This is a genomic window from Pseudocitrobacter sp. 73, from assembly GCF_008369545.1.
GTDB classification, from domain to species: domain Bacteria; phylum Pseudomonadota; class Gammaproteobacteria; order Enterobacterales; family Enterobacteriaceae; genus Pseudocitrobacter; species Pseudocitrobacter vendiensis.
Genome location: NZ_VTZO01000009.1, coordinates 346,029 through 403,699, shown reverse-complemented (window position 1 = coordinate 403,699; position 57,671 = coordinate 346,029). Strand labels below are relative to the sequence as shown.

The 57,671-nt window shown below is 50.7% G+C and carries 50 protein-coding genes and 1 pseudogene; 28 read left to right on the top strand and 23 right to left on the bottom strand.

The window, feature by feature from the left end; all coding sequences use genetic code 11:
- The first annotated feature begins 131 nt into the window (after nt 1–131).
- From F0Q32_RS11400 to panC, 10 genes are all read left to right on the top strand, one after another.
- On the top strand, nt 132–704 hold the full coding sequence (locus F0Q32_RS11400; RefSeq protein ID WP_149463152.1) for a fimbrial protein: 573 nt from the start codon (nt 132–134) through the stop codon (nt 702–704).
- A gap of 198 nt (nt 705–902) precedes the next feature.
- Nucleotides 903–1,472 carry a fimbrial protein gene (locus F0Q32_RS11395; RefSeq protein ID WP_149463151.1) on the top strand — a complete coding sequence of 190 codons (570 nt, stop codon included), beginning with the start codon at nt 903–905 and terminating at the stop codon, nt 1,470–1,472.
- A gap of 66 nt (nt 1,473–1,538) precedes the next feature.
- Nucleotides 1,539–2,273, top strand: coding sequence for a fimbrial chaperone (locus tag F0Q32_RS11390; RefSeq protein ID WP_149463218.1), 735 nt, complete (start codon nt 1,539–1,541; stop codon nt 2,271–2,273).
- A 32-nt stretch (nt 2,274–2,305) separates the two neighbouring features.
- On the top strand, nt 2,306–4,912 hold the full coding sequence (locus tag F0Q32_RS11385) for an outer membrane usher protein (RefSeq protein WP_149463150.1): 2,607 nt from the start codon (nt 2,306–2,308) through the stop codon (nt 4,910–4,912).
- Nucleotides 4,913–4,928: 16 nt separating this feature from the next.
- Nucleotides 4,929–5,501 (top strand): fimbrial protein, encoded by a 573-nt coding sequence (locus F0Q32_RS11380; RefSeq protein ID WP_105272028.1) that lies wholly within the window; start codon nt 4,929–4,931, stop codon nt 5,499–5,501.
- An 11-nt stretch (nt 5,502–5,512) separates the two neighbouring features.
- The gene (locus F0Q32_RS11375) at nt 5,513–6,109 is read left to right on the top strand and encodes a fimbrial protein (RefSeq protein ID WP_149463149.1); all 597 of its coding nucleotides are present in this window, start codon (nt 5,513–5,515) and stop codon (nt 6,107–6,109) included.
- 6 nt (nt 6,110–6,115) lie between these two features.
- The gene (locus tag F0Q32_RS11370) at nt 6,116–6,682 is read left to right on the top strand and encodes a fimbrial-like protein (protein ID WP_255475267.1); all 567 of its coding nucleotides are present in this window, start codon (nt 6,116–6,118) and stop codon (nt 6,680–6,682) included.
- A 26-nt stretch (nt 6,683–6,708) separates the two neighbouring features.
- On the top strand, nt 6,709–7,941 hold the full coding sequence (locus F0Q32_RS11365) for a fimbrial protein (RefSeq protein ID WP_149463147.1): 1,233 nt from the start codon (nt 6,709–6,711) through the stop codon (nt 7,939–7,941).
- 118 nt (nt 7,942–8,059) lie between these two features.
- Entirely contained in the window at nt 8,060–8,851 is a 792-nt protein-coding gene (gene panB / locus F0Q32_RS11360; RefSeq protein WP_149463217.1) for a 3-methyl-2-oxobutanoate hydroxymethyltransferase, read from the top strand.
- 11 nt (nt 8,852–8,862) lie between these two features.
- Nucleotides 8,863–9,714 carry a pantoate--beta-alanine ligase gene (gene panC, locus F0Q32_RS11355; RefSeq protein ID WP_149463146.1) on the top strand — a complete coding sequence of 284 codons (852 nt, stop codon included), beginning with the start codon at nt 8,863–8,865 and terminating at the stop codon, nt 9,712–9,714.
- Between the two features lie 26 nt (nt 9,715–9,740).
- Here the strand turns inward: panC and F0Q32_RS11350 are convergent, their stop codons facing one another.
- Nucleotides 9,741–10,703, bottom strand: coding sequence for an Rpn family recombination-promoting nuclease/putative transposase (locus tag F0Q32_RS11350; RefSeq protein ID WP_149463145.1), 963 nt, complete (start codon nt 10,701–10,703; stop codon nt 9,741–9,743).
- 274 nt (nt 10,704–10,977) lie between these two features.
- Between F0Q32_RS11350 and panD the strand changes: the two genes are divergently transcribed.
- Nucleotides 10,978–11,358 carry an aspartate 1-decarboxylase gene (gene panD / locus F0Q32_RS11345; protein ID WP_015965876.1) on the top strand — a complete coding sequence of 127 codons (381 nt, stop codon included), beginning with the start codon at nt 10,978–10,980 and terminating at the stop codon, nt 11,356–11,358.
- A gap of 5 nt (nt 11,359–11,363) precedes the next feature.
- Here panD and F0Q32_RS11340 read toward each other — a convergent pair whose 3' ends face one another.
- The 4 genes from F0Q32_RS11340 to F0Q32_RS11325 all read right to left on the bottom strand — a co-directional run bounded on the left by F0Q32_RS11340 (nt 11,364) and on the right by F0Q32_RS11325 (nt 14,908).
- Nucleotides 11,364–12,611 carry a polysaccharide deacetylase family protein gene (locus F0Q32_RS11340; protein WP_149463144.1) on the bottom strand — a complete coding sequence of 416 codons (1,248 nt, stop codon included), beginning with the start codon at nt 12,609–12,611 and terminating at the stop codon, nt 11,364–11,366.
- 61 nt (nt 12,612–12,672) lie between these two features.
- Nucleotides 12,673–13,113: a PTS sugar transporter subunit IIA gene (locus tag F0Q32_RS11335; protein ID WP_149463143.1), complete on the bottom strand. Its 441-nt coding sequence runs from the start codon at nt 13,111–13,113 to the stop codon at nt 12,673–12,675.
- Nucleotides 13,114–13,214: 101 nt separating this feature from the next.
- Nucleotides 13,215–13,985 (bottom strand): ABC transporter permease, encoded by a 771-nt coding sequence (locus F0Q32_RS11330; RefSeq protein ID WP_149463142.1) that lies wholly within the window; start codon nt 13,983–13,985, stop codon nt 13,215–13,217.
- Nucleotides 13,982–14,908 (bottom strand): ABC transporter ATP-binding protein, encoded by a 927-nt coding sequence (locus F0Q32_RS11325; protein WP_149463141.1) that lies wholly within the window; start codon nt 14,906–14,908, stop codon nt 13,982–13,984. Before F0Q32_RS11325 ends, F0Q32_RS11330 begins: the two co-directional genes overlap by 4 nt.
- A 105-nt stretch (nt 14,909–15,013) precedes the next feature.
- Here F0Q32_RS11325 and can point away from each other — a divergent pair, with 105 nt between their 5' ends.
- Nucleotides 15,014–15,676, top strand: coding sequence for a carbonate dehydratase (can, locus tag F0Q32_RS11320; protein ID WP_149463140.1), 663 nt, complete (start codon nt 15,014–15,016; stop codon nt 15,674–15,676).
- Between the two features lie 91 nt (nt 15,677–15,767).
- On the opposite strand, the gene hpt is transcribed toward can, so the two are convergent.
- Complete coding sequence (hpt, locus tag F0Q32_RS11315) at nt 15,768–16,304, bottom strand: hypoxanthine phosphoribosyltransferase (protein WP_015965881.1); 537 nt, start codon at nt 16,302–16,304, stop codon at nt 15,768–15,770.
- A gap of 205 nt (nt 16,305–16,509) precedes the next feature.
- Between hpt and F0Q32_RS11310 the strand changes: the two genes are divergently transcribed.
- Nucleotides 16,510–18,900, top strand: a complete 2,391-nt coding sequence (locus F0Q32_RS11310; RefSeq protein WP_149463139.1) for a glucose/quinate/shikimate family membrane-bound PQQ-dependent dehydrogenase — start codon at nt 16,510–16,512, stop codon at nt 18,898–18,900.
- Nucleotides 18,901–18,991: 91 nt separating this feature from the next.
- Here F0Q32_RS11310 and cueO read toward each other — a convergent pair whose 3' ends face one another.
- Nucleotides 18,992–20,551: a multicopper oxidase CueO gene (cueO, locus tag F0Q32_RS11305; protein WP_149463216.1), complete on the bottom strand. Its 1,560-nt coding sequence runs from the start codon at nt 20,549–20,551 to the stop codon at nt 18,992–18,994.
- Between the two features lie 146 nt (nt 20,552–20,697).
- On the opposite strand from cueO, the gene F0Q32_RS11300 reads away from it, so the two are divergent.
- The 3 genes from F0Q32_RS11300 to speD all read left to right on the top strand — a co-directional run bounded on the left by F0Q32_RS11300 (nt 20,698) and on the right by speD (nt 22,825).
- Nucleotides 20,698–21,045, top strand: coding sequence for a YacC family pilotin-like protein (locus F0Q32_RS11300; RefSeq protein WP_015965884.1), 348 nt, complete (start codon nt 20,698–20,700; stop codon nt 21,043–21,045).
- 104 nt (nt 21,046–21,149) lie between these two features.
- A complete protein-coding gene (gene speE, locus F0Q32_RS11295) occupies nt 21,150–22,010 on the top strand; it encodes a polyamine aminopropyltransferase (protein WP_149463138.1) in 861 nt (286 codons plus the stop codon).
- 20 nt (nt 22,011–22,030) lie between these two features.
- A complete protein-coding gene (gene speD, locus F0Q32_RS11290) occupies nt 22,031–22,825 on the top strand; it encodes an adenosylmethionine decarboxylase (protein ID WP_149463137.1) in 795 nt (264 codons plus the stop codon).
- 189 nt (nt 22,826–23,014) lie between these two features.
- Here speD and F0Q32_RS11285 read toward each other — a convergent pair.
- The 5 genes and pseudogenes from F0Q32_RS11285 to acnB all read right to left on the bottom strand — a co-directional run.
- A pseudogene (locus F0Q32_RS11285) lies at nt 23,015–23,893 on the bottom strand (oligosaccharide MFS transporter); the annotation flags it as partial.
- A gap of 118 nt (nt 23,894–24,011) precedes the next feature.
- Complete coding sequence (locus F0Q32_RS11280) at nt 24,012–27,089, bottom strand: beta-galactosidase (RefSeq protein ID WP_149463136.1); 3,078 nt, start codon at nt 27,087–27,089, stop codon at nt 24,012–24,014.
- A gap of 145 nt (nt 27,090–27,234) precedes the next feature.
- Entirely contained in the window at nt 27,235–28,308 is a 1,074-nt protein-coding gene (locus tag F0Q32_RS11275) for a LacI family DNA-binding transcriptional regulator (protein ID WP_149463135.1), read from the bottom strand.
- Nucleotides 28,309–28,432: 124 nt separating this feature from the next.
- Entirely contained in the window at nt 28,433–28,795 is a 363-nt protein-coding gene (gene yacL / locus F0Q32_RS11270; RefSeq protein ID WP_015965890.1) for a protein YacL, read from the bottom strand.
- A 289-nt stretch (nt 28,796–29,084) separates the two neighbouring features.
- Nucleotides 29,085–31,682, bottom strand: coding sequence for a bifunctional aconitate hydratase 2/2-methylisocitrate dehydratase (gene acnB, locus F0Q32_RS11265; protein ID WP_149463134.1), 2,598 nt, complete (start codon nt 31,680–31,682; stop codon nt 29,085–29,087).
- 386 nt (nt 31,683–32,068) lie between these two features.
- Here acnB and F0Q32_RS11260 point away from each other — a divergent pair, with 386 nt between their 5' ends.
- Both F0Q32_RS11260 and F0Q32_RS11255 read left to right on the top strand, forming a co-directional pair.
- Complete coding sequence (locus F0Q32_RS11260; protein WP_149463133.1) at nt 32,069–33,658, top strand: DUF3300 domain-containing protein; 1,590 nt, start codon at nt 32,069–32,071, stop codon at nt 33,656–33,658.
- 11 nt (nt 33,659–33,669) lie between these two features.
- Complete coding sequence (locus F0Q32_RS11255; RefSeq protein ID WP_149463132.1) at nt 33,670–34,461, top strand: DUF2950 family protein; 792 nt, start codon at nt 33,670–33,672, stop codon at nt 34,459–34,461.
- Between the two features lie 124 nt (nt 34,462–34,585).
- On the opposite strand, the gene lpdA is transcribed toward F0Q32_RS11255, so the two are convergent.
- The 4 genes from lpdA to pdhR form a co-directional block, all read right to left on the bottom strand.
- On the bottom strand, nt 34,586–36,010 hold the full coding sequence (lpdA, locus tag F0Q32_RS11250; RefSeq protein ID WP_149463131.1) for a dihydrolipoyl dehydrogenase: 1,425 nt from the start codon (nt 36,008–36,010) through the stop codon (nt 34,586–34,588).
- A 202-nt stretch (nt 36,011–36,212) separates the two neighbouring features.
- Nucleotides 36,213–38,099 carry a pyruvate dehydrogenase complex dihydrolipoyllysine-residue acetyltransferase gene (aceF, locus tag F0Q32_RS11245; protein ID WP_149463130.1) on the bottom strand — a complete coding sequence of 629 codons (1,887 nt, stop codon included), beginning with the start codon at nt 38,097–38,099 and terminating at the stop codon, nt 36,213–36,215.
- A 14-nt stretch (nt 38,100–38,113) separates the two neighbouring features.
- The gene (gene aceE, locus F0Q32_RS11240) at nt 38,114–40,777 is read right to left on the bottom strand and encodes a pyruvate dehydrogenase (acetyl-transferring), homodimeric type (protein ID WP_149463129.1); all 2,664 of its coding nucleotides are present in this window, start codon (nt 40,775–40,777) and stop codon (nt 38,114–38,116) included.
- Between the two features lie 155 nt (nt 40,778–40,932).
- The gene (gene pdhR / locus F0Q32_RS11235) at nt 40,933–41,697 is read right to left on the bottom strand and encodes a pyruvate dehydrogenase complex transcriptional repressor PdhR (protein WP_015965898.1); all 765 of its coding nucleotides are present in this window, start codon (nt 41,695–41,697) and stop codon (nt 40,933–40,935) included.
- Nucleotides 41,698–42,223: 526 nt separating this feature from the next.
- Between pdhR and aroP the strand changes: the two genes are divergently transcribed.
- From aroP to F0Q32_RS11220, 3 genes are all read left to right on the top strand, one after another.
- Nucleotides 42,224–43,600 carry an aromatic amino acid transporter AroP gene (gene aroP, locus F0Q32_RS11230; protein ID WP_149463128.1) on the top strand — a complete coding sequence of 459 codons (1,377 nt, stop codon included), beginning with the start codon at nt 42,224–42,226 and terminating at the stop codon, nt 43,598–43,600.
- A gap of 163 nt (nt 43,601–43,763) precedes the next feature.
- Nucleotides 43,764–45,170, top strand: a complete 1,407-nt coding sequence (locus tag F0Q32_RS11225) for a glycoside-pentoside-hexuronide (GPH):cation symporter (protein ID WP_149463127.1) — start codon at nt 43,764–43,766, stop codon at nt 45,168–45,170.
- Nucleotides 45,170–46,120, top strand: coding sequence for a family 43 glycosylhydrolase (locus tag F0Q32_RS11220; RefSeq protein ID WP_149463126.1), 951 nt, complete (start codon nt 45,170–45,172; stop codon nt 46,118–46,120). Before F0Q32_RS11225 ends, F0Q32_RS11220 begins: the two co-directional genes overlap by 1 nt.
- A gap of 125 nt (nt 46,121–46,245) precedes the next feature.
- Here F0Q32_RS11220 and ampE read toward each other — a convergent pair whose 3' ends face one another.
- Nucleotides 46,246–47,100 carry a beta-lactamase regulator AmpE gene (gene ampE, locus F0Q32_RS11215; RefSeq protein WP_149463125.1) on the bottom strand — a complete coding sequence of 285 codons (855 nt, stop codon included), beginning with the start codon at nt 47,098–47,100 and terminating at the stop codon, nt 46,246–46,248.
- Entirely contained in the window at nt 47,097–47,660 is a 564-nt protein-coding gene (gene ampD / locus F0Q32_RS11210) for a 1,6-anhydro-N-acetylmuramyl-L-alanine amidase AmpD (protein ID WP_149463124.1), read from the bottom strand. Before ampD ends, ampE begins: the two co-directional genes overlap by 4 nt.
- Before the next feature lie 87 nt (nt 47,661–47,747).
- Between ampD and nadC the strand changes: the two genes are divergently transcribed.
- Nucleotides 47,748–48,641 carry a carboxylating nicotinate-nucleotide diphosphorylase gene (gene nadC, locus F0Q32_RS11205; protein WP_149463123.1) on the top strand — a complete coding sequence of 298 codons (894 nt, stop codon included), beginning with the start codon at nt 47,748–47,750 and terminating at the stop codon, nt 48,639–48,641.
- Nucleotides 48,642–48,842: 201 nt separating this feature from the next.
- Nucleotides 48,843–48,908 (top strand): prepilin-type N-terminal cleavage/methylation domain-containing protein, encoded by a 66-nt coding sequence (locus tag F0Q32_RS26790; protein ID WP_149463215.1) that lies wholly within the window; start codon nt 48,843–48,845, stop codon nt 48,906–48,908.
- A 199-nt stretch (nt 48,909–49,107) separates the two neighbouring features.
- Here F0Q32_RS26790 and F0Q32_RS11195 read toward each other — a convergent pair whose 3' ends face one another.
- Nucleotides 49,108–49,728 carry a recombinase family protein gene (locus F0Q32_RS11195; RefSeq protein WP_032664618.1) on the bottom strand — a complete coding sequence of 207 codons (621 nt, stop codon included), beginning with the start codon at nt 49,726–49,728 and terminating at the stop codon, nt 49,108–49,110.
- Between the two features lie 393 nt (nt 49,729–50,121).
- Between F0Q32_RS11195 and F0Q32_RS11190 the strand changes: the two genes are divergently transcribed.
- From F0Q32_RS11190 to F0Q32_RS11175, 4 genes are all read left to right on the top strand, one after another.
- Nucleotides 50,122–50,925 (top strand): hypothetical protein, encoded by an 804-nt coding sequence (locus tag F0Q32_RS11190; RefSeq protein ID WP_149463122.1) that lies wholly within the window; start codon nt 50,122–50,124, stop codon nt 50,923–50,925.
- Entirely contained in the window at nt 50,922–51,791 is an 870-nt protein-coding gene (locus F0Q32_RS11185) for a hypothetical protein (protein ID WP_054176454.1), read from the top strand. The genes F0Q32_RS11190 and F0Q32_RS11185 overlap by 4 nt, the downstream gene beginning before the upstream one ends.
- Nucleotides 51,792–52,246: 455 nt before the next feature.
- A complete protein-coding gene (locus F0Q32_RS11180) occupies nt 52,247–53,125 on the top strand; it encodes a retron St85 family effector protein (protein WP_046624277.1) in 879 nt (292 codons plus the stop codon).
- A gap of 308 nt (nt 53,126–53,433) precedes the next feature.
- A complete protein-coding gene (locus F0Q32_RS11175; protein WP_255475262.1) occupies nt 53,434–54,363 on the top strand; it encodes a retron St85 family RNA-directed DNA polymerase in 930 nt (309 codons plus the stop codon).
- A gap of 38 nt (nt 54,364–54,401) precedes the next feature.
- Here the strand turns inward: F0Q32_RS11175 and F0Q32_RS11170 are convergent, their stop codons facing one another.
- Genes F0Q32_RS11170 through F0Q32_RS11160 form a run of 3 tightly spaced genes read right to left on the bottom strand, consistent with a single transcriptional unit; the run spans nt 54,402 to nt 55,623 of the window.
- Nucleotides 54,402–54,758 (bottom strand): hypothetical protein, encoded by a 357-nt coding sequence (locus F0Q32_RS11170; protein ID WP_149463121.1) that lies wholly within the window; start codon nt 54,756–54,758, stop codon nt 54,402–54,404.
- Between the two features lie 25 nt (nt 54,759–54,783).
- Entirely contained in the window at nt 54,784–55,341 is a 558-nt protein-coding gene (locus tag F0Q32_RS11165; protein ID WP_149463120.1) for a hypothetical protein, read from the bottom strand.
- A 9-nt stretch (nt 55,342–55,350) separates the two neighbouring features.
- A complete protein-coding gene (locus F0Q32_RS11160) occupies nt 55,351–55,623 on the bottom strand; it encodes a helix-turn-helix transcriptional regulator (RefSeq protein WP_046624238.1) in 273 nt (90 codons plus the stop codon).
- 102 nt (nt 55,624–55,725) lie between these two features.
- On the opposite strand from F0Q32_RS11160, the gene F0Q32_RS11155 reads away from it, so the two are divergent.
- Nucleotides 55,726–56,340 (top strand): XRE family transcriptional regulator, encoded by a 615-nt coding sequence (locus F0Q32_RS11155; protein WP_052746233.1) that lies wholly within the window; start codon nt 55,726–55,728, stop codon nt 56,338–56,340.
- 238 nt (nt 56,341–56,578) lie between these two features.
- On the opposite strand, the gene F0Q32_RS11150 is transcribed toward F0Q32_RS11155, so the two are convergent.
- Complete coding sequence (locus F0Q32_RS11150) at nt 56,579–57,076, bottom strand: hypothetical protein (protein ID WP_046624240.1); 498 nt, start codon at nt 57,074–57,076, stop codon at nt 56,579–56,581.
- Between the last annotated feature and the right edge of the window lie 595 nt (nt 57,077–57,671).

Below are 57,671 nucleotides of genomic sequence, written 5' to 3'. Positions count from 1 at the left end.
TATTATAGGCAAACAAAATTTAAACAAAAAAATATTCCTTATATGAATTTTACAAAAAAAAGCACTTTCGGTATAAATCCCACGAAAAATTTTATTGCTGGTTTTTAATTTCTTTTCATAAGGATATTTTCATGGTGAAGAATAAAATTCTTCTGGGTATTGCACTGTCTTTCGCTTCACTGCCGGCTCTGGCGCTGGATGGCGGTCAACTTGATTTTGCCGGGCTGGTGAGCGACAACACCTGTATTTTACACGTTAATGGCGGCGCTCAGGATGGCCAGATTTCACTGCAAACCGCTTCTACCGCTGAAGTAGAGACTGCCAGCGTGGTGAATGCTACCGCTCCTGGTGCAAAGCCAGAAGCCTTCTCTATTACCATTGACTGCAGCGCAGTACCGGCTAACGCCAATGCAAGCCTGAGCATGGGTTCTGTCTTCTTCAGTAATAGCCAGGGAACCCTGAATAACGATCTCAGCGTCAACCAGGCGGCAACAGGTGTGGCGATTGCTGTTCATTACCAACCAACAGCATCATCCTATGAACAGGTTAAAATCAACGACAGCACCGATAAAAAAGTCAAACCTTTCACCTCAGGTAAAGCAACCTACAATTTCAAAGCATCTTATGTTCAACAAAATAGTACCGTCCCCGTGACGGCAGGCTTTGTTAAAACGAATGCGGCATACACGGTAACGTATCCTTAATATGTCATGGTGAAACTGCACGGCACAGAATCGTGCCGTGCAACTAATGTAATTGCACCAAATATATTCACTCGAATAATATATCAATATATTAATAAAATAACATTCACGGTAGCTATTTTTCTTTAACTACGTCGTAAATTATGATGACTTAGGATGAAGAGTTTCATCTCTCTTAATTTTAATAAGGATATTTGTATGTTAAAGAAAAGTGCTATTGCTGCGGCATTAGTGATATTCACCAGTTCAGCCTTCGCGCTGGATGGTGGTCAATTAGATTTCGCGGGTTTGGTCAGCGACAACACCTGCGCCCTGCACGTTAACGGTGGCGCACAGGATGGGCAGATTACCCTGCAAACCGCCACAACCGCTGAAGTGAATAACATAGGTGTCGTAAGGGCTGCCGAGCCTGGCGCAAAACCGGAAGCCTTCTCTATTACGATAGATTGCTCGGCCGATCCACAGGGCACCTCTGCCAATCTGAGCATGGGTTCCGTGTTCTTCAGCAACAGCCAGGGCACTCTGAACAACGATCTCTCCATCAACCAGGCGGCAACCGGGGTCGCGATTGCCATTCACTACCTTCCCGATGCCACTACCTACCAACAGATGAGAGTTAACGACAGCACCGATGTTAAAAACGTACCGTATACCAACGGCAAAGCGATTTTCAACTTTAAAGCGTCATATGTTAAACAGGCAGCAACAATTGACGCAACGGCAGGTTATGTCAAAACCAACGCCGCTTATACAGTGACTTATCAGTAAATCTCTGCATCTCCCGACAGCCCACGTGCTGTCGGGTCACTCAATAAGGATAGTGTTATGACCAGGATGTGTCAGTTTGTTATTTCCACTGTTTTCGTCGCATCGACAGCCGTTTTCAGCCTCACCGCGCAAGCAGATATTGTGCTTTCCGGTACGCGCATTATTTATAATGCCGACCAGAAAGACGTCACATTGCGCATGGAAAACAAAGGTGCCCGCCCACTATTAGTTCAGACCTGGATTGATACCGGCAGCGAAAATGCCGACCCCAGCACACTGAAAGTGCCTTTTACCGTGACGCCGCCGGTTTCCCGCGTTGACGGTAAAAAAGGCCAAACGGTTAAAATTGCGTGGAACGCCAGCCAGACCCTTCCAGCCGATCGCGAAAGCGTTTATTGGTTCAACGCGCTGGAAGTTCCCCCCAAGATGAGCGATGCCGATGCCAAAGGAAAAAACATTCTGCAACTGGCTTTCCGTACCCGTATCAAGCTGTTCTATCGCCCAACCGGTCTGGCGGGTAACCCTGCGGATGCCCCAAAACAGTTAACCTGGCGTCTCCAGTCTTCAGCCGGAAAAGTGGTGCTGCAGGCAACAAACCCAACGCCTTATCACGTCTCTTTCAGCGGTATTACCCTTGCCTCAGGCGGTAACAAATATACCGTGGAAGCCAGTATGGTCGAGCCAAAAAGCAGTGCGGAAATGGTGGTAAAAGGCGCTCCCCGTTCTGTCTCTGGCGCAACAGTTGAGTACTCAGCCATTAATGATTTTGGCGGTGGCATTGACGGCAAAGTCAAACTTTGATGCCCACAGACCATATCGGCTGAGATCGTACAATGAAGATCCCCCTCGATGGCAAAAAAATTCAACGCTCGCCGCTCGCTTGTCTGATTGCGTGTAGCCTGCTGCCCTGCACGCAAAATGCGTGGGGGGCGAACGAGACCGTTGAGTTTGATAACACGTTCCTGATGGGTGCAGGCGCCAGGGATATTGATGTCAATCGTTATAGCAAAGGTAACGCAACATTACCGGGGCGCTATGACGTCAGCGTGTTTATTAATAACCAGGCCAGCGCCAATCTGAAAATCGAGTTTATTGAAATAGACCCTGAACACGCTGCTCAGCCCTGTATATCCACCAACACATTATTACAACTGCATATTCGCCAGCCAGAAAAGTTAGCGGATAACGCAATTTTGCAAAAACGCGAAAACGCTGCGCAGGATTGCCTGAACGTAGAGGTTGCTATTCCGCAATCGAGCGTCGCTTACAATAGCAACGATCAGCGGCTTGATATCAGCATGCCGCAAATCTGGCTGCAGAGAACCTATGCCAACTATGTCGATCCGTCGCTGTGGGATGAAGGCATCAATGCCGCAATGCTCTCTTACACCCTTAACGGCTGGCGCAGTGAATCCCCCAATCAAACCACAGAAACCAGCTACGCCGGACTGATGGGCGGTATCAATTTATGGGGATGGCATTTTCGCTCACATGGTAACTATTCATGGGACAAAGAAGACGGCGGTAGTTTTGAATTTCAGGATAAATATCTGCAACGCGATATCGCCGCGCTCCGCTCTCAGCTGGTAATGGGTGAAACCAATACCACAGGAGAAACCTTCGATTCTGTGCCTATTCGCGGGCTGCGACTCTATAGCGAAAGCCGCATGTTGCCCCCTACGCTGGCATCGTATGCGCCCGTTATCCGTGGCGTGGCAAACTCTAACGCGAAAGTCACGATCACCCAAAACGGTTATAAAATTTATGAAACGACCGTTCCGCCGGGTCCATTCGCGATTGACGATCTCACGCCGGCAGGGTTCGGCGCCGATCTCGAGGTGACCATCACCGAATCGGACGGTTCAAAACGTACGTTTAGTCAGGCTTATTCATCGGTGATCCAGATGATGCGTCCCGGCGTAGGCAAATGGGATATCAGCACCGGTGAGGTCAATAAAGAGGAACTCCGGGATAAACCGAACCTGCTGCAAGGAACCTACTATTACGGGTTGAGCAACACCTTCACCGGCTACACCGGCCTGCAAATGACCGATAACGGCTACTGGGCCGGTTTATTAGGGTTGGGAGTGAATACATCGCTGGGCGCTTTCTCCTTCGATGTTACTCAGTCTCATGCCGAAATTCCTGACGATAAAACCTATAGTGGGCAAAGTTACCGTGTTTCATGGAACAAATATTTCGCCCCGACCGAAACCTCACTCAACATTGCCGCCTATCGCTACTCCACTGAAAACTATCTGGGGCTGAACGACGCGTTAACGCTGATTAATTCTGCCAACCATCCTGATGAAGAAGGCTATTCGGGGATTGTCAGTTATGCACGCATGAAAAATCAGTTCAGCGTTAGCATTAATCAAACGTTAAAAAGTGATGAACGTGACTTTGGCTCTTTCTATGTGAATGGCACATGGACAGATTACTGGGTAACCAACGAATCACAGAGCAGTTTTGCCTTTGGCTACAGCAATGCCTTTAACTGGGCGAGCTACAGCGTCAGCCTGCAACGCACATACGACGAAGACAATAAGAAGGATGACTCGGTTTATCTGAGTGTGACCATTCCGCTTGATAAACTGCTGGGCCGCGATAGCCATCAGGGCGGATTCAAAACCCTGAACACCAGCGTTAACAGTGACATGAAAGGGAGCTCGCAATATAACGCCAATGCCTCGGGCTACAGCCAGGATAATCGCTGGAGTTACAGCGTGAATACCGCCTATAACGTGCAGAAAAACAGCGACAGCCTGAAAAGTATCAGCGGTTATACCAGCTATGAGTCGCCGTGGGGAACATTTTCAGGCTCAGCCTCCACCAGCAGCGATCGCTCACGTCAGTATGGGCTCAGCACCGATGGCGGTTTTGTACTCCACCGCCACGGTCTGACCTTCAGTAACGACAGTTTTACCGACTCTGACACGTTGGCGCTGATCAACGCTCCGGGTGCAAAAGGCGCGCGCATTAACTTTGGTAACAGCACCATCGACCGTTTTGGCTACGGCGTGACCAGTTCACTGTCACCGTACCGGGAAAATACCGTCGCGCTCGATGTTAACGATCTGGATAACGACGTGGAGCTCAAAAACACCAGTAGCGTCGCCATTCCACGCCAGGGTTCCGTCATTTTCAGCCACTTTGACACCGATACCGGGCGCTCCGCCATTCTCAATTTACTGCGTAGCAACAATCAGCCTGTGCCGTTTGCTTCCGATATTACCGACGAAAAAGGGACCTCTATCGGGACCGTTGGCCAGGGCAGTCAGGCATTTGTACGCGGTATCGCCGACAGCGGAGAACTGACGGTCACCTGGTATGAGAAAAATAGTCGCCAGCAGTGCCGTATTCATTATCAGATACCGTCATCACCCACCATGACCGGTAAAACCATCGTACTCAACGGCGTGCCATGCACCCAGCAATAATGTTCCAGGAGAGGAAATGAGAGCTTTTTTACTACCGCCCCTGCTGCTGCTGACGTCGCTTTGTCTGCGCCCCGCACTGGCAACCGATCTTTCGGTGAACTTTACCGCGACCATCAAAGAGACGACCTGTGCCATGACGCTCAACGCATTGAATGGGGCCAATATCAGCGGTGATACCGCAACAAATAACTATTATCTGGATCTGCCTGATATGGGTGTTTCAGACATTGTGAATAAATCGTCACTGTCGGAGGCTAATTTTAAAATCCTTGCCAGCAATTGTAATAACTATATTTCCGGCCTGTCGATGACCCTCAATGGCGCAGTCAGCAGCTATACAGATTCGTTAATCGGTAATGACCAGACTGTTTCCGGACATACCAACTATGTTGGTCTTGGTATTAAACGTATGAACGCTGATGAAAATCTCCGCTTTAAACTCAACGGTAGCCAGCGAGTCACCTGGACGAATGATGAAATAAGTAATGGATTAGATCTTACAGCCATGCTTCGTCAGACCACCACCGGGAATACGATCACCACAGGCCAATTCCAGGCCAAAGTGACTTTCGTCTTTACCTACCAATAGCAGGTTTGTTTATGAATTATCACAATATAACCTTTGTCTTGCTGCTGTGCTTTGGATATATCGCCATCGGCCACGCCGCCAGTAGCTCTATGGACGTTACGGTACGTGCTAAGGTCACTGCCAGTACCTGCACGGCGGAATTACGCGATGCGCAGGATCAGCAAGCCACCACTATCGCTATTGGCGATGTCTATCTCAACGAGCTTTCCGCTAAATCGAAATACCAGAACTTCAGCCTGGTGTTTTCAAACTGCGAAGGGTTAGCAAAGGATCAGGCAAAAGTTGTGCTTTCTGCACAGACGGGCTGCGATGGCGCTTCCAGTACCGGTGGCGGATACCGTAATGCACTGACGACGGCGGACGATGATGCGGCAACCGGTGTTGCAGTTGAAGTGTGGACGACCAACCAGCCAGAAGGTCAGGGCAGCATTCAGCTTAATTGTAAAACCAAACCGACCAGTATTGTCGATTTAGCCACGGCAACAGGATCGAATATTGTCCACTGGCCGCTCAGTGCCCGAATTGTTGTCGCATCGGATAATACCATCGCGGATGTCCGTGCAGGTCAATTCTCCACCAATGCTATCTTTTCTGTAACCTATGAGTAGATGATGATGAAAACAGTTATCTACATGATTGCGTTTTGGTTTTCTTACAACGTCATTGCAGCCAGTACCAATATTAATATGACTGCCAATATCATCAGCACCAGTTGCCGGGTCACGTTCGACAATAATGGAAATATTGATTTAGGCACAGTGGATTATAGCTATCTGAATAATAATACCTCTGTCGATCGCGTCTATTCTGGCGGGCACCCCTTTTATATTACCGTCAGCGACTGCGCGCAGGTAGCGGGGAAAAATCCGGCCCACCTGACCGTCAGCTTTACGCCTTTGGCAGGCACCCTTGCGCCAACCAACCTCCAGGTATTCGCCAACCAGCAGGTCAACGGTGCAAAAAATGTCGGCGTGGTTATTTTATCGACCGAGGACGCACAGCATATTTTCAATGTGCTCGACACGCGTGGTCAACCGCAAAGTATTTACCCCGTGACGCCCGAAACGATCGCTAACGCGACATACCACTTTTACGCTCGGATGCAAAAAATTGACCCTACACAAGCGGTAACCAGCGGCGTGGTAAAAGCGAGCGTATTTGTTGGGGTTTATTATGAATAATCTATATCACTCTCAAGGATGAAGAGATGAACACGCAACATTTTTCCCGGTTTAAGCGGTGGTGTCTAACACTGCTGGTTCTTTTATCCTTCTATTCAGGCTGCCTGCACTCTGCCAACACAATAATCGTCGGCAACAAAACCTATTCAGGTTCGACGGAAAATAATTCCGGTCCACAGGGGGATGGCAGCGCAACGGCAACGTTCAGTACCGGGGCAAATCAGATAGTGATCCCAACCTCAGCGGGGCTACAAAGTAGCAACATCAGGCTCCAGCTGGGTTGGGTGGATACAAACTCATCAGGAAATAGCCTGATTTACTGTGGCGCTGGCGGAATGGGAACACCATTAACCCTGGAGAGCCATTTCGTTGATGCTCTGGTGAGTGCAGATGGCCACAAGCTCTTTAAAACCAATGTGCAGGGTCTCTACTTCAGGATGCACATGTACAATGTAAGCTCATTCAAAACAACCTCCAGCAGCGATATCTATATCGGTGATACCCCCCAACAAACATTGACATTAACGCCCGAGCATTCCGTATGCGTCGCCGATCTGGGGAATTACACAGCCGTAGGCGGTCTGGTCAGTAAAATTGATATTGAGTTTTATAATGATGGCACCTTCAATCCCAATACGACAGGTAGCATCGCTTTACTGAGCAACAAGGGATATCACTATTCAGTGACAAATGCAGCGCCTGGTGGTGCATTGACCTCGCACTCTATTTATCAGACGTTCAATATGGGGAACGTGACGCTTAGCTCGCCAACCTGTACCTCAGCGGTCGTTTCGGGGAATACAGTTAAGGGAGATACCGTCAGCCTCGGTGAATATAACCCCAAAGACATCATTGATGGCGTTGACGGCATCCCTTTTGGTATAGCACTAAAGAACTGTTACCGGGTCACCAATATCGAGGTCAAAATGACTACCGGCGCCCCTGCAATGTCGGTTGCGTTATTGGGTAATTCGTTAACCGCCGAGGCCAATGCCGCCAACGGCGTAGGCGTGGAGATTAAAGGAAAATCGAACTCACATTATGCCGAGGTTGTTCTTCACCCTAATGATACCAACTCCGTTTATAAAGCCTATGTCGATACGACTGACAACTCCAACGGAATTATCGGGAAAGGAACGAGTGGCACTGCCGCTTCGCAAACGCTAAGTTTTGTTGCCACCCTCAAACAAGACAACAATCAACAAATCAGAGGCGGGGATTTCAAAGCGACCGCCGTTTTCTCTATCACCTACCCCTGAGCCCCGCTACCGGCAGGTCCCCCTGCCGGTTTTGACCACAAAGGGCTAACACTCATCACTGACATCCCCTACAATGCGCCAATCCTATCGATAACACTTATGACTAACAGGGGTTATGATGAAACCGACCACCATCTCCTTACTGAACAAATACAAACAAGAAAAAAAACGCTTCGCCACCATTACCGCTTACGACTACAGCTTCGCCAAACTGTTTGCTGATGAAGGGCTGAACGTGATGCTGGTTGGCGATTCTCTGGGTATGACTGTTCAGGGGCACGACTCCACTCTCCCGGTAACCGTTCAAGATATCGCCTACCACACCGCCGCCGTACGTCGTGGCGCACCAAATTGCCTGCTACTGGCTGACCTGCCGTTTATGGCGTATTCCACCCCGGAACAGGCCTTTGAAAACTCGGCGATGGTGATGCGCGCAGGCGCGAACATGGTCAAAATCGAAGGCGGTGCGTGGCTCGCCGACACGGTTAAAATGCTGGCCGAGCGTGCTGTCCCCGTATGTGGTCATCTGGGGTTAACGCCACAATCAGTCAACGTTTTCGGTGGTTATAAAGTGCAGGGCCGTGGCGATGCAGGCGATCAGTTGCTGAGCGATGCGCTGGCGCTGGAAGCCGCAGGCGCGCAACTGCTGGTCCTGGAATGCGTGCCGGTCGAACTGGCAAAACGCGTCACCGAAGCACTGGCGATTCCGGTTATCGGTATCGGGGCAGGCAATGTCACCGACGGGCAAATCCTCGTGATGCACGATGCGTTCGGCATTACCGGCGGCCATATCCCTAAATTTGCCAAAAATTTCCTCGCCGAAACGGGCGACATCCGCGCAGCGGTGCGTCAGTATATGGCTGAAGTCGAGTCCGGCGTTTATCCGGGCGAAGAACACAGTTTCCATTAAGGAGTCACGTTGTGTTAATTATCGAAACCCTGCCGCTGCTGCGTCAGCATATCCGCCGTCTGCGTATGGAAGGCAAGCGCGTGGCGCTGGTGCCTACTATGGGCAATTTACATGATGGTCATATGAAGCTGGTTGATGAAGCGAAAGCGCGGGCCGATGTGGTCGTGGTCAGTATTTTCGTTAACCCGATGCAGTTTGACCGCCCGGAAGATCTGGCGCGCTACCCGCGCACCTTGCAGGAAGATAGCGAGAAGCTGAACAAGCGCAAAGTGGATCTGGTTTTCGCGCCGTCAGCACAGGAAATCTATCCTCAGGGCACCGAAAACCATACTTTTGTCGACGTACCGGGTCTCTCTACCATGCTCGAAGGCGCCAGCCGCCCGGGGCACTTCCGCGGTGTCTCTACCATCGTCAGCAAGCTCTTTAACCTGATCCAGCCGGACATTGCCTGCTTCGGCGAGAAAGATTTCCAACAGCTGGCGCTTATTCGCAAGATGGTTGCCGATTTGGGCTTCGATATTGAAATCGTGGGCGTACCGATTATCCGCGCCAAAGATGGCCTGGCGCTCAGTTCACGTAACGGCTACCTGACGTCAGATCAACGTAAGATCGCGCCAGGGCTGTATAAAGTGCTCAGTAACGTGGCAGAAAAACTGCAAAACGGTGAACGCGATCAACCGGAAATCATCGCCATCGCCGAGCAGGAACTGAATGAAAAAGGCTTCCGCGCCGACGACATTCAGATCCGCGATGCGGATACCCTGCTCGACCTGACCGACAACAGCAAACGTGCGGTGATCCTGATGGCCGCATGGCTCGGACAGGCACGACTGATCGACAACAAAATTGTCGAATTAGGCTGATTGACCGAAACTGGCGCTGACGACGGTTAGCGCCAGTCGGGGATTTTGTCGATTTCTTCGCGGGTTAAGTCGGTCATCTCCGCAACGAATTCTGGCGACATACCGCTTTTCAGCATGCGGGCCGCAACCCGATGTGTGGCATTGCTTTCACCTTGTCGCATGCCTTGTTGCATACCTTGTTGCATGCCCTGCTGTATGCCCTGCTGTATGCCCTGCTCTAATCCCTTCAATATTCCCTGCTCTTCAAGCCACTCGGCGACAGTTCCCATTGTTTTCTCCTTTGACAAACGCTTTCCCAGTTCCCGGTAGAATATTTTCGGTTGATCGGTATGACCACGCAGTAGCATATAGTTTACCAGCGTGATTAATTGACTTTCGGTAGTGTACTCCGCGCTTAAAAGGGTGACCAGATCCTCCAGCATTTTCATTAAGTCGCGCTGGCGAATATGCTTTTGCAGCAGTTCGAGTATGGCCACGCGACGATGCTGCATAATTTCATCGTCCGGTATGGTGGTAATGTCCACCAGCGGGAAAGGTTCGCTGTACAGGCGTCGCGCCAGTTCCGGCGAAGCAAACATATCCATCCAGCACATCGAGTAGGGGTAAGGCGATGTTTTTCCCTGGTAGAAAAGGATAGGTACCACCAGCGGTAACTGCTGAAACCCCGCTTCGAGATGGCGGTGCATCGCGGCAATAGCATAGCGCATCATCCGAAAGGCAATTTTCTTGCTCGGCGTGCTCTGGTGCTCGATCAAAATATGCAGATAACCTGGATGTCCCTGCATCGATACGGAGTAAAGCACGTCAGAGTACTGCTCCTGTAAACTCTCTTCGACAAAATTCCCGGATTCCAGCGTGAGCGTACTCAGATCGCAAATCGCTTTGATGTCCTCCGGCAAGTGAATATCCAGAAAATCCCGTGCCGTATCGGTGTGCGTCAAAAAGTTTTTAAATACCGCATCATGCGGCGTAGTGGCGACTGTTTCCATTATCCCGGCCTTTGTCCTGCATCCTGTACGCGCAGTATCGCTGGAACCACTGCGCGGCGTCAGCCAGGTATTGTTAGCGCCTCGAGCAGGCTCGGGATAAAAATCAACGGCATACATTCATTACCGTCAGTTTCTCGCAGCTGTACGCAAACTGTGCGAAGAAACGACACCAGATGAGTAGACACCCAACCAAAATCGGGCAATACTGCCAGGAATTTCCTGAAGCTGATATTCACATCAGCTTTGTTATCGTTATGGTAGAAAGGTAGAAGTTATGATTCGCACTATGCTGCAAGGTAAGCTCCATCGCGTCAAAGTGACCCAGGCTGACCTGCACTACGAAGGCTCTTGCGCCATTGACCAGGATTTCCTTGACGCTGCCGGTATTCTTGAAAACGAAGCCATTGATATCTGGAACGTGACCAATGGTAAGCGCTTTTCCACTTACGCGATCGCGGCAGAACGCGGTTCCCGCATCATCTCCGTAAACGGCGCAGCAGCGCATTGTGCGGAAGTGGGCGATATTGTGATCATCGCAAGCTTCGTCACCATGCCGGATGAAGAAGCCCGTACCTGGCGTCCAAAAGTTGCTTACTTCGAAGGCGACAACGAGATGAAACGTACTGCGAAAGCGATTCCGGTTCAGGTTGCCTGATTGCCCTACCCCTGCGGCTGGTTGCTGACCAGCCGCGACATCGTCTCCAGTGAATCCGTTCTTAAGATGTAGAGTCGTTTCAACAGGAACGGATTATCCCCCGGCTTCACCTTCCCTTTCACCGTCGTCACCGCCAGATGGAACCCAGCGTCATTTGCTGCTTGCACCGCCGTGGCGTTATAGCCGCCAAAGGGGTAAGAGAGATACAGCACGTGCGGGTTGAACTGCGCCAGCGCCCGGCGCGAGCGTTTAAAGTCGAACAGAATATTGTGATAACTGCGGCTCAATAATATCGGATGACGAGAGTAGTCAACACGATGCAGGAAGTGGGTATGTGACTGGAAATCAAACACATCCTGAATCCCACGCAGTTCAGAAATACTCATAAACTGCAGCGATTTCGGCTCCCACTTTTGCGGATGCCCTTTGATGCGCGACGAGATAATAAACGCCGTCGCTTTAAAGCCGTACTGCTTCAGCACCGGATACGCATAGCGGCTGACCGATTTCAGGCCATCATCAAAAGTGATAACCACCGCCCGCGCCGGAAGATTCATTTTGTTTCGCACGTAACCTTCCAGCTGATACATACTCAGGGTGGTATAGCCCCTGTCGCGCAGCCAGGTCATCTGATTATTGAAGGCACGTACCGACGTGGTCGTTGAGGTGTGGCGAAAACGCGTATTCTCTTCATCACGCAGGATGTGATGATAGGTCAGCACTGGAATGCCATTATCCAACTGCGCATCAAGCGAGCTCACATAGGCCAGCCGATTGCCAATGCGGATTTGATACCAGGTCTGGTTTAAGCGCCCTTTCAGCGCGCTCAGAATCGGGTAACGCAGATTCTCAGCCAGCATACCAAACGGCGCGCTACCCGCGTCCGGTGCGTTATACACTGGCGTATCTTTCCAGGTAATCAGATTTTGGTTGCTTGAGGGCCGATGTAAATCACCCAGTCCATCCTCGACGCGCTGCCGCCCCTGCACCAGTTCAAGATGATCTTTATCGATAAATCCGGTGCCAAACCCGAAGCGAAACTCATAGTAATCTGCCGCCGTGGGCACCACATCAAGGATTTGCCCGGCGCGAATATTGCCAACCGTGATAACACGATCGCCCACCTGCGCCCAGACAGCCGCATCTTCAGTGGTTTGCATATAGCGAGGAGGAAGCCCTTGTGGGGCTGTGAGAGCAGCAACCGCGTTGCCGGAAAGCAGCAACGTCAGCACGAATACAAAGCGCATCAACATGGATAAGAACCGCAGCAAAAAACTGTCGCTATTGTAACAAAAGCGACATCAATAACTACGGTTAATATTTATACGCATCATGCAGCAGGACAAAGGGAGGATTCTTTTGCTGCTGGTGCCAAAGACTGCTGACGCCTGCCGGGCCGCGATCGACAATCGCATTACGAAAATCCTCGCTGCTGAGCGTTTCCCGCAAAGGATAATACTGAGCGAGTAAGGGGAAATCGATGCCGGAAATCACTTCACAGCGATCGTGCTTATGGCTCATCAAAGCCGCAACGCGGTAAGGTGCAGCCCCGGTTTTATCGGTCAGGAAAATGACGCCATCGCCGGAATCGGCCTGATGCAACGCATCACACATCATGCGACTGAGCATATTAGAGCTCATTCCGCGCCAGTAATTCACGGCCCGGCACTGAGCCAGCGGGCCAAATTTTTTCTCCAGACGCTCCAGCAGTTCCTCTGCTTTATCATCATGGCAGGCTATCACCCAACCTAACATCGCTTACCTCCCTGGTAAAAGCGTACTGTATCGGGAATAACGAGATAAGTCGGTGATAGCGGTCTAGTTTTTCCCCCGGAAGAACCGGGGGAGGCAGTAAATTAGCTGCGCAGGCCACGCCCACGCTGAATCAAATACCAGCAGAGCATGTAGAAAGCGATGATAAATATCACCAGCACGCCGAAAGTGGTCACCAGTGGCACATCGTGGATACCGAGGAAGCCGTAGCGGAAACCGCTGATCATGTAGACGATCGGGTTCAGATGCGACAGCCCCTGCCAGAACGGCGGCAGCAGTGTCAGAGAGTAGAATACCCCACCAAGATAGGTCAGCGGCGTCAGCACGAAGGTCGGGATCAGGCTGATATCATCAAAGGTTTTAGCGAAGACCGCATTCAGCAGGCCCGCCAGCGAGAAAAGCACCGCCGTCAGGATCAACGTTAACGCGACAAACACCCATGAATGTACCTGGAACGGCACAAAGAACAGGGAAATCGCTGTCACCAGAATACCGACACACAGCCCGCGCGCCACGCCGCCGCCGACATAACCAGCGATAATCACATGCGTCGGTACGGGTGCAACCAGCAGCTCTTCAATATTACGCTGGAATTTCGCGCTAAAGAATGAGGACGCGACGTTTGCATAAGCGTTAGTGATAACAGACATCATGATCAGCCCCGGCACAATAAACTGCATATAGCTAAAGCCATGCATTTCACCGATACGCGAGCCAATCAGGTTACCGAAAATAATAAAGTAGAGGGTCATGGTGATGACCGGTGGCACCAGCGTTTGCACCCAGATGCGCATGAAACGGTGGATCTCTTTGGTCCAGATACTTTTCAGCGCCACCCAATAAAGCTGCATCATGCCTGCTCTCCTTGTTTTTCATGGACCAGCGAGACAAACAGCTCTTCCAGTCGGTTCGCTTTGTTACGCATACTTAATACCTGAATGCCCTGCGCGCTAAGCTGAGCAAAGACGCTGTTAATCCCCTGCTCGCGCAGGACTTCCACTTCTAACGTTGCGGTGTCGACCAGTCGATACTGATAGCCTTCCAGCGTCGGCAGCGGGCTCTTTGGTGCTAAATCCAGAATGAAGGTTTCCGACTTCAGTTTAGAAAGCAGGTTCTTCATCGAGGTGTTTTCAACCAGCGAACCATGCTGAATGATGCCGATGTTACGGCACAGCATTTCCGCCTCTTCGAGGTAGTGTGTGGTGAGAATGATCGTGGTGCCTTTGTCGTTTAAATCCTTCAAAAAGCCCCACATTGAGCGGCGAAGTTCAATATCAACGCCCGCCGTCGGTTCATCCAGAATCAGCAGTTTTGGCTCATGCATCAGCGCGCGGGCAATCATCAATCTGCGCTTCATCCCGCCGGACAACATACGTGCACGTTCGTTGCGCTTTTCCCACAGATCGAGTTGTTTTAAATACTTTTCGCTACGTTCGATGGCATCTTTATGTTCAACGCCATAGTAGCCCGCCTGATGCACCACAATCTGCTGCACGGTTTCAAACGGGTTGAAGTTAAACTCCTGCGGCACCAGACCAAGCTGGCGTTTGGCATTGACCACATCTTTTTGCAGATCGTAGCCAAACACGCTGACGGAGCCAGACGATTTGTTTACCAGTGAGCTGATAATACCGATGGTCGTCGATTTACCCGCGCCGTTCGGCCCGAGCAGGGCGTAAAAGTCGCCGGCTTCCACTTGCAGGTCGATTCCGCGCAGTGCCTGGACGCCCCCAGGATAGGTTTTTTTAAGCTGTTTTAATTCCAGTGCAATGGTCATTAGATGTCTCTTTTGAATTCTTGCGTTCAATGTATGGTTTTAAAAAAAGTTGAGTTGACCTATATTAGCGCAACGCACTTACTTGGTTACAGGTCGTTAACCTCCATGAAAGACATAGATACACTCATCAGCAACAATGAACTATGGTCAAAAATGCTGGTGGAAGAGGACCCCGGATTTTTCGAGAAACTGGCGCAAGCGCAGAAACCGCGCTTTCTATGGATTGGATGTTCCGACAGCCGCGTTCCCGCAGAACGTTTAACCGGACTTGAGCCGGGCGAATTATTTGTTCACCGAAATGTTGCCAACCTGGTCATCCACACCGATCTGAACTGCTTGTCTGTTGTTCAGTATGCAGTGGATGTGCTCGAAGTGGAACATATCATCATCTGCGGCCACTACGGCTGCGGCGGTGTTCAGGCAGCGGTTGAAAACCCGGAGCTGGGGCTTATCAACAACTGGTTACTGCACATTCGCGATATCTGGTTCAAACACAGCTCTCTGCTCGGTGAAATGCCGCAGGAGCGCCGTCTGGACACGCTTTGCGAACTGAACGTGATGGAGCAGGTGTATAACCTGGGTCACTCTACCATCATGCAGTCAGCCTGGAAACGTGGGCAGAAAGTGACGGTTCACGGCTGGGCCTACGGAATTCACGATGGTCTGCTGCGCGATCTTGACGTGACGGCAACCAACCGCGAAACCCTGGAGCAGCGCTATCGCCATGGGATTTCCAACCTCAAGCTGAAACACGCCAACCATAAGTAACATCTGTTAAAAAGCCGGGCGGCGGCATCGCCTCACCCGGCTCGAACAGGTAGGTCGGATAAGCGAAGCGCCATCCGACACCACACGTCGATTACTCGTCCAGCAGGACCACTTTCCCGACATACGGCAGATGGCGATAACGCTGTGCGTAATCGATGCCATAACCCACCACAAACTCATCTTCAATGGCAAAGCCCACGTACTCAACCGGCACGTTCACTTCGCGGCGGGACGGTTTATCCAGCAGCGTACAGATTGCCAGTGATTTCGGCCCACGCAGGCTGAGAATTTCGCGTACTTTCGACAGCGTGTTCCCGGAGTCGATAATGTCTTCCACGATTAAAACATCTTTACCGCGAATGTCTTCATCCAGGTCTTTAAGGATCTTCACGTCACGGGTGGTGGACATACCGCTGCCGTAGCTGGAAGCCGTCATAAAATCGACTTCGTGGGAGACATGCACTTCACGGCACAGGTCAGCCATGAACATAAATGAGCCGCGCAGCAAACCCACTAACACCATTTCACTGCCACTGTCTTTATAGTGCTCAGTAATCTGACGGCCCAATTCAGCGATACGCGCTTTGATCTCCGCTTCCGGGATCATCACTTCCACAGTATGTTTCATAAAACTAACCATATGATTTTATAAGTAAATCTGTCGACATCCTGACCCTTCGCCCGGACGCCGTTCGGCAAGCGCGTCAGTATACCAGCAAATTGATTTCTCCGCTGAATTGGATAAGAAAGCAAATTTTGTGATACCCGTCACACTTGTTAAATCCTATAATCAATTGAAAGCAATAATTAACAAACTGATGCGAGTATTTTCTATGGCAGAAACAAATTCACAACAACCACGGCTACTCGTGGTGCTCACGGCCGTTTTTGCGGCTATCTGTGGGCTCTATCTTCTCATCGGAGGGGGCTGGTTAGTCGCCATTGGCGGCTCATGGTACTACCCTATCGCTGGCCTGGTGATGCTGGCCGTGGCGGTGATGCTGTGGCGCAGCAAACGCGCGGCGCTTTGGCTGTATGCCGCGTTCCTGCTGGCGACCATGATTTGGGGCGTTTGGGAAGTCGGCTTTGACTTCTGGGCGCTGACTCCACGCAGCGATATTCTGGTCTTCTTCGGTGTCTGGCTGATTCTGCCGTTTGTCTGGCGTCGCCTGATTATCCCTTCCGGCGGAGCCGTTGCCGCGCTGGTTGTCGCGCTGCTGATTAGCGGCGGCATCCTGACCTGGGCTGGCTTCAATGACCCGCAGGAAGTGAACGGTACGCTGAGTGCCGATGCGACCCCAGCCGAACCGATTTCCACCGTGGCGGATCAAGACTGGCCAGCCTACGGTCGTAATCAGGAGGGGCAGCGTTTCTCCCCCCTCAAGCAGATCAACGCCGAGAACGTTCACAAGTTAAAAGAAGCCTGGGTTTTCCGCACGGGTGACCTGAAGCGCGAAGACGATCCGGGCGAGCTGACCAACGAAGTGACGCCGATTAAAGTCGGCAATATGCTTTATCTCTGTACCGCCCACCAGCGTCTGTTCGCGCTTGATGCGGCAACCGGGAAAGAGAAATGGCATTTCGACCCGCAGCTCAACTCCAACCCGAGCTTCCAGCATGTCACCTGTCGTGGTGTCTCTTACCACGAAGCGCGTGCCGAAACTGCCAGCCCGGAAGTAGTGGCAGATTGTCCGCGCCGTATTATTCTGCCAGTGAATGACGGTCGTCTGTTCGCGGTGAATGCCGAAACGGGCAAGCTGTGCGAAACCTTTGCCAACAAAGGTATCCTGAACCTGCAAACCAATATGCCGGATACCACGCCGGGCCTCTATGAGCCGACGTCGCCACCGATTATCACCGATAAAACTATCGTGATTGCCGGTTCGGTGACGGATAACTTCTCAACCCGCGAAACCTCCGGCGTTATTCGTGGCTTCGACGTGAACACCGGTAAGCTGCTGTGGGCGTTTGATCCCGGCGCGAAAGATCCGAACGCCATTCCGTCGGATGAACACACCTTCACCTTCAACTCACCAAACTCCTGGGCACCTGCTGCCTATGACGCGAAGCTGGACCTGGTCTATCTGCCGATGGGCGTCACCACACCGGATATCTGGGGCGGCAACCGTACGCCAGAGCAGGAACGTTATGCCAGTTCCATCGTGGCCCTGAATGCTACCACCGGGAAACTGGTATGGAGCTATCAGACCGTTCACCACGATCTGTGGGATATGGATATGCCATCCCAGCCGACGCTGGCGGATATCACGGTCAAAGGCCAGAAAGTCCCGGTTATTTACGCTCCGGCGAAAACAGGCAACATCTTCGTGCTGGATCGTCGTAACGGCGAACTGGTTGTTCCGGCTCCGGAAAAACCGGTCCCACAGGGCGCGGCGAAAGGCGATTACGTCACCAAAACGCAGCCGTTCTCTGACCTCAGCTTCCGCCCGAAGAGAGATTTGACCGGTGCGGACATGTGGGGCGCTACCATGTTCGACCAACTGGTGTGCCGCGTGATGTTCCACCAGATGCGTTATGAAGGCATTTTCACCCCGCCGTCTGAACAGGGCACGCTGGTGTTCCCGGGTAACCTGGGGATGTTCGAGTGGGGCGGTATCTCCGTTGACCCGAACCGTCAGGTGGCGATTGCTAACCCGATGGCGCTGCCGTTTGTCTCTAAACTGATCCCGCGTGGACCAGGCAACCCAATGGAGCCGCCGAAAGACGCGAAAGGCAGCGGTACCGAAGCCGGAATTCAGCCGCAGTATGGCGTACCGTTCGGCGTTACCCTGAACCCGTTCCTGTCACCGTTTGGTTTGCCGTGCAAACAGCCCGCCTGGGGTTACATCTCCGCGCTGGATCTGAAAACCAATGAAGTGGTATGGAAAAAACGTATCGGTACTCCGCAGGACAGTATGCCGTTCCCAATGCCGGTTCCGGTACCGTTTAACATGGGTATGCCGATGTTGGGCGGGCCTATCTCCACAGCAGGTAACGTTCTGTTCATCGCGGCAACCGCCGATAACTATCTGCGCGCGTACAACATGAGCAACGGTGAAAAACTGTGGCAGGGCCGTTTACCGGCTGGCGGTCAGGCGACGCCGATGACCTATGAAGCGAATGGCAAGCAGTATGTTGTCATCTCGGCGGGCGGTCATGGTTCATTTGGTACGAAGATGGGCGACTATATTGTCGCGTATGCGTTACCGGATGATGTGAAGTAATTTGCCGCCCCTCACCCCGGCCCTCTCCCATAGGGAGAGGGAGAAAACCAGGGCACAATCGGTTCCCTCTCCCTTTGGGAGAGGGCTTTTCTTATACGGTAAACCCTAACATCATCCCCGTATCTTCATGCTCCAGCAGATGACAGTGCGCCATATAGGCGTGCTCTTTCGGCGCATCGTGGTCGAACTTCACTAACACCTCACTGACATCGCCTTCCACACGAACCGTGTCTTTCCATCCTGTGCGATGGGCCGCAGGCGGCTTGCCATTTTCAGATAAAATCCGGAACTGTGTACCGTGGATATGGAACGGGTGCAACATCATGTCGCCCTTGCCGGAGATTGACCAGCGCTCATACTGCCCTTTGCTGGCGGCAAACATCGGCGTGTTCATGTCGAATGCTTTGCCGTTAATACGGTTAGCGTTGTGGAAGTCAAAACCCCCACCGCCATGATTCATATGGCCCATGTTGCCATGCCCCATATTGCCGTGGCCCATCATCTCGCCGTGCTGCATGTTGCCCATCGCGCCGGCGCCATACTTTTTCATCAGCGCCTGCATGCCCATCATATCGAGCATCGGGTCCATAGAAAGCTGGAGCCGGCGTTCGGTCAGGCCGTCTAATGATGGCAGAGCAGGCAGTGATGACAGCACATCCGGCAATTCACCCGATGCGTTGACAGTGACCGGTTGGACACGCAGTACCGGATGCGCTTTGTCGAAGGGCGCAACCGTCATGCCCATCTGATTGACCGGGAGCGTGACGATATCAAACGGCTTACCGTCGCGGGTTTCGACCAGCACTTCGAAACGTTCGCCCATCAGCATCGGCAATTCCGTCACTTTGACAGGTTCTGCCAGCAAGCCTCCGTCGCTTGCCACCACATACAACGGGCGATTGTCGCTGGCGGCGATGGTCAATGAACGCGCGTTACAGCCGTTAAGTAAGCGCAAACGCAGCCAGCCGCGCGGTGCAGCGTGCTGCGGATAGATGGCACCATTGGTCAGCAGCGTATCGCCAAACCAACCGACGGCGGCCGTCATCACGTCGAGCTGGTAATCAATTTCACCGTCGGCGCTGAATTTTTTATCCTGAATAATGACCGGCACATCATCAATGCCCCACTGCTTAGGCAACATCAGGCGGCGAATATCGTTATCTTCAATGAGGACCAGCCCCGCCAGCCCCATCGCCACCTGATGCCCCGTTTTGCCATGTTGATGTGGATGGAACCAGCAGGTTGCCGCTCGCTGATCGGGGGTAAAGGTGACCGTACGTTTTCCCCCGGGTTTAATGATGCCCTGAGGGCCGCCGTCTACCTCGCCGGGTACTTCAAGGCCGTGCCAGTGAACGGTGGTCTCTTCCGCCAGTTGGTTATGAATATTGACGGTGATGGGTTTCCCCTTCATCAACTGGAGTGCCGGGCCCAGTAAGTTACCGTTATAACCCCAGGTCGTGGCAGTTTTAGCGCCAAATTGCGTTTTCCCGGCCTGTACGGTAAGTGTCACCTGGCTGCGCGCATCGGCGGCAAGCAAAGCGGGAATGGGAAGTGCGGGGCGTTCAGCGGCGAAAACCGCGCGACTCCAGAGCGGTAAGGCGCTCGCCACGCTGACGGCGGCGCTCAATTTCAGAAATTCACGACGGTGCATCATTACATCCTTTTGCTGGCTGCGGGTGAATATTTGAGCTTAAACCCTACCCTTGCGGCAAGGTCAAGTAAGAAGCGTCGAAAAAGGCTCTGCGTCCCGTCTGGAAGTGTGCTAACGTTGAATCTCGACGAGGTAAGGTAGAAGAAATGAAGACGTTTTTCCGTACAATGCTGCTTGGATGTCTGTTAGCCACGTCCAGCCACAGCTATGCATTAAGCGAGTCTGAAGCAGAAGACATGGCCGATCTCACTGCGGTGTTTGTGTTCCTGAAAAACGACTGTGGTTACCAAAATCTACCGAATGGCCAGATTCGTCGTGCCCTCGTTTTCTTTGCCCAGCAAAATCAGTGGGATCTCAGCAACTACGATACCTTCGACATGAAATCGCTTGGCGAAGACAGCTATCGCGATCTCAGCGGTATTGGCATCCCAACCGCGAAAAAATGCAAATCGCTGGCTCGCGACTCCCTGAGCCTGCTCGCCTACGTGAAGTAACATCCCCTTCCCTCCTTGCTGAAAAAACGACCGTGCGCCCACGGTCATTGTTAGCTATGATGTTGCGCCTGTTTCAAAGGTGTTAACAATGGAGGGTTCAAGCGATGACCGATAACACACTATGGCATGAAACACTGCATGACCAGTTTGGTCAGTATTTTGCCGTGGATAACGTGCTTTATCATGAGAAAACCGATCATCAGGATTTGATCATTTTCGAGAATGCCGCGTTTGGCCGCGTGATGGCGCTGGATGGCGTGGTGCAAACCACTGAGCGCGATGAATTTATTTATCACGAAATGATGACTCACGTTCCCCTGCTGGCCCACGGCCAGGCGAAACATGTGCTCATTATTGGCGGCGGCGATGGCGCGATGCTGCGTGAAGTCAGCCGTCATAAAAACGTTGAAACCATTACCATGGTGGAAATTGACGCCGGCGTGGTTTCGTTCTGTCGCCAGTATCTCCCGAATCATAGTGCAGGCGCCTACGACGATCCGCGCTTTACGCTGGTGATTGATGATGGCGTGAATTTCGTCAACCAAACGTCGCAGACTTTCGATGTCATCATCTCCGACTGTACCGACCCCATTGGCCCCGGCGAAAGCCTGTTCACCTCGGCATTCTACGAAGGCTGCAAACGCTGCCTGAACCCCGGCGGTGTCTTCGTCGCACAAAACGGCGTTTGCTTCCTCCAGCAGGACGAAGCGCTTGATAGCCATCGCAAACTGAGCCACTACTTTGATGATGTCAGTTTCTATCAGGCGGCAATTCCCACCTATTATGGTGGCATTATGACCTTCGCCTGGGCGACCGATAACCCGGCATTGCGTCATCTCTCAACAGAGATTATCCAGGCGCGCTTCCACACCGCGAAGCTTGCGTGTCGCTACTACAACCCGGCTATTCACACCGCGGCGTTCGCGCTGCCGCAATATCTACACGACGCACTGTCTGCACAGTGACGCTAAGGGGGTGAGAAAAATTGAAAAAACTGAAGCTGCACGGCTTTAACAACCTGACCAAAAGCCTGAGTTTTTGCATTTACGATATTTGTTACGCAAAAACCGCAGAAGAGCGTGATGGCTACATCGCCTATATTGATGAACTCTACAACGCCAATCGTCTGACCGAAATCCTGTCAGAAACTTGTTCCATCATCGGCGCGAATATTCTCAACATCGCCCGTCAGGATTACGAACCGCAGGGCGCGAGCGTCACCATTCTGGTGAGTGAAGAACCCGTCGACCCAAAACTGATTGATAAAACCGAACATCCCGGCCCGTTGCCAGATGCGGTGGTGGCGCATCTCGATAAAAGCCACATTTGCGTACACACCTATCCGGAAAGCCATCCCGAAAGCGGTCTGTGTACATTCCGCGCAGATATCGAAGTGTCGACCTGTGGCGTGATTTCGCCGCTCAATGCGCTGAACTACCTTATCCACCAGCTTGAATCCGATATCGTCACCATTGACTATCGCGTGCGTGGTTTTACCCGTGATATCAACGGCATGAAGCATTTTATCGATCATGAAATTAACTCGATTCAGAACTTTATGTCAGATGACATGAAGTCGCTGTATGACATGGTGGATGTGAATGTGTATCAGGAGAACATCTTCCACACCAAGATGATGCTCAAAGAGTTCGACCTGAAACACTACATGTTCCACACCAAACCGGAAGATTTAACGGAGAGCGAGCGCAAAGAGATTACCGCAGCGTTATGGAAAGAAATGCGCGAGATTTATTACGCCCGCAATATACCGACAGTGTAACGGTGGATCGGGGCAACTTGCCCCGATTCTGTTATAACGATTAAAACGGTTTCAGGCGTTAACTTTTAAGTCGTGATAGTAATACTCTTTATCGCGCGATGTAGTTTGATTCACTGTCTCATTGATAATGTCATTTCCGCCTCCTGCGTATCAACTAATACTTTTCGTCTGCGAAGATCGCAACATGCTTTATGGCCCGGTACCGCTTAACGTTACAGCTGAGATGAGCGTAAAGACCAGAGCAATCAGCCCTAAAACTATATAAGCTCCCTGGAAACCTATTTTTTCGTACATATTTCCTGCCAGCACCGACATAAATATCATCGCCAACTGTTTGAAAAAGCAGAAGCAAACCAGGTAAATAGTGGCAGAAAAACGCACTTCAAACTGGTTTGTTATATATTTAAAGCACCCAACAATCAGGAAAGGAATTTCAAACATATGCAGTGTTTTAAGGATAACAACTTCTACCGCAGTGGTCGCGAAAGAGGAACCGATAATACGAACTGACATGATCATTCCCGCCACCAGCAAAGCATTCTTTCCCCCAATTCGGTTTACGATTAGCGGAGCGAAGAACATAATACAGGCGTTGAGCAACTCTCCCATTGTTGTGACATAGCCGAAGACGCGTGTGCCCTCTTCTCCGGTGGCGAAAAATGAGGTGAAGAAATTAGCGAACTGCTGGTCGAACACATCATAGGTGCAAGATACACCGACTGCATACAGCGATAGAAACCACAGCTTTGGCTGTTTAAATAACTCGAGAGCCAGTTTTAGACTAAAGGCTGAGGCGTTTGCGCCTACAGCCTCGGCGACCGTTGCTGAAGCCGAAGCATCCGTACGAGAGAAATAGAGTAATACCGCGAGTACAATTGCACACCCCGACCCTAGCCAGAAAACAAACTCATTATTGATTGTAAACATGACACCAACAATCGACGCACAAAGCGCCCACCCCACACAGCCAAACATCCTTGCCCGACCAAACTCGAAATGGCTGCGTCTGCTCACTTTTTCAATATAGGCTTCAATCGCAGGTGCTCCCGCATTAGAAGAAAAAGCCAAACATCCAGAAATTTGTATTCTTCAGGTAATACATATAGATTTCCTTGCGTGACGGTGGGCAGGTTCACACCTGCCTCACATTTATTTCATTCTTAAACCTGAATGAATCTGTATATTATTATTCCCAACTAATCTGATAATAATAATGACGCGCGCTTAGCTGAAATTCTGGCGATACGGAAGGACTCCAGGAGTCATCACCCCCAACCCCCATATGGTAGCCATCAAGATTAAGCCAGGTTCCGGGTTCCGCCTGCAACAAATGGCGATGAGTTGTTTCCATCAATTGCTGCTGACTATAGCGACCAATATTAAACTGGAAGTCGCCACACCACTGATGTGTGCCATAACGCAAGCGGCGGGTTCCACAGCGCAGGCCGTTTTCACCAGGGAATACATACGGTGTATGCATTGCATCAAGTGGAAGTTCCCAGCTATCGAAACAGGCACTGCTTAAGCGATCCGGATAGTTTTCATGCGGCCCCAGTCCAAGCCATTTCACGGTTTCGGCAACCTGCGAAAGCTGGCATGTCAGGCCAATGCGTGCGGGATACGGTGTCCCACTGGCAATGTCGACTAAGATATCCATCTGCATTCTACCGTGGCCATCAATCCGATACGTTTTGCGGCTGGTAAACAGTGTGGCCCCCTGATATTGCCAGGCGTGAGCCGTGGTTATCTGGACGGCATCTGAAAGAGTGTCTGCCTGACAGGTTAACAGCACCGGCTGTGCACAGTAATGGCCGGCCTTTTTCCAGCGCTCCACCCATGCATTGGGATCAATCCGGGTCGCTTCACTGACCCCGATATCATTATCGAGCGGCGCGCGCGTAAACTGATCGGTAAGCGGAGAGAGAAGCTGTGCTTCATCTCCCTGCCATAACTGCGTCAGCCAGCCCTGCTGGCGGCAGAATTGCCACCGCTTACCCGCTACGGCCACCACAAATTCACTCTGACTGGCCATAAGCACAGGCACTTCATCGGCGAGTGGAGGACGGTTTGCCGACAGTGTCTCTTCCAGCGCCCACTGCTGCCACGCACTGATATGCCCTGGCTCAGACCATGCCGTGGCCCGCGGTTGTTCCACACGTACTGTCAGCCATAACTGCCCTGGTGCCTGGGGTATCGCTACTTCTGGCAGCGTAATGACCTGACGCCCCTGCGGTGCGATATCCAGCACGGCCTCTCCCTGAGCGAGTTCATTGCCCTCGCGCATCAACGTCCAGTGGAGAATTTCATTGTCGCTGTGGCGAAACAGATATTCACTCGACACTTCGATGCTGCGCTTATCACCGGGCAACAGGCGGAACTGGAAAAACTGTTGCGCCTGTTTTGCTTCATAAAGGGCCGGGTGAGGCGTGCGATCGGCAAAAACCAACCCATTCATACAGAACTGACGATCGTTCGGCGTATCGCCAAAATCGCCGCCATAGGCGGACCACGGCTTGCCGTCTTCGTCATATTTAATTAATGACTGATCCACCCAGTCCCAAACAAATCCTCCCTGCAGGCGCGGATACTGGCGAAAGGCCTGCCAGTATTTAGCAAAGCCGCCAAAGCTATTGCCCATCGCGTGCGCATACTCACAGAGGATAAGTGGACGCTGCTCACCGGGCAAAGAAAGCCATTTTTTGATAGACCACTTAGGCGCAACCTCGAAAGCTTGGTCCTGATCGACACGGCTGTACATCGGGCAAATAATATCCGTCGCCGCCGTATCCGCGCCGCCGCCTTCATACTGAACCGGTCGGGTGGGATCTTCCGACTTCAGCCAACGGTAGAGCGCATCATGATTCACACCATGTCCGGACTCATTACCCAATGACCAGATGATAATGCAGGGATGGTTACGATCGCGCTGAACCATACGTGTTACACGTTGGCTCATCGCGGGCAACCAGTCCGGGTCATCCGTTAACCGATTCATCGGCACCATACCGTGGGTTTCGATGTTAGCTTCATCCACCACATACAAACCATACTGGTCACACAAGGTGTACCACAATGGATGATTGGGATAGTGTGAACAGCGCACGGCGTTAAAGTTATTTTGCTTCATCAACAAAATATCCTGGATCATCGTTTCCCGATCCATCACCTGCCCGTTCAGAGGATGATGTTCATGGCGGTTGGTACCGCGAATCAGCAGCGGCTTGCCATTAAGCTGCAACAACCCCTTTTCAATACGAATGTCGCGAAAACCTACATCGCAGGCTTCCGCTTCGATGAGTTCGCCATCGGCAGTGCGTAGCTGAATCACGGCCCGATACAGTTCAGGCGTTTCCGCGCTCCATAAAGCAGGATGTTCGACCGGCAAACACAGCGTGGCACGTTCAGCATAGCTGCCGCGCTCATCAACGGGGGCGCTGCCAGGCCGTGCGCTGACCCGCCCGATAAGCGATAGTCCTTTCCATAAATGCAGTTCAATCTGCACATCATGCTGGACGTTACCGCCAATGCGAACCTCCGCATCGAGGCGAGCGTGATTATATTCGCTATTAAGATGGGTATTGAGGCGGAAATCCGCAATTTGTACCGACGGTTTGTGTAATAACGAGACGTCGCGGAAAATACCACTCATTCGCCACATATCCTGATCTTCAAGATAGGTGCCGTCGCTCCAGCGCAGCACGAGAACTGCCAGCCTATTTTCACCCGCATGCAAATAGGCTGTTAGGTCAAAATCAGACGGTAACCGGCTGTCCTGGCCATAACCGACCCAGCGCCCATTGCACCACAAATGAAATGCAGAATTCACACCGTCAAAAATAATCCGCGTCTGCCCCTCGGATAACCATTTATCATCCACACTAAATGTGAGCGAGTAACATCCAGTGGCATTTTCAACAGGAACATAAGGTGGGTTGACCGGGATCGGATAAGTGACATTGGTGTAGATAGGCGCGTCATAGCCCAGCATTTGCCAGTTTGACGGCACCGGAACAGTATCGGCATCGGGCAATTCTGCGTGCAACCAGCTTTCCGGTACCGATTCGGGTGAAGGGAACCAGTGGAATTGCCAGTCGCCATTAAGGCTTACCAGACGATCCGAGTTTTCGTTTTTTTGCGCATCCTCGACACAACGCCAGCTGCTGAAAGGCGGGTGCGCCGCCATTCTATTACGCTGTGTCACACCTGGCGCCTCCCAGTCCCGCCGTGCCAGCACGGCCGCCAGTGAATCCTGTTCTGAAGTCATTGGGTTATCCTTTACGTTTGATGTTATTCGCTCACAATTTTTTTGTACATATATCGCGAATTTATCCATTACGTAAGGAGGCACGTAGAAATTAGTGAGCTGGCTCAAATAAAATTTGGGCCAGCGGAGGAGGAAGTGCGATGAGCTATAAACGCGAAACCTGCCTTGCCAACCGCATTAACGACTCAGCCAGCATTTCCCCCGAAATGGCCTCAGTGTTGGGCCTGCGTACGGTTTTGCGCTGGATGAGGGAAACCGGCAACAGCTGGTTGCCTGACACGCTTTGATCGGTGGACATATTTAAAAGCCGATCGACACTTCCACGCCCGAGCACAGGAAAATCCTGGCGAATAGTTGTTAAGGGCGGAATGTAGCAAGAACTGTCCTCAGTATCATCATAACCAATGACCGAGATATCCGAGCCCACGCGCAGACCATGTTCCGTGATGGCTCGCATGACGCCCAGCGCCATTTGATCGTTGGCAACTAACATTGCCGTAGGAATCACGCCATTGAACAGCATCTGCTGCGTCTGTTGAAAACCCGATAATGCGCTCCAGTCACCCTCAAGTACGGTAACAGGTTGTAAATGATGACGTTCAAGATGCGCATGCCAGCTTGCCAGCCGCAGACGCGCGGAAACAGAGGTCGAGGTGGGGCCAGAGAATAAAGCAATACGTTGATGACCATGCTCCACTAGATGCTCCACACCCAGACGCGCACCCTCATCATGTGAAAATACAACACTGTTAACTGGCGTGTGTTCTGAGACGTCCAGAAAAAGCACCGGCACATTTCCGGCCGCACGAGCGACTTTCAGCGCATCGTCGTTCTCAAGTGGAACATTGATAATAATGCCGGTTACGCGCCGGGCCAGCAGGTTATGCACGGCCTTTTCACAGGCCTCCGCACCGCCAGACTCCACCATCGCGATCACCACACTCGCGCCAGACTGATCGGCGCGTGATTTTATCGCCGCAACAATCTGCGACGGCGCATGCAGCGCCAGATTAATCGTTGCGACCCCAATCAGCGGGGACTGTTTACCCGCAAGTTGCTGTGCGGCATGGTTAGGAATGTAGTTCAGCTCCTTCATGGCGGCTTCAACTTTCGCCCGCGTTTTTGCGGAAACATGTTCGGCCTGATTCACCACTCTGGAGACCGTTTGATAGGAAACACCAGCATGAGTTGCCACGTCGTAGAGCGTTACCGCTTTCACATTCAATACCCTGAAGTCATTTGTCCTGATGCTATGATGCCACACCGTTAAGGGTTTTCCTCTGCGAGAAAGCAACGACTTCATCGGCAAGAATGGTCATTTCTGCGATGAAGTCGCCCGATGCTTACCTCTGTTTCAGAAAATCGCGATACGCCGCGACCACCTGTAAAAAATCTTCGACGCCGCACAGGGATAAACTCTCTTCATCGTAGTAGTTCATCCCCTCTTCCATTTCATCGCCGGTGAACTCAAGCTGGTTTGCGCGGATCATCACCTCTTCGCCATCCAGCCACAGCGTGTATTCGTGGCCCGCTCGCTGCCAGGAGCGCTCGCTGCCCTTTACCGCGCGAGCCGCCTCTTCGACTTCATCCAACAGCGCCAGATTCTCTTTTACTTCTTCGTTAAACCAGTGACCGACCACTTCGTGGCCCATCGACATACGCACCTTTACCCCTCCGGTAACATCGCGCAGAAATTCGTAATCCATAATCATCTTCCTCAACAAAGGCAATGCGTCAGCGCTGCATTGTACCCATGCTGTAATTATCGCAGTCGACAGGAAGAATAAAAGCGGAGCGGGTTGAAGGAATAGAAATAAAGTGCCTCTCTGTGAGGAAAAGAGAGGCGATGGGTCAACTTCTGAGCATATCGGTGCCGGATGGCGCTACGCTTATCCGGCCTACAAAAAAGTCCCCGCAGGCCAGATAAGGCGCAGCCGCCATCAGGCAAAAAAAAACCACTTCCAAAGAAGTGGCTTTTCACCGCAGGCTAAAACCTTAAACCGCAGTCTGGAAAATCACGCCATCCGCTTTCTCGGTGTACTGAGAAAGCTGGTCGAAGTTCAGATAACGGTAAGTATCGACAGCGGTTTTATCCACCTGTGTCACGTAGGTTTGATACTCGTCCGGCGTTGGCAGTTTGCCAATCAGCGCCGCAACGGCGGCCAGTTCCGCAGAAGCCAGGAAGACGTTCGCGCCGGTACCCAGACGGTTCGGGAAGTTACGGGTCGAGGTGGAGACCACCGTCGCGCCGTCTGCCACACGCGCCTGGTTACCCATACACAGTGAACAGCCCGGGATCTCAATACGCGCACCGCTCTTACCGAAGACGCTGTAGTAGCCCTCTTCCGTCAGTTGCGCGGCATCCATACGGGTTGGCGGCGCCACCCACAGGCGCGTCGGCAACTGGCCTTTGTGCGCATCCAGCAGTTTACCCGCGGCACGGAAGTGACCGATGTTAGTCATGCAGGAACCGATGAACACTTCGTCGATCTTCTCGCCCTGAACGTCAGAGAGCAGACGCGCATCATCCGGATCGTTCGGCGCGCACAGAATCGGCTCTTTGATATCGGCCAGATCGATGTCGATCACCGCTGCATACTCTGCATCTGCATCACCTTCCAGCAGCTCAGGGTTCGCCAGCCATTTTTCCATGCCCTGCACACGACGTTCCAGCGTACGACGGTCGCCATAGCCTTCGGCAATCATCCACTTCAGCAGAACGATGTTGGAGCTCAGATACTCTACAATCGGCTCTTTGTTCAGCTTAATGGTACAACCGGCAGCAGAACGTTCTGCGGACGCATCGGTCAGTTCGAACGCCTGCTCGACTTTCAGATCCGGCAGACCTTCGATTTCGAGGATGCGGCCAGAGAAGATGTTTTTCTTCCCTTTCTTCTCAACGGTCAGCAGACCTTGTTTGATAGCGTACAGCGGAATCGCGTGTACCAGGTCGCGCAGAGTAATGCCCGGCTGCATCTTGCCTTTGAAGCGCACCAGAACGGATTCCGGCATATCCAGCGGCATCACGCCGGTTGCGGCAGCAAACGCCACCAGACCGGAGCCCGCCGGGAAGGAGATACCAATCGGGAAACGGGTGTGGGAGTCACCACCGGTACCCACAGTATCCGGCAGCAGCATACGGTTCAGCCAGGAGTGGATTACGCCATCGCCCGGACGCAGCGACACGCCGCCACGGTTCATGATGAAATCTGGCAGAGTGTGGTGCGTGGTGACGTCAACCGGCTTCGGATACGCCGCGGTGTGACAGAAGGACTGCATTACCAGGTCAGAAGAGAAGCCCAGGCACGCCAGGTCTTTCAGTTCATCACGGGTCATTGGGCCGGTGGTGTCCTGAGAACCGACAGAAGTCATCTTCGGTTCGCAGTACGCGCCCGGACGAATGCCTTTCACGCCACAGGCGCGACCAACCATTTTCTGCGCCAGCGAGTAGCCACGGTCGCTTTCCGCCACGTCTTTTGCCTGACGGAACACATCGCTGTGCGGCAGACCAAGTGATTCACGCGCTTTGGTGGTCAGGCCGCGACCGATAATCAGCGGGATACGACCACCGGCACGCACTTCATCAATCAGCACGTCAGTTTTCAGTTCAAAGCTTGCCAGCAGGTCGCCGGTTTCGTGGTTACGTACTTCGCCTTTGAACGGGTAAACGTCAATCACGTCGCCCATGTTCAGGTCGTTAACGTCCACTTCAATTGGCAGTGCACCCGCATCTTCCATGGTGTTGAAGAAGATAGGCGCAATTTTGCCGCCCAGGCACAGGCCGCCGCCACGCTTGTTCGGCACATGCGGGATATCATCGCCCATGAACCACAGCACGGAGTTGGTCGCCGATTTACGCGAAGAGCCGGTACCGACAACATCACCCACGTAAGCCAGCGGGTAACCTTTCTGTTGCAGCGCTTCGATCTGTTTAATCGGGCCAACGACGCCCGGTTGATCGGGTTCGATCCCTTCTCGGGCGTTTTTCAGCATCGCCAGCGCGTGCAGCGGGATATCCGGGCGCGACCACGCATCCGGTGCCGGAGAGAGGTCATCGGTGTTGGTTTCGCCGGTCACTTTGAAGACGGTAACGGTAATTTTTTCAGCCAGCGGCGGACGGCTCAGGAACCATTCAGCGTCAGCCCAGGACTGGATCACCTGCTTCGCGTAAGCATTGCCCGCTTTCGCTTTTTCTTCTACATCGTAGAAGTTGTCGAACATCAGCAGGGTATGGGAGAGCGCTTTGGCAGCAATCGGTGCCAGTTTCGCATCGTCCAGCGCGTCGATCAGCGGATGAATGTTGTAGCCGCCCTGCATGGTGCCCAGCAGTTCAATGGCTTTTTCAGGAGTGATCAGCGGGGAAGTCGCTTCGCCTTTGGCGACAGCAGCAAGGAATCCGGCTTTGACGTAAGCAGCTTCATCAACGCCCGGCGGTACACGATTAATCAACAGGTCTAACAGGAATTCTTCTTCGCCAGCAGGCGGGTTCTTCAGCAGCTCAACCAGTGCGGCCATCTGGGTTGCATCTAAGGGTTTGGCAACAATCCCTTCGGCGGCACGCTCAGCTACGTGCTCACGGTATTCTTTTAGCACGACGGTATCTCCTCGCTCTCATTGTCATATGCGGTCGGCTCTTCTTCACGCTCCTGTGAGACAGCAGTTTGTAGGGGGTACGCCGGATACCGCAATGGGCAGAATAGCAGGATTTTAGAGAGGTGTTAATCTGTTTACAAAAAAGCAACATAAAATATTGGCTGAATCGTTAAGGATGGTCTATAAACAGTACCCTTCCCTTAAACGGGGAATTTTTAGCTGCAATGTTTGCTCACATAATTCCCTGCCTTGATTATTCATCTGTGCAATTTATCCCAAGATTAGTCAAAAATTAAACTATCGTCTCTTTATACTCACGCTTCATCGTACCTGCCGAATGCAGGCGCTTCGACCTGACGATTTCCTCCGAAATCGGGAGTATGAATATGAACCTGCCCTTTAAGCCTCATGTGCTCGCACTGATATGCAGCGCGGGATTGCTTGCCGCTGCCGGTACGCTGTACATCAAAAGCCGTACGCCAGAAGTACCTGCGCCTGCGCCCGTCGCCGCCGTTGCAACACCTGCTCCTGCTCCCGCCGTAACACCTGAGGTGAAAACCAACTATACTCCGGCGCAAATTAACCAGTGGGTCGCGCCGATTGCGCTCTACCCTGATGCACTGTTGTCACAGGTTTTGATGGCCTCCACCTACCCGGCGAACGTGGTTCAGGCGGTGCAGTGGTCGAAGGATCATCCCTCCTTGCAAGGTGATGCCGCCATTCAGGGCGTGTCTGACCAACCGTGGGATGCCAGCGTGAAATCGCTGGTCGCCTTTCCGTCGCTGATGAATATGATGGGCCAGGACCCGGTGTGGGTTGAAAATCTGGGTAATGCTTTCCTGGCGCAGCCGCAGGATGTCATGAACGCAGTGCAGCAACTGCGTGCGCTGGCACAGCAAACCGGCTCACTGAAATCGACGCCGCAACAAACCGTCACCAGCGTGCCGAAAACGGCGGTTGCCCCGGCAGCCGCTACCTCATCGTCGACCACGCAAACGACCACCGTAAAAGCCGCCCCGGCGCCATCGACGGTGATTAAAATCGAACCCGCCGACCCGCAGGTAGTGTACGTACCGAGCTACAACCCCTCAACGGTGTACGGCACCTGGCCGACACCCGCCTATCCGCCGGTTTATATTCCGCCGTCACCCGGCGAGGAGTTTACCAGCAGCCTGGTGAAAGGCTTTGGCTACAGTTTGGGTGTCGCCACCACTTACGCACTGTTCAGCAATATCGACTGGGACGATGATGACGATCATCATCACCATGATAATGATGATTACCACGGCGGCGGGGGCTACAGCCACAACGGCGATAACAACATCAATATTAATGTCGATAACTTTAACCATATCACCGGACAGAACCTGCGCGGCGAAAACGCACGCTGGCAGCACAACCCGGCATACCGCAATCAAGTGCCGTATCCCAATAACACCATTGCAAATCAGTTCCACCAGACCAACGTAGCGGGTGGCCTGAGCGCAACCCAGACGCCAGTCACCCGCGACAGCCAACGCCAGGCGGCAATGGACAAACTGTCGCAGGGCGGCATTAAAACGCCGTCACAGCCAATTGCCGCCACGCCAAAAGATGCGCAGCGTCAGGCCGCCTCAAAACAGCTACAGCAAATTGCCCAACGTGATAACTACCGTGGTTACGACACACCTCGCGCATCCGCCCAGCGTGAAGCATCAAAATCGCAGATGCAGCAGCGGCTGAATAACAGCACGCCGGAGCAGCGCAAAGAGAAGGTTCAGCAGCGCTCGCCGGAACAGCGCCAACAGCGCCAGGAAAATGTTCGCCAGCGAGTCAATTCATCAAACGCAAATGTCTTTAGCGGCAACGAAAGCCGTGGGCCTTCCTGGCAGCAGCAGGCGCAACGCGGGCAGCAGAGCCGCAACGTATTGCGTAACAATAACCGCGAAGCCGTCCGCGAACGGGCCTCTGAGCACCGCGAGTTTCACCGTCGATGAGAGCGCACACCATGAAAAAGATCCTTCTCAGCACGCTGCTGTTCTCGCTTCCCCTGGTGAGTTTTGCCCAGCAGCAGTTTGCTAACCCACTCGACGCCGCAACAGCTTTTGCCGACGCGGTGATCACCCGCAATGAACCGCAGCTTAACGCCCTGCTGGGCGATGACTGGCGGCAATTTCTTCCCCCAGAAGGCGCTGACCCGGAAGCGGTCGCCCGCTTTGAACGAGACTGGAAAATCAGCCACCGTATCGATCAACAAGGCGATACTGCCCATATCAATGTCGGTTCAGATAGCTGGCAACTCCCTTTGCCTATCGTCAAAACCGAGGCGGGCTGGCATTTTGATATGCAGGCGGCGCAGGATGAGATCATTACCCGCACCATCGGGCGCAACGAACTTTCGGCTATTGGGGCGATGCACGCCTACGTTGATGCGCAGGAAGATTACCACCTGAGAAAACAGCGTTACGCCAGCAAGCTTATCAGCAGCGAAGGCCAACAGGATGGGCTTTACTGGCCTATACAGCCCGGCGAAGCGCCAAGCCCATTGGGGCCAGCGTTCAGCCCGGTGACGCCGGGTGAAGGTTATCACGGCTACCGTTTTCGCATTATCGCCAGTAACCAATCCGACGGCTTTGCCCTGATAGCCTGGCCTGTGGAGTATGGTGAAACAGGCGTGATGAGCTTTATGGTCAGCCAGGATGATCGGGTCTATCAGGCAGACTTCGGAGAGGAAACGGCGGAGAAAGTCGCGGCAATAACCCGCTTCGATGCGGTAGCGCCGTGGCAACCGGAGGAGTAACAGGCGTAAAAAAAGCGGCTGGTTAGCCGCTTTTTATTTGCCGGATGGCAGTTGACGCCTTATCAGGTCTACCCAATCGTAGGCCTGATAAGCGAAGCGCCATCAGGCATCGTCGCGCAGAAACTTATTTCTTCTTCGCTTTCGGGTTTGGCAGGTCGGTGATGCTACCTTCGTACACTTCTGCGGCCAGGCCAACAGATTCGTGCAGCGTCGGGTGAGCATGGATGGTCAGCGCGATGTCTTCCGCGTCACAACCCATTTCGATTGCCAGACCGATTTCGCCCAGCAGCTCGCCGCCGTTGGTACCGACAATCGCACCACCGATAACACGGTGAGATTCTTTGTCGAAAATCAGTTTGGTCATACCGTCTGCGCAGTCAGAAGCGATCGCACGGCCAGAAGCAGCCCACGGGAAGGTGGCGGTTTCGTAGCTGATGCCTTTCTCTTTCGCTTCTTTCTCAGTCAGGCCAACCCATGCCACTTCTGGTTCAGTGTAGGCAATGGATGGGATAACTTTCGGGTCGAAGTAGTGTTTCTTGCCGGCGATAACTTCAGCGGCAACGTGACCTTCGTGAACACCTTTGTGTGCCAGCATCGGCTGACCGACGATATCGCCGATAGCGAAGATGTGCGGCACGTTAGTGCGCAGCTGTTTGTCAACGCGGATGAAGCCACGGTCGTCCACTTCCACGCCTGCTTTGCCTGCGTCGAGGTTTTTACCGTTCGGTACACGGCCGATAGCCACCAGCACGGCATCGTAACGCTGTGCTTCAGAAGGCGCTTTTTTGCCTTCCATGGAAACGTAGATACCGTCTTCTTTCGCTTCAACGGCAGTCACTTTGGTTTCCAGCATCAGATTGAATTTCTTGCTGATGCGTTTGGTGAAGACTTTCACCACGTCTTTGTCGGCAGCCGGGATAACCTGGTCGAACATTTCAACCACGTCAATCTGTGAACCCAGCGCATGGTATACGGTACCCATTTCCAGACCGATGATACCGCCGCCCATAACCAGCAGACGTTTCGGTACTTCTTTCAGTTCCAGCGCATCGGTGGAATCCCACACGCGCGGATCTTCATGAGGAATAAACGGCAGTTCGATCGGACGGGAACCCGCCGCGATGATCGCATTGTCGAAGTTAATCACGGTTTTGCCGTTTTCGCCTTCAACTTCCAGGGTGTTAGCCCCGGTAAATTTACCCAGACCGTTAACCACTTTCACTTTACGGCCTTTGGCCATACCGGCCAGACCGCCGGTCAGTTGGGTGATAACTTTTTCTTTCCAGGTACGAATCTTGTCGATATCGGTTTTCGGCTCGCCGAAGACGATACCGTGGTCAGCCAGTGCTTTGGCTTCTTCGATAACTTTTGCTACGTGCAGCAGTGCTTTAGAAGGGATACAGCCGACGTTCAGACAAACACCACCAAGGGTGCTGTAACGTTCTACGATGACGGTCTCCAGACCTAAATCCGCGCAACGGAAAGCAGCAGAGTAGCCTGCCGGGCCCGCCCCAAGTACCACGACCTGAGTTTTAATTTCAGTACTCATCATGACCTCTTAATTATTTCCGGCGGTCCTGGGTACTCTTGTCGCCCATATCCACCGGGACGTTCTATCCGCGTTTATATTACAAAATTGTTAACAATTTTGAAACAACAAACGGCAAACGATTTTGTCCTTTGTTGCTAATAACCCCAAAACTACGAAGAGATTATCAGAAAAAAGCCGGCCGTCAGGCCGGCTTTTTCGATTACATCACCAGGCGACGAATGTCAGACAGTGTGTTGTTGATGATGGTGATAAAGCGTGCACCATCAGCACCGTCGATCACGCGGTGGTCGAAGGAGAGAGAGATAGGCATCATCAGACGCGGTACAAACTCTTTCCCGTTCCATACCGGCTCCATCGCCGATTTGGAGACACCGAGGATAGCCACTTCCGGCGCGTTAACAATCGGTGCGAAGTGGGTCGTACCCAGGCCGCCGATGCTGGAGATAGTGAAGCAACCGCCCTGCATTTCGCCAGCCGTCAGCTTACCATCACGCGCTTTTTTGGAGATGGTGGTCAGTTCGCGAGACAGCTCGGTGATGCTCTTCTTGTTCACGTCCTTAAAGACCGGAACCACCAGGCCGTTCGGGGTATCTACCGCCACACCAATGTTGATGTATTTCTTCAGCGTCAGTTTCTGGCCATCTTCGGACAGAGAGCTGTTGAAGCGAGGCATCTGTTCCAGAGCCGCGGCAACCGCTTTCATGATGAACACAACCGGGGTGAATTTCACATCCAGTTTGCGCTTCTCAGCTTCGGCATTCTGCTGCTTACGGAACGCTTCCAGATCGGTGATATCGGTTTTGTCGAAGTGCGTAACGTGCGGAATCATCACCCAGTTACGGCTCAGGTTAGCGCCCGAGATTTTCTGGATGCGGCCCAGTTCCACTTCTTCGATTTCACCAAACTTGCTGAAGTCCACTTTCGGCCATGGCAGCATGCCCGGGATACCGCCGCCAGTGGCAGCAGCCGGTGCAGACTCAGCGCGTTTCACTGCGTCTTTCACGTAAGCCTGAACGTCTTCGCGCAGGATACGGCCTTTACGACCCGTCCCTTTCACTTTCGCCAGGTTCACGCCGAATTCGCGCGCCAGGCGACGAATCACCGGCGTTGCGTGGACGTAAGCGTCATTTTCTGCGAAGTCAGACTTGCCTTCGGCTTTCGCGGCCGGAGCCGGAGCTGCCGCAGGTGCCGGAGCGGCAGCTGCCTGAGCCGGTGCAGCAGCCGGAGCCGCAGCAGGCGCAGCGCCTTCCACTTCGAAGACCATAATCAGGGAGCCGGTTTTCACTTTATCGCCGGTGCTGATTTTGATCTCTTTTACCGTACCCGCGAACGGAGCCGGCACTTCCATAGAGGCTTTGTCGCCTTCTACGGTGATCAGAGACTGTTCGGCTTCGATTTTATCGCCAACCTTCACCATCACTTCGGTAACTTCAACTTCGTCGCCGCCGATATCTGGAACGTTAACGTCTTTCGCGCCAGATGCTGCCGGAGCAGCCGCCGCCGGAGCAGCTTCCGCTTTTGCCGGAGCCGCAGCAGGTGCAGCACCCGCCACTTCGAAGACCATGATCAGAGAACCGGTAGACACTTTGTCGCCGGTGTTGATTTTGATCTCTTTAACCACGCCCGCAAACGGAGCCGGAACTTCCATAGAGGCTTTGTCGCCTTCTACGGTGATCAGAGACTGTTCAGCCGCGATGGTGTCGCCCACTTTCACCATGATCTCAGTGACTTCAACTTCGTCGCCGCCGATGTCCGGTACGTGAACGTCTTTCGCCGCTGCCGCAGCAGGTGCTGCTGCCGGAGCCGCTTCTTTCTTCTCTTCTGCCTTGGCAGGTGCAGCATCAGCTGCACCGTCGGCGGAATCGAAAATCATGATCAGTTTGCCGGTCTCGGTTTTGTCGCCGACAGAGACTTTAATCTCTTTTACGACGCCAGCCTGCGGAGACGGAACTTCCATAGAGGCTTTGTCGCCTTCTACGGTGATCAGCGACTGTTCAGCTTCAACTTTGTCGCCAACTTTGACCAGGATCTCGGTGATTTCAACTTCATCAGACCCGATATCCGGTACATTGATTTCGATAGCCATTATTCTTTTACCTCTTACGCCAGACGCGGGTTAACTTTTTCTGCATCGATGTTGAATTTGGTAATTGCGTCAGCAACCACTTTCTTATCGATTTCGCCACGTTTAGCCAGTTCGCCCAGCGCCGCTACAACCACGTAGGAAGCATCAACTTCGAAGTGGTGACGCAGGTTTTCACGGCTGTCGGAACGACCGAAGCCATCAGTACCCAGTACGCGGTAGTCATCAGCCGGTACATAAGTACGGACCTGCTCGGCGAACAGTTTCATATAGTCGGTGGAAGCCACTGCCGGAGCGTCGTTCATCACCTGAGCGATGTACGGAACGCGCGGGGTTTCCATCGGGTGCAGCATGTTCCAGCGCTCACAATCCTGACCATCACGCGCCAGTTCAGTGAAGGACGTTACGCTATAAACGTCAGAACCTACGCCGTAATCTTTCGCCAGGATCTGTGCTGCTTCACGGACGTGACGCAGGATAGAGCCGGAGCCCAGCAGCTGAACTTTACCTTTGCTACCTTCAATGGTTTCGAGTTTGTAGATACCTTTACGGATACCTTCCTCAGCACCTTCCGGCATGGCCGGCATGTGGTAGTTTTCGTTCAGGGTGGTGATGTAGTAGTAAACGTTCTCTTGTTTCTCACCGTACATACGCTCCAGACCATCATGCATGATGACCGCAACTTCGTACGCGTAAGACGGATCGTAAGAGATACAGTTCGGGATAGTCAGAGACTGAATATGGCTGTGACCATCTTCGTGCTGCAGACCTTCGCCGTTCAGGGTCGTACGACCAGAAGTACCACCAATCAGGAACCCACGTGCCTGCTGGTCGCCTGCCTGCCAGCACAGGTCGCCGATACGCTGGAACCCGAACATGGAGTAGTAGATGTAGAACGGGATCATCGGCAGATTGTTGGTGCTGTAAGAGGTCGCAGCAGCCAGCCAGGATGCGCCGGCACCCAGTTCGTTGATGCCTTCCTGCAGAATCTGACCTTTCTCGTCTTCTTTGTAGTAAGCAACCTGCTCACGGTCCTGCGGGGTGTACTGCTGACCGTTCGGGCTGTAGATACCAATCTGACGGAACAGACCTTCCATACCGAAAGTACGCGCTTCATCGGCGATGATTGGAACCAGACGATCTTTGATTGACTTGTTCTTCAGCATCACGTTCAGGGCACGAACGAAAGCGATAGTCGTAGAGATCTCTTTATTCTGCTCTTCCAGCAGCGGTGCGAAATCTTCCAGGGTCGGCATTTCCAGCTTCTCAGTGAAGTGGGTCTGGCGGCTCGGCAGATAACCGTGCAGTTTCTGACGCTGAGCGTGCAGATAAGTATGCTCCGGAGAACCTTCCGGGAAGGTCAGGTAAGAGAGGTTTTCCACCTGCTCGTCGGTTACAGGAACATTGAAGCGGTCGCGGATATAGCGCACGCCGTCCATGTTCATTTTCTTAACCTGGTGAGCGATGTTTTTACCTTCAGCGGTATCACCCATGCCGTAACCTTTAATGGTATGGGCCAGGATAACAGTCGCTTTGCCTTTGGTTTCCTGCGCTTTTTTCAGTGCAGCGTAAACTTTCTTCGGATCGTGACCACCACGGTTCAGTGCCCAGATCTGCTCATCAGTCCAGTCTGCAACCAGGGCTGCGGTTTCCGGATATTTACCGAAGAAGTGCTCACGGACGTAAGCGCCATCTTTGGATTTGAAGGTCTGGTAATCGCCGTCGACGGTTTCTTCCATCAGTTGGATCAGTTTACCGCTGGTGTCTTTACGCAGCAGCTCATCCCAACGACTCCCCCAGATAACCTTGATAACGTTCCAGCCAGCACCACCGAAGATGCCTTCCAGTTCGTTAATGATCTTGCCGTTACCGGTGACCGGACCATCAAGACGCTGCAGGTTACAGTTGATAACGAAGACCAGGTTATCCAGTTTTTCACGGGTGGCGATGGTGATCGCACCTTTGGATTCTGGTTCGTCCATCTCGCCGTCGCCGAGGAACGCGTAAACGGTCTGTTTAGAAGTATCTTTCAGGCCACGGTGTTCCAGATATTTCAGGAATTTAGCCTGGTAGATAGCACCGATTGGGCCCAGACCCATTGATACGGTCGGGAACTGCCAGAATTCCGGCATCAGTTTCGGGTGCGGGTAAGAAGAAAGACCTTTACCGTGAACTTCCTGACGGAAGTTGTTCATCTGTTCTTCGGTCAGACGGCCTTCAAGGAATGCACGTGCGTAAACGCCCGGAGAGATGTGGCCCTGGAAGTAAACCAGATCGCCGCCATCCTGCTCGTTGCGAGCACGGAAGAAGTGGTTGAAACACACTTCGTAGAAGGTTGCGGAAGACTGGAAGGATGCCATATGGCCGCCCAGTTCCAGATCTTTCTTGGATGCACGCAGAACGGTCATGATCGCGTTCCAGCGGATAGCAGAGCGAATACGACGTTCCAGATCCAGATCGCCCGGGTATTCCGGTTCGTCTTCAACGGCAATAGTGTTTACATAACCGCTAGCACCTGCACCAGCCGCTACCTGAACGCCGCCTTTACGGGCTTCAGACAGCACCTGGTCGATCAGATACTGAGCGCGCTCAACACCTTCTTCACGGATAACCGATTCGATCGCCTGTAACCAGTCGCGAGTTTCGATCGGATCCACGTCATTTGGGAAACGTTCTGACATGGGGTTTTCCTTATCTATCTAGTACGTTGATTTATCTGGAACCTGTCCCATTGTGCTTTCACGGGAAAACACAATAAGACAGGTTCTGTGTTTAGTTGCCGTGCGCCTTAAGGCGCTTTTCTCATCTTTCTGGTAAAACCGCTGCCAGAAAAAACTCAATCCTTGCGCTGTTGCAGGCGACGTAACGAGCGTTCACGACGGCTCTGTTCACGGCTCCTGTCCAGCAAAATTTCTTCAATAAAGGCCAGGTGACGGTGCGACGCTTCACGCGCCTGCTCCGGTTCACCGGCGACAATCGCCTCGAAAATCCGGGTGCGATGGTTGCTCACCTGCGGGAGCATCTCCCGACGGGCATACAGCAACTCGAAGTTCTGCCGAACGTTTTGTGCCAACATCGGCTCCATACACCTTAGCAAATGGAGCAACACCACATTGTGGGCGGCTTCGGTCACGGCGATTTGATACTGGACGACGGCGCTCGACTCTGCGTCGAGGTCGCCCGATTGTTGAGCCCGTTCGATGGCCTGATGCAGCTCGCGAATACGTTCGCGGTCTTCATCAGTGCTGCGCAGTGCCGCGTAATACGCCGCGATACCTTCAAGCGCGTGACGGGTTTCAAGCAGATCAAACTGGGATTCAGGGTGGTCGGACAGAAGTTCTACCAGCGGATCGCTGAAGCTCTGCCACAAGCTGCTTTGGACAAAAGTCCCGCCGCCCTGGCGACGAAGCAGTAACCCTTTCGCTTCGAGACGTTGAATCGCCTCACGCAGCGAGGGACGGGATACGTCGAACTGTTTTGCCAGTTCGCGTTCAGGTGGAAGTTTTTCGCCGGGGCGTAATGTCCCCTCAAGAATCAAAAACTCCAACTGCTGCTCAATCACATCAGAAAGTTTTGGTTGGCGGATTTTGCTGTAGGCCATAGTTCCCTGTACCTGCCATTAGCCCGGAGTCAATTGGTCTTACCAATTTCAAGTTCGTAGCGCTAAAGTAACAAAGTATTCACCTTCTGTCCATACAGGTTTTGATTGAAATCAGTAAACCACGCACTTTTTAACAACATTACAGAAATGATGTTTCAGAATTGTAACCTTGCACAAAAAATGTCTTTACCACGTTAGAAGTACAATTAACGAAAAATATACGAAAATTACGCAAACTGAAGCGTTTCACTTTGCCAGTTAATGAATAGTTATGCATTTATTGCTGGCAAAATGTACATGCTTACCCACTTCTGGGGCTGACTGCTACACTTACAACTGGTTTCTTTTTATTCGATCCGTCATCAACCATTCATAAAGCAGGTGCATTTCTGCGCGCTTACCACTATTCTTCCCAGGACGAAAGAGTTCCTCTCATTTTTATTCGCCCTCTTTCGTAAACATATAAATACAGGGAACGGAATCCCCTGATTACAAACGTACAAATAACAACCACACACGAGGTTTCATGATGGAAGGTCAACAGCACAGCGACCAGCTGAAGCGCGGCCTCAAAAACCGCCACATCCAGCTGATTGCGCTGGGTGGAGCTATCGGTACCGGCCTGTTTCTCGGCAGTGCCTCCGTTATCCAGTCAGCCGGTCCGGGCATTATTCTGGGTTATGCCATTGCAGGCTTTATTGCCTTCCTGATCATGCGCCAGCTCGGTGAAATGGTCGTGGAAGAGCCGGTAGCCGGGTCATTCAGCCACTTCGCCTATAAATACTGGGGCAGCTTCGCCGGCTTCGCATCAGGCTGGAACTATTGGGTGCTGTACGTGCTGGTTGCCATGGCGGAACTCACCGCTGTCGGCAAATACATCCAGTTCTGGTACCCGGAAATTCCGACCTGGGCTTCCGCAGCGGCCTTCTTTATTCTGATTAACGCCATTAACCTCACCAACGTAAAAGTGTTTGGGGAAATGGAGTTCTGGTTCGCCATCATTAAAGTGGTCGCGGTTGTGGGCATGATCCTGTTCGGCGGCTGGCTGCTGTTCAGTGGTAACGCCGGCCCGCAGGCGACAGTTCGCAACCTGTGGGAACAGGGCGGCTTCCTGCCACACGGCATGCAAGGACTGGTGATGATGATGGCTATCATCATGTTCTCTTTCGGCGGGCTAGAGCTTGTGGGGATCACCGCCGCAGAAGCCGACAACCCGGAGCAGAGCATTCCGAAAGCAACCAACCAGGTGATTTACCGTATTCTGATTTTCTATGTGGGTTCGCTGGCCGTTCTGCTTTCTCTGCTGCCGTGGACGCGCGTCACCGCTGATGTCAGCCCGTTTGTTCTGATCTTCCACGAACTGGGCGATACGCTGGTGGCTAACGCGCTGAACGTGGTGGTACTGACCGCAGCGCTCTCCGTTTATAATAGTTGCGTCTACTGTAACAGCCGCATGTTGTTCGGCCTGGCCCAGCAGGGAAATGCGCCCAAAGCGCTGCTCTCCGTCGATAAACGTGGCGTACCGGTCAACACGATTCTGGTTTCCGCTGTGGTGACCGCGCTGTGCGTGCTGATCAACTACCTGGCCCCAGAATCCGCGTTCGGCCTGCTGATGGCGCTGGTGGTTTCTGCGCTGGTGATCAACTGGGCGATGATTAGCCTTGCGCACATGAAATTCCGCAAAGCGAAACAGCAACAGGGCGTTACGCCGCGCTTCCCGGCGCTGCTCTACCCGCTCGGTAACTGGGTCTGCCTGCTGTTTATGGCGGCGGTGCTGGTTATTATGCTGATGACACCGGGGATGGCGATCTCCGTGTATCTGATCCCGGTGTGGATCTGCATTCTGGGTGTTGGCTACATGCTTAAACAGAAGGGTGCGAAAACGGCTGTGAAGGCGCATTAATCTCTCCTCTGGCCCCTTCCCTCTGGAAGGGGCCGACTCTGTTACCCGCTTCACACTTTCCTCTGCTCAGCTAATTAGTCCATATCCTCACCGTTATACTGCAACGCATTTCGCGGGCCGCCAGCCAATAATTCTCTCCATACCGTCAGAGGGAGTTTCGGCAATGAATAACAATAAGTTATCAGTCAGAGAGAAAATTGGTTATGGCATGGGAGACGCCGGATGCAACATCATCTTCGGCGCTATCATGCTGTTCGTTAACTACTTTTATACCGATATTTTTGGCCTCGCCCCGGCGTTGGTCGGCGTGCTGCTGCTTTCGGTTCGCGTGATTGACGCTGTCACCGATCCCATCATGGGCGCGCTGGCCGACCGTACCCGCAGTAAGTATGGGCGATTTCGTCCATGGTTGCTGTGGATAGCGTTCCCTTACGCGCTATTCAGCGTACTGATGTTTACCACCCCGGACTGGACCTACAGCAGCAAAGTTATCTATGCGTTTGTCACCTATTTCCTGCTGTCGATTACCTACACCGCCATCAACATTCCCTATTGCTCCCTGGGTAGCGTCATCACCAATGACCCCAAAGAGCGCGTCGCCTGTCAATCTTATCGCTTCGTTCTGGTAGGTATCGCCACCTTGCTGCTCTCATTGAGCCTGTTACCCATGGTCGACTGGTTTGGCGGTGGCGATAAAGCCAAAGGCTACCAAATGGCGATGACCGTGCTGGCGTTTATCGGTATGTGTATGTTCCTGTTCTGCTTCGCAAGCGTACGTGAGCGCGTTAAACCCGCCGTGCAAACCAACGATGAACTGAAGCAAGACCTGAAAGATGTATGGAAAAATGACCAGTGGGTGCGCATCCTGCTGCTCACACTGTGTAACGTCTGCCCGGGCTTTATCCGCATGGCGGCGACCATGTATTACGTCACCTGGGTGATGGGCCAGAGCACGCATTTTGCCACACTGTTTATCAGCCTCGGCGTCGTCGGTATGATGTTCGGCAGCATGCTGGCAAAGGTCCTCACCGACCGCTGGTGTAAACTCAAGGTCTTCTTCTGGACGAACATCGCGCTGGCGATTATCTCTATCGCCTTCTATTTCTTCGACCCGCGCGCGACGGTCATGATTGTCGTGCTCTACTTCCTGCTCAACATCCTGCATCAAATCCCCTCCCCGCTGCACTGGTCGCTGATGGCGGACGTCGATGACTACGGCGAGTGGAAAACCGGCAAACGTATCACCGGGATTAGCTTCTCCGGCAACCTCTTCTTCCTCAAGGTCGGGCTGGCGATTGCAGGCGCAATGGTGGGCTTCCTGCTCTCCTGGTATGGCTACGATGCGGGCGCGAAGCAGCAAAGCGAAACCACCCTCAACGGTATCATGCTGCTGTTTACTGTCATTCCAGGCGTCGGGTATCTGCTTACCGCCGGGATCGTGCGGATGCTGAAGGTGGACCGTGAACTGATGAAGCAGATCCAGTCCGATTTAGAAAAGCGTCGTACGAACTATCGTGAACTGAACGAATATCATGAGTTGAAAACATCCGGAGACGTAAGGAAAGCATAATGAAAAACTGGCCCAATCCCTTTATTGAACAGCGCGCCGATCCCTTCATTTTGCATCATCAGGGAGAGTACTACTTTATCGCCTCTGTGCCGGAATATGACCGGCTGGAGATCCGCCGCGCCAGCACGCTTGAAGGGCTGCCCAGCGCGGATGCGGTTGTGGTCTGGCGTAAACCCGCAAGCGGACCGATGTGCGAACTTATCTGGGCGCCAGAACTGCATCACATAAACGGTCAATGGGTGATTTACTTCGCCGCCGCATCAACGCAGGCGCTGGACTCTCTCGGTATGTTCCAGCACCGGATGTATGCACTGACCTGCGACGATGCGGATCCACTCAGCGGAGAATGGACTGAACGTGGCCAGGTGAAAACGCCGTTCGATACTTTCTGTCTGGATGCCACGACGTTTTATCATCAGGGAAAACAGTGGTATCTGTGGGCGCAAAAATCGCCAGATATTGCCGGGAACTCCAATATCTATCTGGCGGAACTGGAAAATCCGTGGACGCTAAAAGGCGAGCCGGTGATGCTCAGCAAACCAGAGTTTGACTGGGAGTGCCGGGGCTTTCTGGTCAATGAAGGGCCTGCGGTACTGGTGCATGGCGATAAACTCTTTATCAGCTACTCCGCCAGCGCCACCGATGAAAATTACTGCATGGGCCTGCTGTGGATTGATCTGAATGCCGACATGACAAAGCCGGGAAACTGGCATAAATCATCGCAACCGGTGTTCACCACCAGCGATGAAAACCGCCAGTACGGGCCGGGGCACAACAGCTTTACCCAAACGCCGGAAGGGGAAGATGTGCTGGTGTATCACGCGAGGAATTACACGGAAATTGAAGGCGACCCGTTATACGACCCGAATCGCCATACGCGGTTGAAACTGGTGCGCTGGCAGGAAGATGGCATGCCGGATTTCGGCGTGCCGCCAGCGGATACGATTTGAGCCGGTGCCCGGTGGCGCTAGCGCTTACCGGGCCTACAAGACACGCCAATCAGGCCACACCCGAGCCCCGTAGGCCGGATAAGCGTCAGCGCATCCGGCAATACCCGCACCATCCGGCAAAACGCTTACACCAGCGTCCCATAAATGGTCAGCAGCGCCATAATCACCACCACCACAAACGAGGTTTTCTTCGCCATTGATACCGCCGCTTTTGGTGTCTCAACACGGTCAACGTGCGGCTCGCGCGCCAGTGAGTACTGCGCCAGTTGCGTCAGCACCTGATACTGCGACGTATGGCGATCGCCCAGCGAAGCAAACCACGCAGGTAGCGCTTTCTCACCATGGCCAAGCAGCGCGTAAACCACACCCACCAGCCGCACCGGAAGCCAGTCCACAATATGCAAAATGGCATCAATGCCAGACTGTAAACGGTGATGCGGCGTCTGATAACGCGCCAGCCAGGACTGCCACGCGCGCAGGAAAGAATACCCCATCAGCATCACCGGCCCCCACGGGCCGCCGACCACAAACCAGAACAGCGGCGCGAGATAAAAACGGTAGTTAATCCACAGCAGCGCATTTTGCAGCTCGCGCAGAAACTCGCGCTCATCGCATCCCGATGGCACGCCGTGAATCATCGTCAGCTCGCAGGCCATCGCATCACGCGCGTGGCTATCATTAAGCGATGCCGCCTTCAGGTAAGCGTGATAGTGCAGCCGCACGCGCCCTGCCCCAATACACAGCAAGCCGAGTAAAATCCAGAACACCAGCAGCGGCACGTTAAACAGCAGCCCGTCGAGCGCGCGCTGAATCAAAAATACCACTCCCATAGACACTGCCGTCATCAGCAGTGTGGCTGCAAAGGAAAAGCGTTTGATACGTCGGAAGAGTACTTCCAGACGGTGGTCGAGTTGCCAGTGCTCGCCCAGCTTAAACAAACGCTCGGCAATCAGCACCAGCAACGTGGTAAACAGCGTCATGTCATCTCCTTATCTGACGAAGGGGTGACCAGTGCGCGAAAGCGAGACCAGTCAAACGCCGGGCCCGGATCGGTTTTGCGCACGGGCGCGATATCACAGTGTCCAGTCATATTATCGGCGATAGCCGGATAAATCGTTATCAACAATCGGGTTAGTGCCGCCAGTTGCTGATACTGTGCATCGGTGTAGGCCAGCGTATCGGTGCCTTCCAGCTCAATGCCAATCGAAAAATCATTGCAGCGCTCGCGGCCCTGATATTCAGAGACGCCCGCGTGCCAGGCACGCTTATCGAAAGGAACATACTGCACAATTTCCCCATCGCGGCGAATCAGACAATGGGCAGAAACGCGCAGATGAGAAATCTCAGCGAAAAAAGGATGGGCGTTCGGATCGAGCGTGCCGGTAAACAGCGCATCTATCCATGGGCCGCCAAATTCGCCTGGGGGTAAACTGATATTATGAACAACCAGCAATGACGGGGTTTCATCGTCCGGGCGGCAGTCAAAGTGTGGCGACGGTACATGACGCGCGCCCACCAGCCATCCCTCATCTAACAACATGCTGGATCTCCTTATGTGTGGTGCTGATTCTCGGTTCAGAGTAGCATGTTTAAACCTTTCGAATCGTTACCAATTTGGAGTTTTATCATGCCGCCTCGCCGCTACAACCCAGACCACCGACGTGACGCGCTTCTGGAACGTATCAATCTCGACATTCCCAACGCCGTGGCACAGGCACTCCGTGAAGATCTGGGCGGAGAAGTGAATGCTGATAACGACATTACCGCACAACTTTTACCCGCTGAAACCCGTTCCCATGCGGTGGTTATCACCCGCGAAGACGGCGTGTTCTGTGGTAAACGCTGGGTTGAAGAGGTCTTTATTCAACTGGCGGGCGACGATGTTAAGCTAACCTGGCACGTGGAAGATGGCGACCTGCTGAAAGCCGACCAGCCGCTGTTTGAAATCGATGGGCCTTCCCGCGTTCTGCTGACCGGCGAACGTACCGCACTGAATTTTGTGCAAACCCTCTCAGGCGTGGCAAGTGAGGTTCGTCGCTATGTTGACCTGCTGGAAGGCACCAAAACGCAGTTGCTCGATACCCGCAAAACGCTTCCCGGCCTGCGTACCGCCCTGAAATATGCCGTGCTGTGCGGCGGCGGTGCGAATCACCGTCTCGGTCTTTCCGATGCGTTCCTGATTAAAGAAAACCACATCATCGCCTCCGGCTCCGTGCGCCAGGCGGTGGAAAAAGCCTTCTGGCTGCATCCGGATGTGCCGGTGGAAGTAGAAGTGGAAAATCTGGAAGAGCTGGAAGACGCGCTAAAAGCCGGGGCCGACATCATCATGCTTGATAACTTTGACACTGACCTGATGCGCAAAGCCGTCGCCATCACCAAAGGCCAGGCACGGCTGGAAGTCTCCGGTAATGTGACCTTTGACACTATTCGCGAATTTGCCGAAACCGGCGTGGATTACATCTCCGTCGGCGCGCTGACCAAACACGTGCGTGCGTTAGATCTCTCCATGCGTTTCCGCTAATTCCCGCAATCCGGCCTGCACTTTCTGCAGGCCGAATCAGCCCATACCATCCGGCAATTTTCCGTACCCGCTTCCATTTTCAATGTTGTCTTCTGTAACGCAGAAAAACTCTCTGGAACGCGCTTTCCTGAATCCCTTTTTGCCTCTCGCGCCCGCTTTACGCCCCTGACACACTCCCGCCATCTCAACCAGGAGTGCATTATGGAAAAACAAAAAGGATTTACCCTTATCGAGTTGATGGTGATTATCAACAGTAAATTACTGTAATAATTAAACGCAGAAACAATATTTAACATGTTGATTATAATGAAATAAAAAAGAGGCTATAAAGCCCCTTCATAAAGTAGTATCAAGATATCGAAAGGATTCAGGAAACAAAGCCCTGTGAACCCTCTTCCTTTGCCCCTTGCCGCTATATCAGTTCTCAATGCTGCCAGTACTGACACTCTCAGCCGATTGTTAGCTACTAACCTTTTGTCAGAGGTGTATTTTTCGCCACTTTCGCAATGGTAGCTCTAGAGCAACCGATTAACGCCTGAATTTTGTTCCAGCTTTTTCCGTCAGACAGTAATTCTTGTACTTTATTGTGTAGACTCTCATCTACCGGGCGGCCTCGATACTTTTTCTCATTTTTGGCCTTTTCAATACCCTGCATTTGCCGTCTGCGGCGATCTTCGTAGTCCTTGCGGCTGATTGCCGCCAACATATCCAGCATCATTGAATTCATTGCTTCAAACATACGGGCGGTGAATTCGTCCTGAACATTTAAAAGCTGGTGGCTTGTGGGTAAATCCAACGACACGACTCTGATCCCCTTAGACTCAATAAGCCCTCGAAGGGTTTTCCAATCCTCACCAGTAAGGCGGCTGATTCGGTCAATTTGCTCACAAAGCAAAATGTCACCACGTTCTGCTATTTCCAAAAGCAGGAATAACTGAGGGCGTTGCAGGCTTGCACCTGATTCATTCTCTTTGAAGTACTTTGATACCTTCAGATCATGTGAATGGGCAAATGCCTCTAACTCATTAAAGGCTCTGCCTGCATCCTGCTCCTTCGTCGAAGCTCGAAGATAACCCCAAACTCTCATGACACACCCCATCGGTCTGTTTTATATGGTTCATTATATATGGTTCATTTTAAGTTGTAAAGTTAATTTAATGAACCAGCCTTGCTGGTGGTCTGGATTGGTCTGCTTGATGTATACTTATTCGACACCAAGTTAATGGTGGATAAGCCTTCATTAGCAATTGATTGCCTCCGAAAATCTAGAACCAGAGTATGGTTAGCGAAAAGCGGAAGTGTAGCGTTACCAGCTAAGACAACTAACATACAAATGGCGACTGAAGTCGCAGCAATTCACATCATGCTCAGGAAAGACTCATGTATGCACTACTAGATTTGCTGGTGAAATCAACAGTACGTTAGATTTGCATTTTCACTCTAGAATTTCAGTCATCTTTTCGGGGTTATGGAAAATTGAATGCACACTTCGATTGAAGTACTCAGCCAAGCAAGTTTCAAGTCGGTACTCGGCAGACCAAATGAAGGCCAAATGGCCTTGACGCTTTTATGCCTTGTTGATTGGCCTGACGGAGTGCAAAGGCAATCATATGTAAAAATATTTACTAGGGAAGAAAGCATTGGTGTCTTCAACGAAGTTCTTGGATACCTGCTTACCAAATCAAATGATCTTCCTGTAGCCCCAAAAGCAGGCATATTGATATTGCCCGATGGTGTCATTGATTCAATTGACAAGCCCGTATCGCCAATTGCCTTTGTTAGCTCCAAGGTTACCGGACATTCTCCGGCTAGCTATTACAACATTGGTGATATGATTAAATTTGAGAGTCTTAGAAGGATTCTTGATGGATGGGAAAAGTTACATAAAACGATCGCTTTTGATGAGTGGGTCGCAAACCAAGATAGAAACTTAGGGAACTTGATCATTGATTCGCACAACCAAGTCACCCTTATTGACCACAGTAATATGCCTGTAGATCTCATGTGGTCTCCTGAAGACTTAGCCATAACTATCACCCCAGTCAATAAGTTAGAAATTGCCCTCCGAGCCGTGCCAACCCTTCCTCAAAAAATGGATATAGTAAATGGAGCTAACGGACAAACTGAAGCATTGGATATCGTAATAGCAGAGATTGCTTATTGGTGTGACAGGCTTCTGAATCCGCAAGCAAAAGATTGTTTATTGGAATTTTTGAGTCAACGTGCAGTTTTTTCAAAAGAAAGATTAAGCAGAAGGCTTGGCGTACTGGCGGGGGTCGCGTGATTAACTTTGATTCTATCCTAAATGAGCATTCACATCAGCCAATTGTTAAAGGTGAATGGTTTACAATTCAGTGGTGCCCTGATGTTGCCACAGGAGAAAAACTTAATATAGGTGTATGTTTTAAAGATAGTTTTGGAGGGGTATTTGTACAAACTCTTGAGTATTTTGATAGGATTTCTTGCTTATACTCTCATGGCATGATATTTCACCTTAAGTTGGCTTGTGAAGTAGCTAGGGAGATAGTACTTTCAGGGGAAGTATTTTTATCAAATCAATGCCAGAATTTAACTTTTAAAAACAATGGATATGCTCAAGGTGAATCAGCAGACGACATAGTATCTTCTCTGTTTTCAAATGTTGTTCCTTTATCGGTAAAAGTGACAAAAAAGAGAGAGAAAGTTTATACTCCAATTTCAAGAGATCGCCTTTACAATATAATGGATGGCTACCTCAAACAACACCTTGAATACGAAGAATATTTTGAAATGCGAGACCCATCCCCTTTAAAAAGAATTACACTGGGCCAACAATCGCAAACAATTTATCTTCCTTACAAAGCCAAGACCTCGCTCGGAACAATAGCATCAGCAGCCTATTCTGATGAAAATTTAGCCAAGTGTCATTTGTATGATGCACAAAGAGACATCTCGTTAGCTTTGAATAACTACGATGAGTATAAGTGTGGAGCGATTTTCATATTGTCTCCAAACAATGACCTCAAAGTAGACAAACGCGATCAAGTAGATTTAGAGATTGATAAGTTTTGTTGGTACTTGAAAACACAAGCTATAGAAACCGAAGTTGATAGTGACCCACATAGTTTATCCGACAGAGCAATCCATTGGTATCGTAGGAAGGCTGCGTGATAATATTCTTAGTTCACAAGAAAACCGTCCTTTTGGCGGTTTTTTGTGCCGAGAATATTCAAGATTTCCAATCATTGACTTTTAATCAATGCTTGGTCGGTGAAAAGTTCGTTACTGAGATCTGAGTACACGGCATTTGGTCGGCGAGGTTGAACCTAATCAGACGAACGAGATTTTAAATCGTGCAGAAAAATACTGACTGTACTTTTATCTCAGTAAACGATCCCTTTAACTTTTCCCTGAAAAAAGATAAGAACAACCCTCACTTTTTCTTCCTCTAAACTAGTAGTAATTCTAACGCTAGACTCATAGTGAGCAACAATCGTATCACACTGATAGATATGGCATTTCACTCCATAACAAGCAACTTACCCACAAAATTCATGATGCATTAGTACTCGATCTATAATAGGATATACAGTTACTTACGAGGAATGCCATTGTTAGGAATAAAGATGAAACTTCCCAGACAAAGCATCATTAACAGATTCCCAGATTTGCATATTCATCAAACCATCGATGAAATTAGAGAACTCTTAACAAATGGATTTGATGATTCCCAAAAAACAATTTTTTTATGTGGGAAAGATAAATCTGACAAAAAAAGCCTTCGATACAAATTCTCAACTTTTCTTTCACAAGAGAAAGGTATTACTCTTACCTATCCAGAAGATTTGTTTGAGGATCTCCTTGAAGGCCAAGGAAAAAATAGCCTGCTATCTCTTGAAACGCAGCTTGCAGACTCTGTTGATCTGATAGTTCTTATACCTGAAAGTCCAGGTTCTTTCGCAGAGTTAGGTGCTTTTTCTATGGATAAGGCCTTAGCAGAAAAAATGCTAGTTATGAGGATGGGAGAGTTCAAGTCAGGTAAAAGTTTTATAAATCATGGTCCTGTAAGGCTAGTCAGAACTCATGGTGGGGAAATTTTTGACATCCCAAAAAACTTTGATGAAAAGAATCCTGCACATGTAAAAACAGTACTTGGAAAAATCAAACAAACGCTACCAAGTGGACGAAAGAAGAAAGAACTAGATAATATATTATTATATTCAAAACATGTTCTTCTTTTGATCTATCTTTTTGATGATTTGAATTTGCGTTCCGTGTACAAAACCATGGAATTGATAATGAATAGAAAATTCGAAAATCGAGACAACATTGCATGTAAAGCTGCAACACATTCACTCATAAGAGCAGGAATGATTAACCAGCAAGAAGGGTTATTCACCATAACTCAAGTCGGTTATGATGCAATAATTAATAGTTTCCATCTGAAATCATCACTCACTGAGCTAAGAACAAAAATCATGAATAAACAATATGCTAGACACTGATTAAGTTTCATCATAAAATTCTCGGGTGTGCTAGTTTTTAAGCAGGTGGCTTACTAGTCAGCTAGTTAAGTCCACAGTGGATGGAGAGTCTCTCCGTTCCCGCAGTTCATCACAGAGACAGCGTGATGATCGAGTCCCCCAACTCCCGCCCGCCGTGATTTGGGGGACTCGTACATCCGCCTTACGGAAGGATAATGAACATCCATACCTTCACAGGTATGTCTGTTCATCCTCCTTCCCCGCTGTAGTCGTTAAAAACTAGCACACAATTTCAGATAGAAATTACATCTCTGCTATGATGAAATAAAATGAATACTCATCAAGGAAAGTACACCCAGCAACTGTTATCTCTCCCTATTCTTGAGAATGTGGACGACTTATCACAATCCCTCAGACTTCCTAAAGAAGTTATATCCAAGTTTAGCTTCAATAATGATAGATACTATCACCGTATTGAAATGGAAAAAAAATCTGGTGGTATTCGTCACATCGAAAGCCCACTAAAAGAATTAAAAGCAATACAAAGATGGGTGTTACGATATATTTTAGATAAATTATCTCCTTCATCTTACGCGAAAGGCTTTGTTAGGAAAAAATCTATTCTTGACAATGCTAAACCGCATGAAGGAAATCAATATGTATTGAATCTTGATCTGAAAGATTTTTTTACCACTGTACAAGCATCGCATGTATATACATTGTTTAAGAACATAGGATACAACAATAACATAGCCTTTATACTTACATCTTTTTGTACCAAAAGTGGGTATTTGCCCCAAGGAGCACCAACTTCTCCTGCTTTATCGAATCTTGTTTGCTTAAGACTTGATCACCGTATATCTACTTATTGTAAAAAACGTGCTCTGACATATACACGTTATGCTGATGACCTTTGTATATCAGGTAATAAGATACTAATCTTACAGAAGGCATCTTACTTAATAAAAGATATCATTTGTGACGAAGGGTTTACTATAAACGCCAAAAAAGAAAAGTTCTTAGGTCCAAAGGTACGAAGAGAAGTTACAGGTTTAACTGTCACCCCTAAGATCACGATCAGTAAAAAGAATTATTGTCTCTATAGAAAAAGAATCTATGATCTTGTAAGGACAGAAACTCCAAACAAGCATGAAATAATAAAAGAAATATTATCTTTTGTCAGAAGTATCGATAAAGATAAAGGAAAAAAACTTTCTGTATTCTATCAGAACCAAATTACTCTCATTGCAGATAGTTAAAATCAATGAGGCCAAACTGATGGCCTCATTACTTACGGTCAGTTGAGGCGATTTAGTACCATATACTCTGGCTGGCACATACTCCCCCGTTCCCCTAACCAGTAATAATCCAGATCGGCGACATGCACATTGAGTCTCGAATCTACACGATTAATCTGTAATCGTAGACCTACAGTATCTTTGTAGGACAAACCTGATTTAACAACATATTTGTATTTAACCCCGATTTCTTCTTCAAAAGATATGAGATAAGGAGTGATTTGCTTTTGGATTTCTTTCAGACAAATAACTTCATTGCCAACAGTAAAGGGCGTTTCAGTTTTACCGTCAGGAATAGTAGCCGCAATTGTGGCTGATGGGAGTAACATTAACAGTACTGATAATGCTCTTTTCATCTATTCTTTCCCTTGAATAAAATCATTATTTAGAACAAATTTGTGTAATCGTTGCATTATGGTTAAATTCAACATCAATTACTTTTATAGTGCTATCATTCAGTACTGATACAAAATAGTTACTTGATGAATTCCCGTACTTCCGAGAACCGTCTGATGCGATTTCGTTGAATTCAGCAGTATACACACTATCTTTATCACCTGGAATTGGCATTCGACTGATCAACTTATCATCTGAGATTGTATATTCAACTAAAATACCTTTATCTGAATAGTAACCAGAATCGCGTTTAGTTCCCTGTCGAGTTTGTGTTATTGCATCGAACTTATCACATTTATAAACATTGGTTTTGGCCTTTTCAGTATTGTCAGCCGTTGAAGCCTTTGCATCAGTACTTTTATCTTGTGAAACAACCCCTGCCCCAATCCCAATAGATACCATAAAAGCAATGAAACTCATTGATAAGGATGTAATCAACGCTCTGATCTTTCCATGGCCTCTATTTCTACTACGATTTGAAACTTTCTTATAACAAAGTACCGAAATTGCTGTGCAGATAATGAAAACGATCAATCCAGACATACATTCTCCTCAGATTTCATTTACGTTAAGTTTCTCATAGCGTTCAGGCCAGATCGTACTAACGGGTACACCGATAAAATCGGCAATAATTCGCTCACCTTTCGGCCAATGTCGCTCAAGTACGTTGTAAAGTGTTCTTTCATGTAAACCGCTATCTCTGGATAGCTGTGCCAACGTTCCTCCTCGCTTCTTGATAGCTGCCAAGATATCGGCCCTATGCCAGTTCTCAGTACTAGCATTTTGCTCCTTTATCTGAGATTCTAACTTGTTGTGAATACTCATAATGACCACTCATTACTAACATTAAGAACATGATTGATCATTAAAAGGAATTAGTCAAATAAAAATGAGGAACAAAGTTCCTTTTAATGTGGTGGGTTGTGCATGGCTGGCAAAAAAGAAAGCGTTGAACAGTTCAGCGAAAGGTTAAAATCGATAGTACCTTCTGGTTCAGGGCGAGATTTCGCCAAAAAAGCAGGCATAGGGTATAGTACTGTCCACAATTATCTACAAGCTGTATCAAGCCCTACGCTTGAGAATCTTGTGCTTCTCGCTAAAGCTGGTGGCGTGTCGGTTGAATGGCTGGCTACTGGAAAAGAGTTTTCAAAATCGGCAAACACAGACCAAGCCGAAGAACTGTTGAAAATTCCTTTTATTGATAGAGATGATTTCCTTTTACTGGATTCAGGTGTTTTCCCTGATTTACAGGAAAAGGCCAAGTCTCTTGCTGCATTACGGGTCAGTACAGATGTAATGGAACCTACATTCTTAGTTGACAGTATTTTACTTATTGATCAACAACATAAGCAGTTAAAAGACGGTAAAGTGGTAGTACTCCACAAAGAAGGAAGCTACCTGTATAAGCGGGTGCAGGTAGTCCCTGATGGATACAATTTAAGCAGTGATAACACCAAATACAGTGCAATGATCGTCAATCAGGATTCACTATCCTCCTTTGATGTGCTGGGGGAAGTACTGATAGTATTGAATCATTTGTAGTCTGTGAGTCTGTGCCTACGAAGCCCTTTATACGTTCTCAATGCAATTCTGAGGCGATTTTCTATCAATGGCATGGGTTGGCACTACTTCTTGGTTCAATCGCCGCTAGCAGCATCCTATGCAATTTTATGAATCGGAATCAGGACGCTGCTTTGCGTGGTTCCCATTAGGCGAGTACTGACAATACTTTTAGTTCGAGGGATATAATTTAACCCTAAGTAATCAGGGGCAAGTGATCTTACCTCGATTCGAACTTATCAAAGAACTTCATGCGTTCTTCGCCTTTGTAGTCAAAACCTTGAGATTTAATCAGTTCTTTAAGTTCAGCACTGATGTTACCTGTTTTTTTGATCTCGTACATTTTCCCATCAACGGTAACATTAATGATTTCTCTTTGATTAGTACTTCTTACAGTACCGGACTTTGCCTTGCCATTTTTAATACCTAAAGAAGCAAGCAGTGCAGCCTTTACTGATTCATCTAAATGCAAAATCTGTTGCTTGATATCATCAACTTTACTTGCATCAAGCTCCTTCTTGTACTCGTGAGCAACAAGAGAAAGATTTCTTGATACACGATTCAACTGATCAATGAATTCATGAGGATTTTCTTTAAAAAGTTTATCAAACTCAGCTTTACAATCAGTTAACTTGAAGTTCTTCCCAGCAGTCCTTTCAATCAACTTCTTGTAGTCAGTATTTGCAAGATCATGCACAACATCAGTATTTTTGCTCATTACACTCCCCTATCAATTATCAGTCATATACAAACCTATCATGAGATTACTTCATTCATAAAAAAACAACAAGAAGTTCATAGCAGAAACATTGATCATATTTCATTAAAGAATATCAAGTACTAACTTCGTTAGCACTCTCTAAAGTATGTTAAAGTACTTCGCTTGCTATCGCCGCTTGTACTTCAACATACTTATTCGCTTTGCTTCGTTTAACACGATCGTTCCTGACGAGATTTGTTGAGAAATTTCATCCCCCCACTCGGGGGATGAAAACAATAAAAAAGTACACGAATTGTGTACTTGATTTATTCTGACGATGATAGTCATCGAAATATTGTATTGCGATTTACTCAAATTTTAGACGGATCAATACCATCTAAAGCTATGAGTACGGAAGCGGGTTGCTCTGTATTCTCCCATATCGCAGTTCATATGCAACGGTCCGTGCTTTAAACATAACACGACTTAGTACTGAGTCTATACAATCAAACCAATACTTGTTTCTTTAAATTTTGGATGGTTCTATACTATATAAAATCCATCGCATTGTTTTAAAGAAACTCCCTTAACAAATTACTCAGGTGCGAACCTA

Excerpts from the sequence above, each read along its gene's own strand:
- hpt (WP_015965881.1), bottom strand. The coding sequence starts at position 16,304 with ATGAAACATACTGTGGAAGTGATGATCCCGGAAGCGGAGATCAAAGCG.
- F0Q32_RS11220 (WP_149463126.1), top strand. The coding sequence starts at position 45,170 with ATGAAAAACTGGCCCAATCCCTTTATTGAACAGCGCGCCGATCCCTTC.
- speE (WP_149463138.1), top strand. The coding sequence starts at position 21,150 with ATGACCGATAACACACTATGGCATGAAACACTGCATGACCAGTTTGGT.
- F0Q32_RS11395 (WP_149463151.1), top strand. The coding sequence starts at position 903 with ATGTTAAAGAAAAGTGCTATTGCTGCGGCATTAGTGATATTCACCAGT.
- F0Q32_RS11340 (WP_149463144.1), bottom strand. The coding sequence starts at position 12,611 with ATGTTGATGCGCTTTGTATTCGTGCTGACGTTGCTGCTTTCCGGCAAC.
- panB (WP_149463217.1), top strand. The coding sequence starts at position 8,060 with ATGAAACCGACCACCATCTCCTTACTGAACAAATACAAACAAGAAAAA.
- cueO (WP_149463216.1), bottom strand. The coding sequence starts at position 20,551 with ATGCACCGTCGTGAATTTCTGAAATTGAGCGCCGCCGTCAGCGTGGCG.
- F0Q32_RS11175 (WP_255475262.1), top strand. The coding sequence starts at position 53,434 with ATGAATACTCATCAAGGAAAGTACACCCAGCAACTGTTATCTCTCCCT.
- F0Q32_RS11300 (WP_015965884.1), top strand. The coding sequence starts at position 20,698 with ATGAAGACGTTTTTCCGTACAATGCTGCTTGGATGTCTGTTAGCCACG.
- yacL (WP_015965890.1), bottom strand. The coding sequence starts at position 28,795 with ATGGATTACGAATTTCTGCGCGATGTTACCGGAGGGGTAAAGGTGCGT.
- pdhR (WP_015965898.1), bottom strand. The coding sequence starts at position 41,697 with ATGGCCTACAGCAAAATCCGCCAACCAAAACTTTCTGATGTGATTGAG.
- F0Q32_RS11195 (WP_032664618.1), bottom strand. The coding sequence starts at position 49,728 with ATGAGAGTTTGGGGTTATCTTCGAGCTTCGACGAAGGAGCAGGATGCA.
- F0Q32_RS11380 (WP_105272028.1), top strand. The coding sequence starts at position 4,929 with ATGAGAGCTTTTTTACTACCGCCCCTGCTGCTGCTGACGTCGCTTTGT.
- F0Q32_RS11170 (WP_149463121.1), bottom strand. The coding sequence starts at position 54,758 with ATGAAAAGAGCATTATCAGTACTGTTAATGTTACTCCCATCAGCCACA.
- F0Q32_RS11400 (WP_149463152.1), top strand. The coding sequence starts at position 132 with ATGGTGAAGAATAAAATTCTTCTGGGTATTGCACTGTCTTTCGCTTCA.
- aceE (WP_149463129.1), bottom strand. The coding sequence starts at position 40,777 with ATGTCAGAACGTTTCCCAAATGACGTGGATCCGATCGAAACTCGCGAC.
- aceF (WP_149463130.1), bottom strand. The coding sequence starts at position 38,099 with ATGGCTATCGAAATCAATGTACCGGATATCGGGTCTGATGAAGTTGAA.
- F0Q32_RS11330 (WP_149463142.1), bottom strand. The coding sequence starts at position 13,985 with ATGATGCAGCTTTATTGGGTGGCGCTGAAAAGTATCTGGACCAAAGAG.
- F0Q32_RS11160 (WP_046624238.1), bottom strand. The coding sequence starts at position 55,623 with ATGAGTATTCACAACAAGTTAGAATCTCAGATAAAGGAGCAAAATGCT.
- F0Q32_RS11165 (WP_149463120.1), bottom strand. The coding sequence starts at position 55,341 with ATGTCTGGATTGATCGTTTTCATTATCTGCACAGCAATTTCGGTACTT.
- F0Q32_RS11155 (WP_052746233.1), top strand. The coding sequence starts at position 55,726 with ATGGCTGGCAAAAAAGAAAGCGTTGAACAGTTCAGCGAAAGGTTAAAA.
- ampD (WP_149463124.1), bottom strand. The coding sequence starts at position 47,660 with ATGTTGTTAGATGAGGGATGGCTGGTGGGCGCGCGTCATGTACCGTCG.
- F0Q32_RS11150 (WP_046624240.1), bottom strand. The coding sequence starts at position 57,076 with ATGAGCAAAAATACTGATGTTGTGCATGATCTTGCAAATACTGACTAC.
- ampE (WP_149463125.1), bottom strand. The coding sequence starts at position 47,100 with ATGACGCTGTTTACCACGTTGCTGGTGCTGATTGCCGAGCGTTTGTTT.
- F0Q32_RS11370 (WP_255475267.1), top strand. The coding sequence starts at position 6,116 with ATGAAAACAGTTATCTACATGATTGCGTTTTGGTTTTCTTACAACGTC.
- F0Q32_RS11385 (WP_149463150.1), top strand. The coding sequence starts at position 2,306 with ATGAAGATCCCCCTCGATGGCAAAAAAATTCAACGCTCGCCGCTCGCT.
- F0Q32_RS11225 (WP_149463127.1), top strand. The coding sequence starts at position 43,764 with ATGAATAACAATAAGTTATCAGTCAGAGAGAAAATTGGTTATGGCATG.
- F0Q32_RS11255 (WP_149463132.1), top strand. The coding sequence starts at position 33,670 with ATGAAAAAGATCCTTCTCAGCACGCTGCTGTTCTCGCTTCCCCTGGTG.
- F0Q32_RS11390 (WP_149463218.1), top strand. The coding sequence starts at position 1,539 with ATGTGTCAGTTTGTTATTTCCACTGTTTTCGTCGCATCGACAGCCGTT.
- F0Q32_RS11335 (WP_149463143.1), bottom strand. The coding sequence starts at position 13,113 with ATGTTAGGTTGGGTGATAGCCTGCCATGATGATAAAGCAGAGGAACTG.
- F0Q32_RS11280 (WP_149463136.1), bottom strand. The coding sequence starts at position 27,089 with ATGACTTCAGAACAGGATTCACTGGCGGCCGTGCTGGCACGGCGGGAC.
- F0Q32_RS11365 (WP_149463147.1), top strand. The coding sequence starts at position 6,709 with ATGAACACGCAACATTTTTCCCGGTTTAAGCGGTGGTGTCTAACACTG.
- F0Q32_RS11190 (WP_149463122.1), top strand. The coding sequence starts at position 50,122 with ATGCACACTTCGATTGAAGTACTCAGCCAAGCAAGTTTCAAGTCGGTA.
- F0Q32_RS11260 (WP_149463133.1), top strand. The coding sequence starts at position 32,069 with ATGAACCTGCCCTTTAAGCCTCATGTGCTCGCACTGATATGCAGCGCG.
- panD (WP_015965876.1), top strand. The coding sequence starts at position 10,978 with ATGATTCGCACTATGCTGCAAGGTAAGCTCCATCGCGTCAAAGTGACC.
- F0Q32_RS11180 (WP_046624277.1), top strand. The coding sequence starts at position 52,247 with ATGAAACTTCCCAGACAAAGCATCATTAACAGATTCCCAGATTTGCAT.
- F0Q32_RS11325 (WP_149463141.1), bottom strand. The coding sequence starts at position 14,908 with ATGACCATTGCACTGGAATTAAAACAGCTTAAAAAAACCTATCCTGGG.
- F0Q32_RS11350 (WP_149463145.1), bottom strand. The coding sequence starts at position 10,703 with ATGGAAACAGTCGCCACTACGCCGCATGATGCGGTATTTAAAAACTTT.
- can (WP_149463140.1), top strand. The coding sequence starts at position 15,014 with ATGAAAGACATAGATACACTCATCAGCAACAATGAACTATGGTCAAAA.
- F0Q32_RS11310 (WP_149463139.1), top strand. The coding sequence starts at position 16,510 with ATGGCAGAAACAAATTCACAACAACCACGGCTACTCGTGGTGCTCACG.
- nadC (WP_149463123.1), top strand. The coding sequence starts at position 47,748 with ATGCCGCCTCGCCGCTACAACCCAGACCACCGACGTGACGCGCTTCTG.
- F0Q32_RS11375 (WP_149463149.1), top strand. The coding sequence starts at position 5,513 with ATGAATTATCACAATATAACCTTTGTCTTGCTGCTGTGCTTTGGATAT.
- aroP (WP_149463128.1), top strand. The coding sequence starts at position 42,224 with ATGATGGAAGGTCAACAGCACAGCGACCAGCTGAAGCGCGGCCTCAAA.
- lpdA (WP_149463131.1), bottom strand. The coding sequence starts at position 36,010 with ATGAGTACTGAAATTAAAACTCAGGTCGTGGTACTTGGGGCGGGCCCG.